Source organism: Kitasatospora sp. NPDC034035 (genome assembly GCF_055575755.1).
The window spans coordinates 201,282-258,202 of sequence record NZ_JBVISA010000011.1; the positions used below are offsets into that span (position 1 = coordinate 201,282).

Below are 56,921 nucleotides of genomic sequence, written 5' to 3' on the forward strand. Positions count from 1 at the left end.
CGTCACGTTGCAGGCCGGCGGGGTGTGCGACGTCGAGCGGACCGGGGAGGGCGGAAAGGTCATCTGGGCCTCACTGCCCGTCCCCCCGGAGCCCGAGCGCTGACCGGTCCGCCGTAGACGAGCGACGCACCCGGACCGGCCGCCGGCCCCGCACCGGGACCGACCGCCTACCAGTCCCGCCCGGCGATCTCCCGGATCCCCGGCAGCGCCGCCTCGAAGACCGTCTCGAACCAGACCGAGAACGGCCGCTCGGCCCGCAGCTCCCGCAGCTCCTGCGCGGTCACGAAGGCGAAGTCGTCGACCTCGTCCGGGTTCGGCTCGACCGCGGCGGTGACCAGTCCCACGAAGAGGTGGTTCCACTCCCGCTCGATCAGCCCGGACGCCTCGTCCGGCAGGTCGTAGCGGACGGTGCCGGCCTCGCAGAGCAGCGCCGGGGCGACGCCCAGCTCCTCCGCGGTGCGCCGGGCGGCGGCGACGAAGGGCGGTTCGTCCGGGTAGGGGTGGCCACAGCAGGTGTTCGACCAGACGCCGGGGGAGTGGTACTTGCCGAGGGCCCGGCGCTGGAGCAGCAGGCGGCCCTGGCGGTCGAAGAGGAACACCGAGAAGGCGCGGTGCAGCCGGCCCGGCTGCTGGTGGGCCCAGAGCTTCTCGGCGGTGCCGATCGTGACGCCCTCGTCGTCGACCAGTTCCAGCAGGATCTCGGTGCCGGCCGCCGAGGCGGTCCGCGGGTCGGCCGACACGTCGGTCTCCACGTCGAGACCGGTGTCGATGTCGGCGGCGAAGTGGGTCGGGTCGGTCGGCAGACTCTGGGGCATGGGGCCTCTTTCCGGGAGCGGGAGCAACGGGAGCATCGGGTGCGTCCGGCGCACCGGGTGGCGCGGTGGACACAGCGGGGGCACCGGCGCCGGCGTCGGGCTCCAGTCTGCCGTATGGGTGGCGCCGGGTAGGGGTCCCACGCACAACCGGGCGGATCATGACACGGTGGAGTCGGAATCCGGGCAGAGAGGGGTCGGAGAAGCCCTCGTAAGAGTCACGATCGTCGCAGAATCGTTCGACGCACGTTCGGTGGTCGTTCGACCGGCCTGGCGCGGCCCGGCGCGGTCCGGAGCACTCCGGAGGACTCCGGAAGCGGCCCGGCGCGGACACCCGCCCCACCCGTACGCGAAACCCGCACGTGACCCGTACGCGACCCGCACGCGAGACCCGTACGCGGACACCCGCGCACGACCGCCCGCACGAACGCCGCCGCCACCGCCTGGTCACCCCTCCGTCACCGTCCCGTCTCCGGGCGCGTTCGGGCCGGTCGTCCAAGTCGCCTACCATCACATACGACACGGTGCCCGGATCTGTGCCGGCACCGGCGCGCCGCTGCCCGGCCCGGTCGCACCCCGTCCGGCGAAGCAGCGCCGCCGCCCCTCGGCACGGCCCGCGCGCACAGCACGACGGATCAGGAGACCCCGCATGATCGGCCTCGTTCTGGCAGCCGGCGCCGGCCGCCGGCTGCGCCCGTACACCGACACCCTGCCCAAGGCGCTGGTGCCGGTCGACGGGGAGCGGACCGTCCTGGACCTCACCCTCGGCAACTTCGCCGAGGTCGGACTGCGCGAGGCCGCGATCGTCGTCGGCTACCGCAAGGAGGCGGTGTACGACCGCAAGGACGCCCTGGAGAGCAAGTACGGCGTCAAGCTCCACCTGGTCGAGAACGACAAGGCCGAGGAGTGGAACAACGCGTACTCGCTCTGGTGCGCCCGCGACCTGTTCGGCGAGGGTCTGCTGCTGGCCAACGGCGACACCGTCCACCCGGCCTCCGTCCAGCGCACCATGCTGGAGGGTAACCAGCGTCTCCTCGACGGCGGCACCGCCCCCGGCATCCTGCTCGCCCTCGACACGGTGAAGAAGCTCGCCGACGAGGAGATGAAGGTCGTCGTCGACCCGGCCGCCGGTATGCGCCGCATCACCAAGCTGATGGACCCGGCCGAGGCGAGCGGCGAGTACATCGGCGTCACGGTGATCAACCCGTCCGCCGCCGCCGACCTGACCGACGCGCTGCGCGTCACCTACGAGCGCGACCCGCAGCTGTACTACGAGGACGGCTACCAGGAGATGGTCGACCGCGGCCTGCGGATCGACGTGCAGCCGATCGGCGAGGTCTCCTGGGTCGAGGTCGACAACCACGACGACCTGGCGAAGGCGCGGGAGATCGCGTGCCAGTACTGACCCGACTGGTCCCGTCGCCGCTGTTCGTGGAGATCCGCTCGGGCGCGCTGGACGCGCTCGGCGGGATCCTCGCGGACCAGCGGCTGTCGGCCTCGGGCCGGATCGCGGTGGCGATCAGCAACGGCTCCGGCGCGGCCATGCGCCGTCGCCTGGAGCCGGCCCTGCCGGGCGCCGACTGGTACAACGTGGACGACGGCAGCCTGGACAGCGCGGTGCGCCTGGCCGAGGCGATGCGCGGCGGGCACTACGACGCGATCGTCGGCCTCGGCGGCGGCAAGATCATCGACGCCGCCAAGTACGCCGCCGCCCGGGTCGGCCTGCCGTTGGTCGCGGTCGCCACCAACCTGGCCCACGACGGCATCTGCTCGCCGGTCTCCACCCTCGACAACGACGCCGGCCGGGGCTCCTACGGGGTGCCCAGCCCGATCGGCATCATCGTCGACCTGGACGTGATCCGGGAGGCCCCGCAGCGCTTCGTCGCGGCCGGCATCGGCGACGTCGTCTCCAACATCTCGGCCTGCGCGGACTGGGAGTTGTCGCACGCGGTCACCGGCGAGCCGGTGGACGGGCTGGCCGTCGCGATGGCCCGCTCGGCGGGCGAGAACCTGCTGCGGCACCCAGGAAACACTCAGGATCAGGACCTCCTGACAGCCCTCGCGGAAGCCCTGGTACTGTCCGGCATCGCGATGAACATCGCTGGCAGCACCCGGCCTTCGTCAGGCGCCTGCCACGAGATCTCGCATGCCCTGGACGTGCTGTATCCCAAGCGGTCCGCCCAGCACGGCGAACAGGTCGGCCTCGGTGCCGCGTTCGCCAGCTTCCTGCGGGGCGAGCGCGAGCTGACCGGTCTGATCGTGGAGCGCCTGGCGAGCCACGGGCTGCCGGTGACCGCCGCTCAGATCGGCTTCACCGAAGCGGAGTTCACCGAAGCGGTGCACTACGCTCCGAACACCCGCCCGGGACGCTTCACCATCCTTGAGCACCTCGACCTCTCCCCTTCCGCTATCAGGGACGCGTACGCCGACTATGTCCAAGCCCTCAACAGCTGACCCCTCCACCGCGGGCGCCGAACGGCCCCCGGTGGACCTGACCCGCCGGCCCTCGATCGAGGAGCTGCGCGCGGTGATCCACCCGGAGGGCATGCTCCAGCGCCGCAGCGCCGAGCACTGGGCCGGGCGTCTGTACATGCGGAGGATCTCGCTGCGGATCACCCGTGTGCTCTCCACCGTGACGGCGATCACGCCCAACGGCCTGACGTACCTGATGATGTGCACCGGCATCCTGGCCGGCGCCGCGCTGGTCGTGCCGGGCATCGCGGGCGCGGTCCTGGGTGCCCTGCTGATCCAGGTCTACCTGCTGCTGGACTGCGTGGACGGCGAGGTGGCCCGCTGGCGTCGGCAGACCTCGCTCACCGGCGTCTACCTGGACCGGGTCGGCCACTACATGTCCGAGGCGGCCCTGCTGACCGGCCTCGGCCTGCGCGCCACCGACCTGCTGCACCGCGAGGGCGGCGGCTCGCACTGGGAGTGGGCCTTCCTCGGCACGCTGGCCGCGCTCGGCGCGATCCTGATCAAGTCCGAGACGGACCTGGTGGACGTGGCCCGGGCCCGCACCGGTCTGACGGCCGTCGAGGACAGCGCCTCGGTGCCGCGCTCGGCCACCGTCGCCAAGGCCCGCCGGGCGGCCTCGCTCCTGAAGTTCCACCGCCTGGTCGGCGCGGTCGAGGCCTCGCTGTTCATCCTGGCCGCCGGGATCGCCGACACCGTGCACGGCGGGCTCTTCTTCACCCGGCTCGCGGTGGTCGTCCTGGCGGCGATCGCCATGCTGCAGACCGTGCTGCACCTGCTGAGCATCGTCCTCTCGAGCAGGCTGCGATGAGCGAGCGGAGCGAGCGAATGATCGACAGGTGCGCGTGGGCGCATGCCCCTGCCGAGCGCGGCGAGGTGGGTGCATGAACGCCGTGACCAACGCGGAGAGCTTCCGCCTCGGCGCCGTGATCATCACCATGGGCAACCGGCCCGCCGAGCTCAACGCCCTGATCGAGTCCGTCCGCGCCCAGGAGGGCCCCGCGGTCGAGCTGGCCGTGGTCGTCAACGGCGCCCCGCTGCCCCCGCTGCCGGAGGGCGTGCGCACCGTCGAGCTGCCGGAGAACCTCGGCATCCCGGGCGGCCGCAACGTCGGCATCGAGCTGTTCGGCCGGGACGGCGCGGACGTGGACGCCGTCCTGTTCCTGGACGACGACGGCTGCCTGCCGCGCACCGACTCCGCCCGTCTGCTGCGCGAGGCCTTCACCGCCGACCCGGAGCTGGGCATCGTGTCCTTCCGGATCGCCGACCCGGACACCGGTGTCACCCAGCGCCGGCACGTCCCCCGGCTGCGTGCCAGCGACCCGCTGCGCTCGTCCCGGGTGACCACCTTCCTGGGCGGCGCGAGCGCCGTGCGCTGCAAGGTGTTCGAGGAGGCCGGCCAGCTGCCCGCCGAGTTCTTCTACGCCCACGAGGAGACCGACCTCGCGTGGCGCGCGGTGGACGCGGGCTGGGGCATCGACTATCGGGCGGACGTGGTGCTGCACCACCCCACGACCTCCCCGGCCCGGCACGCCACCTACTTCCACAACGTGGCCCGCAACCGGGTTTGGCTCGCGAGGCGGAACCTTCCGGCCCTGTTGGTGCCTCTCTATCTGGGAACCTGGCTTCTGCTCACCCTGGCCCGCCGCCCTTCCCCCGAGGCGCTGAAGGCCTGGTGGGGCGGATTCCGGGCGGGCTGGCGCGAATCCTGCGGTCCGCGACGGCCCATGCGATGGCGTACCGTTTGGCAACTGACCAGGCTGGGCCGACCTCCGATCATCTGATCTGATCAAATGATCGATTGCTGCGGCCGGTGACCACACACCGGCCGGCTCCCCCGAGATCCCAGTGGATCCCCATCGGCGCACGGCCGGCGGACCCCCCGTCGACCGGCCGCCCCGACCGATCCCGCGTGAAGGACGAATGTGTCGACAGTGAGTGAACCCGTCAGCCTCTCGACCCCCAGGGGGGTGGACGCGGGCCTGACCGCGAAGCAGCTTGCGGACAAGTACGGTCTGTCGGTGAGCGGCGCCCGGCCGGGTCTGTTCGCCTACACCAAGCAGCTCTGGGCCCGGCGCCACTTCATCTGGGCCTTCGCCACCGCCCGACTGGTGGCCCAGTACACCGACGCCAAGCTCGGCCAGCTGTGGCAGGTCGTGACCCCGCTGCTCAACTGCGCGGTCTTCTACCTGGTCTTCGGCGTGATCCTGTCGAGCAAGGACGGCTTCCCGCCGGACACGTACATCGCCTGGCTCTGCATCGGCGTCTTCGTGTTCCAGTTCACCCAGAACGCAGTGCAGTCCGGCACCCGGGCGATCTCCGACAACCTCGGCCTGATCCGGGCCCTGCACTTCCCCCGCGCCAGCCTGCCGATCGCCTTCACCGTGATCCAGCTCCAGCAGCTGATGATCTCGATGGTCGTGCTGGTCGTGACCGTCCTGGCCAGCGGCATCGCCCCGGGCAGGACCTGGCTGCTGATCATCCCGGCGCTGATCCTGCAGACGATGTTCAACACCGGCATCTCCCTGATCATGGCCCGGATCGGCGCCAAGACCAGTGACATCTCCCAGCTGATCCCGTTCGTGATGCGGGCCTGGATGTTCCTGTCCGGCGTGATGTTCAGCATCCAGGACCGGGTCCACAAGTGGCCGCACTACATCCAGGTGATCTGCAACGTGAACCCGGCCTCGGTCTACATGGACCTGCTGCGGCACGCCTTCGCGCCGGTCATCTACAACAAGCACCAGTCCGTGTACCAGTCCCTGCCGCCGCACCAGTGGGTGTACGGGCTCGCCTGGGGCGTCGGGCTGTTCGTCATCGGATACGTCTTCTTCTGGAAGGCCGAGGAGGAGTACGGCCGTGGCTGACGTCGACCTGAACAAGAACGACTTCGTCCGGGACACGGACGTGGCCCGCGAGCCCACCGTCGTCGTCGACGACGTGCACATCGTCTACCGGGTGCACGGCGCCGGCTCCGGCAAGGGCAGTGCCACCTCGGCGCTGAGCCGCATCCTCAGCCGCAAGCGCGGGGCCGGCGTGCGCGAGGTGCACGCGGTGAAGGGCATCAGCTTCACCGCGTACAAGGGCGAGGCGATCGGCCTGATCGGCTCCAACGGCTCCGGCAAGTCGACCATGCTCTCCGCCATCGCGGGCCTGCTGCCGACGGAGAAGGGCGGCATCTACACCAACGGCCAGCCCTCGCTGCTGGGCGTCAACGCCGCGCTGATGAACGAGCTCAGCGGCGAGCGCAACGTCGTCCTGGGCTGCCTGGCGATGGGGATGTCCCCGGCCGACGTGCGGGAGCGCTACCAGGACATCGTCGAGTTCTCCGGCATCAACGACAAGGGCGACTTCATCTCCCTGCCGATGCGCACCTACTCCTCCGGCATGGGTGCCCGCCTGCGCTTCTCGATCGCCGCCGCGAAGACCCACGACGTGCTGCTGATCGACGAGGCCCTGGCCACCGGTGACCAGGCCTTCCAGCAGCGCAGCAAGCGGCGCATCGACGAGCTGCGCGGGTCCGCCGGTACGGTCTTCCTCGTCAGCCACGACAACAACTCGATCCGCGAGGTCTGCGAGCGGACCATCTGGATCGAGGCCGGCGAGCTCGTCATGGACGGGCCGACCGACGAGGTCGTCGGCCGCTACGAGCGCGGCGAGCGCCCGTAGCACCCCCGCCTCCAGGGCCGGTTCCGGGACATCCGGGACCGGCCCTTCGGCGTGCCCCCGCCGTTACCCCAGGTGGCCGCCCCCGCAGGGGTGAGCACCCCGCCGGGCGGGCGGGGCGGTCTTCACCGGCGCGCCCCGGGGTGTCAGGCTGGTGGGCGCGGGGGCGGTGTGCCGGACGTGACGCCCGCGCTCGGACGCGTGTCCGAGTCGGACCGGTCGTACCCAGCGGTGTAGAACGGGGGAGTGACAGCAGTGTCGGCTTCGGCCCAGCCCAGTGATACGCCGGTGAACCGTTCCGCGGGTCAGACCCTGGACAAGGCGGGTGCGGAGAACTTCCCGGTCGCCCCGTTCTTCCTGCCCGCCGCCTGGCGCGACGACCTGATGGCGGTGTACGGCTTCGCCCGCCTCGTCGACGACTCCGGCGACGGCGACCTGGCCGACCCGGCCGCCACCGCCCGGCTGCTCGGCGTCGAGCAGGCGCCCCCGGCCACCCCTTCGGACCAGTCCGGCCCGCCGACTCCGCAGGAGGTCGCCTTCCGGCTCGCGCTGCTCGACGGGCTGGAGCACGACCTCGACCGGGTCTTCGAGACCGCGCTGCACCCGGGCGGCTCCGCCGGATCCGGCGCCGACCGCCCGCGCCACCCGCTGATGCGGGCCCTGGTTCCGCTGGTCGACCGGCACGGCCTGACGCCCGAGCCGTTCCGCCGTCTGATCGAGGCCAACCGGGTGGACCAGTCCACCGCCCGCTACGCCACGTACGACGACCTGATCGGCTACTGCACGCTCTCCGCCGACCCGATCGGCCGCCTCGTCCTGGCCATCGCGGGCGTCTCCACGCCCGAGCGGATCGAGCTCTCCGACGCCATCTGCAGTGGCCTCCAGGTGGTCGAGCACCTGCAGGACGTCGCCGAGGACCTGCGCCACGGCCGGATCTACCTCCCCACCGAGGACCTGGAGCGCTTCGGAGTGACCGAGGCCGACCTCGCCGCCCCCTCCGCCGACGGCGCTGTGCGGGAGCTGATCGCCTTCGAAGCGGAACGGGCCCGCACCCTGCTCGATCGCGGCGCACCATTGGTAGGTACGGTTCGGGGGAGGCTTCGACTGCTCCTGGCGGGATTCACCGCCGGCGGGTACGCGGCCCTGGCTGCCGTCGAGGACGCCGGGTACGACGTGCTCGCCCGGCAGGCGAAGCCGGACAAGCGCCGCCTCGCAGCGAAGGCGGCGGCCATCTTCGCGAAGGGAAGGTGAACGCCCGAGTGGCGGCATCACCACTGGCGTCGGCCCAGGTCATGGCGGCATACCGGTACTGCGAGGCAGTCACCGGGCTGCAGGCGCGCAACTTCAGCTACGGCATCCGCCTGCTGCCCGAACCCAAGCGGCTGGCCATGTCGGCCCTGTACGCCCTGGCCCGCCGGGTGGACGACATCGGCGACGGCGACCTCCCGGCCGACCGCAAGGCCGAGGCGCTGCTGCGCACCCGGGAACTGGTGGACGAGGTCCGCTCCGGAGTGGTCGCGGAGGACGACACCGACCCGATCAAGGTCGCCCTGGCCGACACGGCCCGGCGCTTCCCGATCCCGCTCGGCGGCTTCGACGAACTGATCGACGGCGTCGAGATGGACCTCAAGGGCGCCGAGTACCAGACGTACGAGGAGCTGAAGGTCTACTGCCGCTGCGTGGCCGGCGCGATCGGCCGGCTCTCCCTGGGCGTCTACGGCTGCGACGACCCCGAGCTCGGGGCGCGGTACGCGGACACCCTGGGCCTGGCGCTGCAGCTCACCAACATCCTGCGCGACCTGCGCGAGGACGCCCTGAACGGCCGCACCTACCTGCCCACCGAGGACCTCGTCCGGTTCGGCTGCGAGCAGGGCTTCGCGCTGCCCAAGCCGCCGGTCGGCGCGGACTTCACCGGCCTGGTGGCCTTCGAGGCCGCCCGCGCCCAGGCCGCCTTCGAGGAGGGCCTGCGGCTGCTGCCGATGCTCGACCGCCGCAGCCGCGCCTGCACCGCCGCGATGGCCGGGATCTACCACCGGCTGCTCGGCCGGATCGCCGCCGACCCCGAGTCGGTCCTGCGCGGCCGGGTCTCGCTGCCGGGCTGGGAGAAGGCGTACGTGGCGCTTTCCGGGCTCGCCGGGGGGCGTTCTTGATTCTCGCGACAGTTCTGTCACGCTGTGTCAGCGGGGAATCACGTGCGGGCAGTTCCGTGTTGACCGAACGAGGACCGGCTTCAGCGACCGCCTGCCGGCGGTCCAGCGACTGCGAGGGGGAGGGCCGATGACCGGGCGAGCCGATGCCGCGCGCCCGGCCGCCGTCGTGGTCGGCGGCGGCCTGGCCGGAATCACCGCCGCCCTGCGCCTGGCCGAGGCGGGCCACCGGGTCACCCTCGCCGAGGGGCGGCCCCGGCTCGGCGGCCTGGCGTTCTCCTTCCGACGCGGCGAGCTGACCGTCGACAACGGCCAGCACGTCTACCTGCGCTGCTGCACCGCCTACCGCGGCCTGCTGGAGCGGCTCGGCGCCACCCGCCTGGTCCACCTGCAGGACCGCCTCGACGTCCCGGTGCTCTCCGTCACCGGCCCCGACGCCGCACCGGTGCGCACCCTCGGCCGGCTGCAGCGGGCCGGCCTGCCCGTCCCCCTGCACCTGGCCGCCAGCCTCGCCCGCTACCCGCACCTGTCCCCGGTCGACCGCGCCCGGGTGGTCCGCGGCGCGCTCGCCCTGAAGGGCCTGGACCTCGACGACCCGGCGCTGGACCGGATCTCCTTCGGCGAGTGGCTGCGCCGCAACGGGCAGAACGCCGCCACCCAGGCCGCCCTGTGGGACCTGGTCGGCGTCGCCACCCTGAACGGGCGGGCCGACCAGGTGTCGATGGCGCTCGCGGCGAAGGTGTTCCAGACCGGCCTGCTCTCCGACCCGGGCGCCGCCGACATCGGCATCGCCGCCGCCCCGCTCGGCGCGATCCACCACGACCGGGCGCTCGCCGAGCTGGAACACGCCGGTGTGAAGGTGCTGCTGCGCACCCGGGTGGCGGAACTCAAGCCGGCCGCGCCGCAGCACGCCGTCCTCCTGGAGGGCGGGGAACTGCTCACCGCCGACACCGTCGTGCTGGCCGGCGCCCAGGACAGCGCGGCCGCCCTACTGCCGCCGAACGCCATCCCGGAGCAGGAACGGCTGGCCGGGTTCGGCACCGCGCCGATCCTCAACGTGCACGTGATCTACGACCGCAAGCTGCTGCGTCGGCCGTTCTTCGCCGCCCTCGGCTCCCCGGTCCAGTGGGTCTTCGACCGCACCGCGCACTCCGGCCTGGCCGCCACCGAGCTGGGCCGGGCCCACCCGGGCGCCCAGTACCTGGCGCTCTCGCAGTCCGCCGCGCAGGACGAGATCGACCTGCCGGTCGCCGAGCTGCGCCGCCGCTACCTGCCCGAGCTGGAACGGCTGCTGCCGGCCGCGGCCGGGGCCGAGGTGCTCGACTTCTTCGTCACCCGCGAGCGCACCGCGACCTTCGACCCGGCCCCGGGCCGCGGGGCACTGCGCCCGTCGGCCCGCACCGAGGTTCCCGGCCTGCTGCTGGCCGGCTCGTGGACGGCCACCGGCTGGCCCGCGACCATGGAGGGCGCCGTGCGCAGCGGCCACGCCGCCGCCGACGCCGCGCTCGCCGCGACCGGCGCCCGGGTGCCGGTGGACCGCGGCGACGGGAGGTGGCCCAGGTGACGGCGGGCCCCGCCGCCGGAGAGCCCGCGAGAGCCGACGGGCGTACCGTCGAGCGCGTCGGCGGAATCAGCGGGACCGGCCGGACCGACGCCCTTGGCACCGGCACCACCCGAATCGACACCAGCCGCACCGACAGCACCCGGCCGCCCCGTGCGGTCCGGCACCACCAGGGAGAGGGAACGCACGTGGAGTCACGCACCGGCTTCGCCGTCGGAGGTACGGCGCACGCCGAACCGGTCTCGGTGCCGGAGCTGCTCGCCCGCAGCCGTACGCTCTGCACCCCGCCGCTACGGGCCGCCGTCGCCCGTTTGGCCGCACCGATGGACACCGTCGGGGCCTACCACTTCGGCTGGATCGACCGGGACGGCACGCCGGTCTCGGGGGACGGCGGCAAGGCCGTACGCCCGGCGCTGGCACTGCTGTCCGCCCAGGCCACCGGTGCGGCGGCCGAGGTGGGGGTGCCCGGTGGGGTGGCCGTTGAACTGGTGCACAACTTCTCCCTGCTCCATGATGATCTGATGGACGGTGACGAGACCCGGCGGCACCGGGCCACCGCCTGGACGGTCTTCGGGCCGGCCCAGGCGATCCTGGTCGGCGACGCCCTGGCGACGCTCGGCACGGAGGTGCTGCTCGACGCCGCGGTGACCGGCGGCGCGAGTCCCACCGACGCCGCGCGCGCCGTCCGGCTGCTCACCACGGCGACCCGCCGGCTGATCGACGGCCAGGCCATGGACGTCGCCTTCGAACAGCGCGACAGCGTGACCGTCGCGGAGTGCCTGGAGATGGAGGGCGGAAAGACCGCGGCCCTGCTGGCCGCCGCCTCGGCGATCGGCGCGGTCCTGGCCGGGGCCGACGACAAGGTCTCCGACTCCCTCCAGCGCTACGGCCACCACCTGGGCCTGGCCTTCCAGGCGGTGGACGACCTGCTCGGCATCTGGGGCGCCACCGAGGTCACCGGCAAGCCGCACTGGGGAGACCTGCGCCAGCGCAAGAAGTCCCTGCCGGTCGCCGCAGCCCTGGCCGAGGGCGGCCCGGCCTCGCGCCGGCTCGCCGGGCAGCTGGCCGACCCGAAGGGGCGGGGAGAGGAGAGCGAGCCCGAGCTCGCCGCCCGGGCCGCGCTGATCGAGGAGGCCGGCGGCCGCGCCTGGACCCAGGAGGAGGCCCGCCGCCAGCACACGACTGCCCTCTCCGCCCTGGACGAGGTGCCCATGTCCGACGAGGTGCGCGAGCACTTCGTCGCACTCGCCGAATTCGTGGTGGTACGAGAGAGGTGACGTTACGTTGACAGCAACCGCGGACGGCCGGCTCGACCCTGAGTACGATTCCGAGCCGGTCGCGGTGGGCGACCGCCCCCCGGCCCTCCTGGGCGCGGGGCGGTGGCAGCCCGAGGACGCCGACCAGCTCCGGCCGACCGACGAGGCGGACCTCCGACCGGCCGACGCGCGGGAGGCCCTGGCCCGCGCCACCACCCACCTGCTCTCGCTGCAGTCCTCCGAGGGCTGGTGGAAAGGCGACCTGGAGACCAACGTCACCATGGACGCCGAGGATTTACTGCTCCGACAGTTCCTCGGGATCCGGACCGACGAACAGACGAACGCCACCGCCGAGTGGATCCGCTCCCATCAGCGTGAGGACGGCACCTGGGCCACCTTCCACGGCGGGCCGCCCGAACTGTCCACCACCGTCGAGGCCTACGTCGCGCTCAGGCTGGCCGGCGACGAGCCGAACGCCCCGCACATGCTGGCCGCCGCCCGGTACGTCCGCTCGGCGGGCGGCATCGCGGCCGCCCGGGTGTTCACCCGGATCTGGCTCGCGCTGTTCGGCTGGTGGCCCTGGGAGCGGCTGCCGGAGATGCCGCCCGAGATCATCTTCCTGCCCAAGTGGCTCCCGCTGAACATCTACGCCTTCGGGTGCTGGGCCCGCCAGACCATCGTCCCGCTGACCGTCGTCTCCGCCCACCGGCCCGTCCGTCCGGCGCCCTTCCAGCTCACCGAGCTGCACACCGACCCGGCCGACCCCTACCCCCAACGGCCGCTCGCCCCCGCCACCACCTGGGACGGCCTGTTCGAGCGCCTCGACAAGGCACTGCACGCCTACCACCGCCGGGCCTTCCGCCCGCTGCGCCGCCTGGCCGTCGCCCAGGCCTGCCGCTGGATCGTCGAACGGCAGGAAGCCGACGGCTGCTGGGGCGGCATCCAGCCCCCCGCCGTCTACTCGCTGATCGCCCTGCACCTCGAGGGCTACGAGCTGGAACACCCGGTGATGCAGGCCGGACTCTCCTCCTTCGACCGCTTCACCGTGCACACCGAGGACGGCAAGCGCTGGCTGGAGGCCTGCCAGTCCCCGGTCTGGGACACCTGCCTGGCCACCGTCGCGCTGGCCGACGCCGGGCTGCCGGCCGACCACCCCGCGCTGGTCTCCGCCGTCGACTGGATGCTCGGCGAGGAGATCCGCAAGCGCGGCGACTGGGCCGTCCAACGGCCCGGGCTCCCCGCCGGCGGCTGGGCCTTCGAGTTCGAGAACGACACCTACCCCGACATCGACGACACCGCCGAGGTGGTCCTGGCGCTGCGCCGGGTGGCCCACCCCGACCCGGCCAAGGTCGACGCGGCGGTGGACCGGGGCGTGCTGTGGAACCTCGGCATGCAGTCCAAGAACGGCGCCTGGGGCGCCTTCGACGTCGACAACACCAGCACGCTGCCCAACAAGCTGCCGTTCTGCGACTTCGGCGAGGTGGTCGACCCGCCGTCCGCCGACGTCACCGCCCACGTGGTGGAGATGCTCGCGGAGACCGGCCGCGCCCGCGACCCCCGGACCCGGCGCGGCATCGAGTGGCTGCTGCGCAACCAGGAGGCGGACGGCTCATGGTTCGGCCGCTGGGGCACCAACTACATCTACGGCACCGGCTCGGTGCTGCCCGCCCTGGTCGCGGCCGGCGTCCCGGACGAGCACCCGGCGATCCGCCGGGCGGTGCGCTGGCTGGAGGACCGGCAGAACGCCGACGGCGGCTGGGGCGAGGACATGCGCTCCTACGACGACCCGGCGCGCTGGGCCGGGCGCGGCGACTCCACCGCCTCGCAGACCGCGTGGGCGCTGATGGCGCTGCTCGCAGCCGGCGAGGGCCCGGACGGCCGGACCAACCCGGCGGTGGAACGCGGCGTGGACTGGCTGGTGCGCACCCAGCTGCCCGAGGGCACCTGGGACGAGCCGCAATTCACCGGCACCGGCTTCCCGTGGGACTTCTCCATCAACTACCACCTGTACCGGCTGGTCTTCCCGGTCACCGCGCTCGGCCGCTACCTCCACGGCAGCCCGACCATCCGTCGGGACGGTGGGGGCCGGGCGAACGGCACCCCGGCGATCGGGGCGGCGCGGTGACCACCGCCCCCCTGCTGGTGCTCTGCGCACTGGGCCCCGAGGTCTGGGCCCTGCGCGGCGGCGACTGGCGCGGCGCGGCCGGCGGAGCCCCGGTGCTGGTCCGCACCGGGGTCGGCCGGCGGCGCGCCGGGATGGCCGTCCGACGGCTGCTCGGCTCCGTCCCCGGCGGCTACGGCGCGGTCGTGGTGGCCGGCTTCGGCGCCGCGCTCGGCCCCGGTGTACAGCCCGGCGACGTCGTCGCGGCCGACGGCGTGCGCGACGCCGAGGGCCACCTCTACCCGGTCGACTCCGGGCCGGAGCTCACCCGGGCGCTGAAGGAACGCGGCCTGACCGTACACACCGGGGTGCACCACACCGCCGACCACGTCGTGCGCGGCATCGAGCGCCGGGCACTGCACCTGCAGGGCGCGCTCGCCGTCGACATGGAGGCCGCCGCCGTGCTGGCCGCGCTGCGGGAGGTGCGGCCGACACTGCCCGCAGCCGTCCTGCGCGTGGTGGTCGACACCCCCGAGCACGAACTGCTGCGCCCCGGCACCCTCCCGGCCGGGGTGCGGGCCTGGCGGACCCTCCGGGCGACGGTGCCCGCCCTGGTCGACTGGTACCGGCAGGAGCTCGCGCCCCGCTCCGCAGACCTGAACCACCCCACATCCTCGACGCTCCCTCAGGAGGCGAGCTAGCCATGGCCATGCCGTTGCGCCAGACCGTGCGGGTCGGCACCTACCTCATGCAGCAGAAGCTGCTCAAACGACGGGACAAGTTCCCGCTGATCGTGGAGCTGGAACCGCTGTTCGCCTGCAACCTCGCCTGCGAGGGCTGCGGCAAGATCCAGCACCCGGCGGGCGTCCTGAAGCAGCGGATGCCCGTCGCCCAGGCGGTCGGCGCGGTCCTGGAGTCGGGTGCCCCGATGGTCTCGATCGCCGGCGGCGAGCCGCTGATGCACCCGCAGATCGACGAGATCGTCCGCCAGCTGGTCGAGCACCGCAAGTACGTGTTCCTGTGCACCAACGCGCTGCTGCTGCGCAAGAAGATCGAGAAGTTCACGCCCTCCCCGTACTTCACCTTCGCCGTGCACATCGACGGCATGCGGGAGCGGCACGACGAGTCGGTGGCCAAGGAGGGCACCTTCGACGAGGCGGTGGCCGCCATCAAGGAGGCCAAGCGGCGCGGCTTCCGGGTCACCACCAACAGCACCTTCTTCAACACCGACACCCCGCAGACCGTCATCGAGGTGCTGGACTACCTCAACGACGAGCTGAAAGTGGACGAGATGATGATCTCGCCCGCCTACGCCTACGAGAAGGCCCCCGACCAGGAGCACTTCCTGGGCGTCGAACAGACCAGGGAACTCTTCCGCAAAGCCTTCGCCGGCGGGAACCGCAAGCGCTGGCGCCTCAACCACAGCCCGCTCTTCCTGGACTTCCTGGAGGGCAAGGCCGACTTCGAATGCACCCCGTGGGGCATCCCCAACTACTCGCTGTTCGGCTGGCAGCGGCCCTGCTACCTGATGGCCGACGGCTACGTGCCGACCTACCGCGAGCTGGTCGAGAAGACCGACTGGAGCAAGTACGGCCGCGGCCGGGACCCGCGCTGCGCCAACTGCATGGCCCACTGCGGCTACGAGCCGACGGCCGTCCTCGCCACCATGGGTTCGCTCCAGCAGTCGCTGCGCGCCATCACCGAGACCATCGGCGGCAACCACGGCCGCTGAGCCGGGAGTTGACCGCCAAGTCGGCACCCCGGCCCGGGCCCCGCGCCCGGGCCGGCTCCGCCCCTGCCGGGCGGAGGCATCACCGCACCGCTCCGAGTCGTGAGGTGTACCCATGTCACTGCTCTCCCGCGTCACCTCGCCGGCCGAGCTGCGCAAGCTCCCGGCGGCCGAACTCCCGCTGCTCGCCGACGAGATCAGGGACTTCCTGATCGACGCCGTCACCCGCACCGGCGGACACCTCGGGCCCAACCTCGGCGTGGTGGAGCTCACCATCGCGCTGCACCGGGTCTTCGACTCGCCGTACGACCGGATCGTCTTCGACACCGGCCACCAGAGCTACGTCCACAAACTGCTCACCGGCCGCCAGGACTTCACCCGGCTGAGGATGCGGGGCGGACTGTCCGGCTACCCCTCGCGCGGCGAGTCCGAGCACGACCTGGTCGAGAACTCGCACGCCTCCACCGCGCTCTCCTACGCCGACGGCCTGGCCAAAGCCGCCCGGCTGCTCGGCCAGCACGACCGGCACACCGTCGCGGTGATCGGCGACGGCGCGCTCACCGGCGGACTCGCCTGGGAAGCGCTCAACAACATCGCCGAAGCCCGCGACCGGCCGCTGGTCATCGTCGTCAACGACAACGAACGCTCCTACGCCAAGACCATCGGCGGCCTCGCCAACCACCTCGCCACCCTGCGCACCACCCAGGGCTACGAGCGCTTCCTCGCCCTCGGCAAGGAAGCGCTGCAACGCACCCCGCTGGTCGGCCAGCCGATCTTCGACGCGCTGCACGGCGCCAAGAAGGGGTTCAAGGACGCCTTCGCCCCACAGGGCATGTTCGAGGACCTCGGCCTCAAGTACCTCGGCCCGATCGACGGCCACGACCTGGGCGCGGTCGAACAGGCGCTGCGCCAGGCCCGCAACTTCGGCGGGCCGGTCATCGTGCACTGCCTCACCGTCAAGGGACGCGGCTACCGGCCCGCCGAGCAGGACGAAGCCGACCGCTTCCACGCCGTCAACCCGATCGACCCGTACACCTGCCTGCCGATCTCGCCCAGCAGCGGCGTCTCCTGGACCTCGGTGTTCGGCGAGGAACTGCTCGCGCTCGGCACCGAGCGGCCGGACCTGGTGGCGATCACCGCGGCCATGCTGCAGCCGGTGGGCCTGGCGCCGTTCGCCAAGGCGTACCCGACGCGGACCTTCGACGTCGGGATCGCCGAACAGCACGCCGTCACCAGCGCCGCGGGGCTCGCCACCGGAGGACTGCACCCGGTGGTCGCGGTGTACGCGACCTTCCTGAACCGGGCCTTCGACCAGGTGTTGATGGACGTCGCCCTGCACCGGCTGGGCGTCACCTTCGTACTCGACCGCTCCGGGGTGACCGGACCGGACGGCGCCTCGCACAACGGCATGTGGGACCTGTCGATCCTGCAGGTCGTCCCGGGCCTGCGGCTCGCCGCACCGCGCGACGCCGACCAGCTGCGGGCCCAGCTGCGCGAGGCCGTCGAGGTCGGGGACGCGCCGACGGTCGTGCGCTTCCCGAAGGGGAACGTCGGGCCCGCCGTGCCGGCCGTCGAGCGGATCGGCGGGGTGGACGTGCTGCTGCGCACCGGGCGCCCGGCCGAGATCCTGCTGGTCGCCGTCGGCACCACCGCCCCGGCCTGCCTGGACGCCGCCCGGCTGTTGCTCGCCGAGGGTTTCACCGCGACCGTCGTCGACCCGCGCTGGGTCAAGCCCGTCGACCCGGCGCTGCCCGAGCTGGCCGCCGCCCACCGGCTGGTGGTCACCGTCGAGGACAACGGCCGGACCGGCGGGGTCGGTTCGGCGATCGCCCAGGCGCTGCGCGACGCCGACGTGGACGTACCGCTGCGGGTCCTCGGCCTGCCGCAGGAGTTCCTCGGGCACGCCTCGCGCGGAGAGATCCTCGAGGAGGCGGGGCTCACCGGGACCGGGGTCGCCGCCCAGGCCGCCGTCTTCGCCAAGAACCTGCTACCGACCCGAGGAGCGAACCCGCGCCATGCCGGCTGACCCAGACCGCCCCGCCTTCGACCTCGCCGCCCTCCTCGCCGAACGCGGCGGTGAGCGCTACGAGTTGAGCAGCCGCTACCTCAACCCGCAGCTGTCCCGGATGCTCCACACCATCGGCTTCGACAAGTACTACGAGCGCGCCAAGGGCCAGTACTTCTACGACGCCGAGGGCAACGAGTACCTCGACATGCTGGCCGGCTTCGGCATCTTCGCGCTCGGCCGCCACCACCCGGTGGTGCGCACGGCGATCCAGCAGGTGATGGACCTGGACCTGCCGGACCTGGTGCGCTTCGACTGCTCGCCGCTGCCCGGGCTGCTGGCCGAGCGGCTGCTGTCGTACGCCCCCGGGCTGGACCGGGTGTTCTTCGGCAACAGCGGGACGGAAGCGGTGGAGACCGCGCTGAAGTTCGCCCGGTACGCCACCGGACGCCGGCGGATCCTCTACGCCGACCACGCCTTCCACGGGCTGACCACCGGCTCGCTCTCGGTCAACGGGGAGAACGGCTTCCGCAAGGGATTCGACCCGCTGCTCCCGGACACCGCCATCCCGCTCGGCGATCTGTCGGCGCTGGCAAAGGAGTTGAAGCGCGGCGACGTCGCGGCCCTGATCGTCGAACCGATCCAGGGCAAGGGCGTCCAGGCCCCGCCGCCCGGCTGGCTGCGCGCCGCCCAGGCGCTGCTGCACGAGCACAAGGCGCTGCTCATCTGCGACGAGGTGCAGACCGGGATCGGCCGCACCGGAGAGTTCTTCGCCTACCAGCACGAGGACGGCGTGCTGCCCGACCTGGTCTGCGCGGCCAAGGCGCTCTCCGGCGGGTACGTCCCGGTCGGGGCGACGCTCGGCAAGGGCTGGATCTTCGAGAAGGTGTACTCCTCGATGGACCGGGTGCTGGTGCACTCGGCCAGCTTCGGATCGAACGCCCAGGCCATGGCGGCCGGGCTGGCGACCCTGGAGGTGATGCGGGACGAGAAGGTGGTGGAGAACGCCCGCACGGTCGGCGACCGGTTCCGCGAGCGGCTGACCGAGCTGGTCGACAAGTACGAGCTGCTCGCCGAGGTGCGCGGGCGCGGGCTGATGATCGGCATCGAGTTCGGCCGGCCCAAGTCGCTCAAGCTGCGCACCGGGTGGACGGCCCTGCAGGCGGCACGCAAGGGGCTGTTCGCGCAGATGGTCGTGGTCCCGCTGCTGCAGCGGCACCGGATCCTCACCCAGGTGTCCGGGGACCACCTGGAAGTGATCAAGCTGCTTCCGCCGCTGATCATCACCGAGCGGGACGTGGACCGCTTCATGGACGCCTTCACCGACATCATGGACGAGGCCCACCGGGGGAGCGGCCTGATGTGGGACTTCGGGCGGACGCTGGTGAAGCAGGCGGTCGGCGGCCGCTGAGGCCGAGGGCCGGGTGGTTTGGGTGCGGGGAGTGGGAAGTCGGCCGGGCCGACTTCCCACTCCATGGGAGACACCGCGTCAGAGCTCGGTCCGGCGACGCCGGACGACCACCACGAGATCGACGATGGCGAACAGGGAGAGCAGGCCGCACGCGACGGCGAAGCCGGTGAGCGTGCCCCGGCTGGGTGCGCCGTTGACGGGCGAGACGGCCGCCCAGACCGCGAAGCCCACCGTGGCCAGCACGAACAGCGGCGTGAAGATGAGCGAGAGCAGGTAGCGGAGCTTGAGGTCGCTGCGGGCGGTGGTCGGCTCGGTGCCGCTGCGCCACCGTCGCGGGGTGGTGGTGCGCATGGCCTTCACCTCCGGACCGCGCGGGTCGGGCTACGATTCCAGCGTACGTCCGAGGAGGCTGGCCGGGGGAGGCACGATGTCGGGGTCGGACGCGGTGGGGTCGGGTACGGCGGGGGCGGACGCCGAGGGGTACGCGGGGCTGCGGGTCGAGCGGGCCCGGGAGCTGGCCCGGCGGCACGGCTGGGCCTCGGTCCGGGTGCTGGAGCCCGGGGACCTGATGACCATGGAGTACCGGCAGGGGCGGCTCAACCTCGCGGTGCGGGACGGCGTGGTCGAGCGGAGCTGGGAGGGGTAGCGCTCGCCCCCACCGCCGTGGCGGCCCGGTAGGGGAGGGCGCGGCGGCCGAAGCGGCGGTGGAGCCGTTGCTCGACGATGGTCACGAGGGGTTCCAGCAGCGGCAGCGAGAGCAGGACGAGCAGCCCGGCGGCCCAGCCGGCCAGCACGTCGGTGACCCAGTGGGTGCCCAGGTAGACCGTGGTCAGGCCGATCGAGCAGGCGGTTCCGGCGGCGATCACCGCGCCGGTGCGACGCCAGCGGACCGCGAGGTAGGCAAGCACGCCCCAGGTGACCACGGCGTTCGCGGTGTGGCCGGACGGGAAGATGGTGCCGCCGGAGAAGAGCTCGGGCGAGCCGACGTACTGGGCGTAGTGCGGGCCGAGCCGGCCGGTGACGATCTTCACCGCGCCCACCGTGACATTCAGCAAAAGCAGCGCGATCCCCATGACCAGCAGCGGGCGCAGTCGGCCTAGTCGGCGGGCGCGCCAGGCGAGCCAGGCGAAGGCGGCGATCGCCGAGGGCCCGCGCTGCCCGGCGACCACCCAGGAGTCGAGCAGCGGCTCCAGCCGGGGCCACCGCTCGTACGGGCGCAGCAGGCGGACCGACCAGTCGAGGTCGACCAGGGCGGTGTTGAGCAGGACACCGGCCAGTACCAGCAGGTAGACGACGACGGTGGCGGCGAGCAGGGCGGCCTGCCGTCGGCTCATCGGCGGCCAGCCGGGGTCGCGGCCGGCGGGGCTTATGGGGCTGACGGGGCCGATCGGGCTGCGGCGGTCGGGGTCGCGGCTGATGGGGCCGATCGGGCCGCAGGGGGTGGTGGGGCGTCCCCGGCCGGTGGTGGCGGTGTGGTGTCGCCGTCCCTGTCGCGGAATGGGGGCGGGGGTACTTCCGGATTGCACGGGGCGACCTTACCCATCCGGACAGGGCTATTCCGGGGGTAATTGTCATTTACCCGTGAAATCGACAATTTGGGCTGTCCGGGGTGGTCCGGCGAGCGATTTCCGCTATTTCGGGATCGAATGCCAGTGTGGTCTTCGAATGGTTCCCCAAAAGCCCCGGTAAAGGAAACGGAGTGGGAGGCCGACCTGCCCGGCTTCCCACTCCGTGGTAACCCTGTGTAGGTTCCGTGCTCAGTCGAGGGGCCCGCCCGCGACGTAGATCACCTGGCCGGAGACGAAGCCGGCGCCCTCGCTCGCCAGGAACGAGATGGTGTGGGCGACGTCCTCAGGCAGACCGACCCGCTGGACCGGGATCTGAGAGGCGGCAGCCCGCTTGAAGTCTTCGAAGTCCATGCCGACCCGGGCGGCGGTGGCTGCTGTCATGTCCGTGGCGATGAATCCGGGGGCGACGGCGTTGGCGGTGATGCCGAACTTGCCCAGCTCAATGGCCAAAGTCTTGGTGAAGCCCTGCAGGCCGGCCTTGGCGGCCGAGTAGTTGGCCTGGCCGCGGTTGCCCTGGGCCGAGGAGGAGGACAGGTTGACGATGCGGCCGAATCCGGCGTCGACCATGTGCTTCTGCACTGCGCGGGTCATCAGGAAGGCGCCGCGGAGGTGAACGTTCATGACCGTGTCCCAGTCGGACTCGGACATCTTGAAGAGCAGGTTGTCGCGGAGAACACCCGCGTTGTTGACCAGCACGACGGGGGTGCCGAGCTCGGCGACCACGCGGTCGACGGCGGCCTGGACCTGCTCGGCGTTCGAGACGTCGGCGCCGACGGCCACGGCCCTGCCGCCGGCGGCGGTGATCCGGTCCACGGTGTCCTTGCCGGCCGCCTCGTCCAGGTCCAGGACGGCGACCGCGTAACCGTCGGCGGCCAGCCGGACGGCGGTGGCGGCACCCAGGCCGCGGGCGGCGCCGGTGACGACGGCGACCCGGGGGGCGGTGCTCTGCTCGGTCATGCTCGCTCTCGTCTCTCTCGGGGGTTGCCTCCGGGGGAGAGCCCCCGGGGGAGGGTGGCCACACCCTACCGGCGAGTAGGGAAGGCGGCCAGAGTGGAGAGACGCAGGTGACGGTCGGTAAGGACCGACCGGTCGGCTTTCTGCTGAGAACGGGTTACTGCAACGGTGTGGCAGCGCGTAAATATGCCAATGTTGCCGAACCTGCGTCTACTATCCGCCCCTGCCTGCCAGCAGGGGCCAGCCGTTTGTATAGTGTCCGCCAGCAGCCACCGGCTGCACGGCTGGAGCGCCCTCCCTCATAGCTGGACGCCCACTCGCCGTTACTGCCCCACCCGGGTGTCCCACACACACCGGGTGTGACATCGGGACGGATACATGGTGCTGGGGGAGATCCCGACAACCCGCGTGTCCGCGCGACTGCAGCAGTCGCCCGGACACCTCATTCGCGTTGCACAGCAGGTTCACACCCGGCTGTGGTCGGAGCACGTCGGAGCCGATCTCACGGCTCCGCAGTTCGCCGTGCTGCTGGTCCTGGCCCTCGAGCCGGGTGCGGACCAGCGAACGGTCGGCGAGCGAGCGTCGCTGGACAAGGCCACGATGGCCGAGATGGTCGCGCGGCTGGTCCGCCGCGGCCTGGTGCTGCGTCGGCGCGACCCGGCCGACGGCCGACGCAAGCTGCTCGCTCTCTCGCAGAGCGGCGCCCAGGCGGTGCGCGAGGCCACCGGTGGTGTGGTCCGCGTGCAGCGCGTCCTGTTCGAGCCGCTGACGGCGGAGGAGCAGGTCGAGGTCGTCCGGGTGATGGCCAAGATAGCCAGGCTGGAGCCCGCGGCGGTCGCCGTCTTCACGGACGCGCGGCCGATACTGGACGCCCAGCGGGCGATCGGCTACCTGATCAGGGTGAGCCAGCAGGTGCACACCAAGCTCTGGTCGGAGCACGTCGGCGCGGAGCTGACGGCCCCGCAGTACGCGGTGCTGGACGCCCTGGAGCAGGAGCCGGGCGCCGACCAGCGCACGGTGGGCGAGCTGGCCTCGCTGGACAAGGCCACCATGGCCGAGATGGTGAGCCGGCTGGTGCGCCGCGGTCTGGTGCAGCGCCGGCGCGACCCCTCGGACGGACGGCGCAACCTGCTCTCGCTCTCACCGGCGGGACAGGACCTGCTGCACCGCTCGGCCGCCGGGGTGGCCGAGGTCCAGCGGCTGCTGCTGGCTCCGCTGGAGGAGGCTGAGCACGAGGCTGCACTCGCGCTCATCGCCAAGGCGGGCAGGCTTTAGACCAAGCCTTGGTAACAACAGCCAAAACGATTCGCCAACGCACCAAGGGTCCCTGGCCGTTGGTGTGGTGATGTTGTGAATCGCGCATGACGAGGACCGCCCGCCCCGTTCGGGGCGGGCGGCCCTCGTCATGGCGGCCGTCAGGCCCCGTGGGGCCGGTCGCGGATGCTCGGGGACCGGATTCGGCACCCCGGGTCCACGTCAGTTCCAGTCGAAGCCCTGCGGGTCCGGACCGATGCGCTTGCCGGTGGCGACGGCGGCGATCGCCGTGAGGTCCTCCGCGTCCAGCTCGAAGCCGATGACGTCCAGGTTCTCCCGGATCCGGGACGGGGTGACCGACTTCGGGATGGCGATCACGCCGCTCTGCAGGTGCCAGCGCAGGACCACCTGGGCGACCGTGCGACCGTGCTTCTCGGCGATCTTCACCAGGGCCGGCTCGGCGAGCAGCTCCCCGCCCTGGCCCAGCGGGCTCCACGCCTCGGTGGCGATGCCGTGCTGCGCGTGGAAGGCGCGCAGCTCCTCCTGCGGGAAGTACGGGTGCAGTTCGACCTGGTTCAGGACCGGGGCGACCGAGGCCTCGTCGAGCAGGCGGGTCAGCTGCTCGGTGCCGAAGTTGGAGACGCCGATCGACTTGACCCGGCCGTCCGCCTTCAGCTGCTCGAAGGCCTTCCAGATGTTGAGGTAGCTGCCGTGCATCGGGCGCGGCCAGTGGATCAGGTACAGGTCGAGGTAGTCGAGGCCGAGCTTGTCCATCGAGGCGTCGAACGCGCGCAGCACGGCGTCGCGGCCCTGCTCGCCGGACCAGTCGCGGGTGCCCGAGTTCCACAGCTTGGTGGTGATGTAGAGGTCCTCGCGGGCGATGCCGCCCGCCAGCGCCTCGGCGATCGCCGCGCCGGTGCCGGCCTCGTTCTCGTAGATGGCCGCGGTGTCGATGGAGCGGTAGCCCGCGCCGATCGCGGAGTTGACGGCGGCGGTGGCCTCACCGTCCGGGACCTGCCACACGCCGAAACCGAGCTGCGGGATCTGCGCGCCGTCGTTGAGAGTGACGCTGGGGATGGTGCTCACGGGACGGGATGCCCTCCTGGTCGTAGGTCTTTCCAGTGGGGGGCAACTGGCACCGGAACCTGATTGTTCCCGCCAAACGGGCGAATTTTGGGTGGAGGTTTGCAGTGGCTCGCCCCGGGCGGACGAGCGTCGGGGGCGGGGTCGCAGGCCCGTCGCGGGCCCCCGCAGGCCCGTCGGAGGTCCGTCGCAGGTCCGTCGCAGGCCCGTCGGAGGCCCGGCGGAGGTCCCTGGCGGGCTGGGCGGGCGGGCCGGGCGGGGAGCCGGGCGGGCGGGGCGGCGGAAAACCTGTTGCGCGGGTCACACCGGGGTTGGCAGGCTCGCGGACATGGCCTCCTGAAATCAGGGCCCTTCGTGCCCTTCCCATGTCCCGTCCGGGGCTCCCACCGGACGTGTCGACGCCGCCGCGCCGTTGCGCCGCGCGTCCGTCGCCCATTGCCCTCGCCTGTCGGCTCGGGCTGCTCGCGTGAACCGGTCCGCCGTGCCGGACGGCGCGCGCCCGTCCGTGCCCCGTTCGCCCGCACCCCCGTTCGCCCGGTTCCCCCGTACCTCCGCACCGTTCGTATCGGAGTGTCATGCCGCTCACCCCGCTGCCGCCGGCCGACCCCGGCAGTCCCGATCTCTCCTCACCCCTGGCCTTCCTGCGCTGGCTGCAGCGCAGTCAGCGGCGCGGGCAACTGCTCGCGACCTGCTGGACGCTGCTCGAGATGGGGTGCCAGGCCGCCCTGCCGATACCGCTCGGCTCGGGCGTGCAGGCCGCCGTCGACGGTGACGCCGGCGGGATCTGGCAGGCCGGCGGGCTCGCCCTGCTGCTTGCCGTGGGCGCCGCGCTGGGCACCGTCCTGTCGCATCGCCAAGCGGTCTGGAACTGGATCCACGCGGCTTGCCAGGTACGGCAGTTGGTGGCCCGGCAGGCCTCGCACCTCGGGGCCGGGCTGTCCCGCCGGATCGCCACCGGTGAGGTCGTCGCGGTCGGCAGCGGGGACGTCGAGCGGATCGGCTGGTACGTCGAGCTGATCGCCCGGGTCCGGTCCGCGGTGATCGTCTGGCTGGCCGTCAGCTCGGTGGTGCTGGTGGTCGAACCGGTGCTGGGCATCGGCGTGCTGCTCGGCGTCCCGGTGCTGGCGGCCTCCGTCTGGCCGCTGATCGGGCCGTTCGAGCGGCGCTACGAGCAGCAGCGCGCGCTCGGCGGCAAGGCCACCGAGCTGGCCGCCGACACGGTGGCGGGGCTGCGGGTGCTGCGCGGCATCGGCGGTGAGGAACTGTTCCTGGAGCGGTACCGGGCGGCCTCCCAGAAGGTGCGGGCGGCCGCCGTCCGCTCGGCCCGGATCTGGTCGCTGATGCAGGCCCAACAGGTGCTGCTGCCCGGCCTGTTCGTGATCGGTGTCACCTGGTACGGCGCCCGGCTGGCGGCCTCCGGCGAGCTCTCCGTCGGCACCCTGATCGCGGTGTACGGCGCGACCGCATTCCTGGCCGCGCCGCTGCGGATCCTGGGCGAGGCGGCGCACGCCTGGAGCGTCGCCCGGGTCTCCGCAGGGCGGGCCGTCCGGGTGCTGTCCCTCAGCCGGAGCGGTGGAGCGAGCGAGGCCACGACGACCACGACAATCACGCCGGCCCCACGGACCAGGCCGGCCAAGGCGGACCTGTACGACCCGGTCAGCGGGCTGACCGCGCGGGCCGGTGAGCTGACCGCGGTGGTCTGCGGGGACCCGGACCTCGCCGGGGCGCTCGCCGAGCGGCTCGGCGGCCACGTCCCGTTGGCCGAGGGCGAGCAGGCGCAGCCCTCCGTACGGCTCGGCGGGACGGAGCTGGACACGGTGCCGCTGGCCGAGGCGCGGGCGGCCGTGCTGGTCCACGACAAGGAGCCGGTGCTGCTCTCCGGCACCCTGGCCGAGCTGTTCGACATCCCGTCCTCGGGCCGGGTCTCGGCGGCCGAGGCGCTGGTGGCCGCCCGGTCGGACGACGTGCTGGAGGCGCTGGTGGACGGCTCGCCGGAGTGCGCGGGCGATCCGATGCGCGCCCGGATCACCGAGCGCGGGCGCTCGCTGTCCGGCGGCCAGCGCCAGCGGCTCGCCCTGGCCCGCGCGCTGCTGGCGGACCCGCCGGTCCTGGTGCTGGACGAACCCACCAGCGCGGTGGACGCCCACACCGAGTCCAGGATCGCCACCGGACTGCGGGACACCCGGGCGGGCCGCACCACCGTGGTGTTCGCGACCAGTCCGCTGCTGCTCGACCAGGCGGACCGGGTGGTGCTGCTGCGCGAGGGCCGGGTGGTCGCGGCGGGGCGGCACCGCGAGCTGATGCGGTCCGAGCCGGCCTACCGGGCCGTGGTCACCCGCGACGAGGAGGCCGCCCAGCCGGTGGGTGAGGCCGTGTGAACAGCGTCATGAACAGGTTCGCCGGCAGTCCCGCCCCGTACCCGAGGAGTACGTCATGAAGCCCCCCGTCCATGAGGAGCAGGGGCCGGCCGCCACCCTGCCGGTCGGCTCCCCGGCCGCCGTGCGCGCGTACCTGCTGCTGCTCGCGCGGCGGCACCGGGGCGGGTTCTCGACCGTCGTGGCGCTGCACTCGGTGGCCACGCTGGCCGGGCTGGTCGGGCCCTGGGTGCTCGGCCACCTGGTCGAGTCGCTGGCCACCGGCACCGCCGGGTCCACCATCACGGTGGCGGTCGCCTGGTACCTGCTGGCGCTCGTGGCGCAGGCCGCGTTCACCGGCTGGTCGCGGATGCGCGGCGCGGTGCTCGGCGAGCGGGTCCTGGCCGACCTGCGCGAGGACTTCCTGGTCCGCTCGGTCGCGCTGCCGACCGGTGTGCTGGAGCGGGCCGGCACCGGGGACCTGGTCTCCCGGGGCACCACCGACGTCGACCGGCTGGACAAGTCGGTGCGCGAGGCGGTGCCCGAACTCGCCGTCGCCGTGGTCTCGTTGCTGCTGGTGCTCGGCGCCCTGCTGGTCACCTCGCCGGTGCTCGCGCTGACCTCGCTGATCGGGCTGCCGCTGCTGCTGGCCACCTCCCGCTGGTACTTCCGGCGGGCGCCGCAGTCCTACCGCAACGAGTCGGCCGGGTACGCCGCGGTGAACACCGTGCTGGCCGAGACGGTGGACGCCGGGCGGACGGTCGAGGCGCTGCGCCTGGGCGGCCGGCGGATCGGGCTGACCGACCGCAAGCTGCGCGAGTGGCTCGCCTGGGAGCGGTACACCCTGTGGTTGCGCTCGGTCTGGTTCCCGACCATCGACGCGGTCTACACCGCGGCGGTGCTCGCGACCCTGGTACTCGGCGGGCTGTTCACGCTCAAGGGCTGGATCACCGTCGGCCAGTTGACCACCGGCGTGCTGTACGCGCAGATGCTGACCGGTCCGGTGGACCTGATCCTGCGCTGGTACGACGAGCTGCAGATCGGGCAGGCCTCGCTGGCCCGGCTGGTCGGCGTGCGCGAGGTGCCGGAACACGAGGAGGACGAGTCCGCCCGCCCGGACGGCCGCCGGGTGGAGGCCCGGGACGTCCGCTTCGGCTACCGCGAGGGCGCGGACGTCCTGCACGGGATCAGCCTGGATGTCGCCCCGGGCAGCCGGGTCGCGCTGGTCGGGCCGTCCGGGGCGGGCAAGTCCACGCTCGGGCGGCTGCTGGCCGGGATCTACGCCCCCGGCCGCGGCAGCGTGACCCTCGGCGGGGCGGCGCTGTCCCGGATGCCGGCCGAGCGGGTGCGCGCGGAGGTGGCCCTGGTCAACCAGGAGCACCACGTCTTCGTCGGCACCCTGCGGGACAACCTGCGGCTGGCCGCGCCCGACGCCGACGACACCGAGCTGCGGGCCGCGCTGGATGCGGTGGACGCCGGCGACTGGGTGGACGCCCTGTCGGAGGGGCTGGACACCGAGGTCGGCTCCGGCGGCACCTCGCTGACCCCGCCGCAGGCCCAGCAACTGGCCCTGGCCCGGCTGGTGCTGGCCGATCCGCACACCCTGGTGCTGGACGAGGCCACCTCGCTGCTGGACCCGCGCGCCGCCCGGCACCTGGAGCGCTCGCTCTCCCGGGTGCTGGAGGGCCGGACGGTCATCGCCATCGCCCACCGGCTGCACACCGCGCACGACGCGGACGTGATCGCGGTGGTCGAGGGCGGGCGGATCAGCGAGTACGGCAGCCACCCGCAGCTGGTCGCGGCCGGCGGTCCGTACGCGGCGCTCTGGCGCTCGTGGCGGGACGAGCGGTAGCAGCCGAGGAGTTCGGAGGGCCGTCGCCGTAGATCGGTAAACCCGCACGGGGTCGGATTGCCCCGTGCGGGTTACTCCCCGCCCCGGAAGGGCGCGTAACCGGGCAAATCGGCGGCCCGGCCCGCAGACTGCTCCGGTGACCAAGATTTCAGACGGCTCGTCCCGCTCCCCGCGCGGTGAGATCGGCGGGATCCCCACGCGGTACATCGGGATCGGCGTCATCGTCATCCTCGCCGTGTGGTTCCTGTTCGCCAACCTCGAAAAGGTGAAGATCCAGTTCTGGGTGTTCACCGTCACCGCACCGCTCTGGATCGCGTTGCTGGCCACGCTCGTCGCGGGCAGCGTGCTGGGCTGGCTGCTGAAGGGACGGCGCAGCAGGTGACCACAGCTCCCGAGCCGGCCCGGAGCGCCACCGCGGACTTCGCCCCGCTGATCGAGCTGCGCGGGGTCAACAAGCACTTCGGGGACCTGCACGTACTCCAGGACATCGAGCTGACGGTGGGCCGTGGCGAGGTCGTCGTGGTCATCGGCCCGTCCGGCTCCGGCAAGTCCACGCTCTGCCGGGCGATCAACCGGCTCGAACCGATCGAGAACGGCACCATCCTGCTCGACGGCGAGCCGCTGCCCGCGGAGGGCAAGGGCCTCGCCCGGCTGCGCGCCGAGGTCGGCATGGTGTTCCAGTCCTTCAACCTGTTCGCGCACAAGACCGTGTTGCAGAACGTCTCACTCGCGCAGATCAAGGTGCGCGGCCGGCCCAGGACGGAGGCCGACGCCAAGTCCCGCGCGCTGCTGGAGCGGGTGGGCCTCGCGTCGCAGGCCGACAAGTACCCGGCCCAGCTGTCCGGCGGGCAGCAGCAGCGGGTCGCGATCGCCCGCGCGCTCGCGATGGACCCCAAGGCGCTGCTCTTCGACGAGCCGACCTCGGCGCTCGACCCCGAGATGATCAACGAGGTGCTGGACGTCATGCGCCAGCTCGCGCACGAGGGCATGACGATGGTCGTGGTCACCCACGAGATGGGCTTCGCCCGGGCCTCCGCGAACCGGGTGGTGTTCATGGCGGACGGCAGGATCGTGGAGGACCGCGCCCCGGAGGGCTTCTTCAGCGCCCCCGAGAGCGAGCGCGCCCGGGACTTCCTGTCCAAGATCCTGAAGCACTGAGGCGGCGCCGTGAACGATGAGACGGCGCCCGGCGCAGGGGGGTCGGGGAAGCCCAGCGCAGCGCGCCCGGCGAAGCCCGCGGCGCGGGGGAGGAAGCGCGTGCTCGCCGCCGCCCTGCTGCTCACCGCGCTGGCGGCGGGCTGCGGCAAGGCCGGGACCCCGCCGCCCAAGGGCCCGCAGCCCAGCGCGCTGCCCAGCTACCAGGTGCAGAACGCCTCCTCGATCACCGGCTCGCCGACCCTGGACGCCGCCCGCAGCCGGGGCCACCTGGTGGTCGGCGCCAAGGAGGACCAGCCGTACCTGGGCCAGAAGAACCCGGCCACCGGCGTGTACTCCGGCTTCGACATCGAGATCGCCAAGATGGTCGGCGCCTCCCTCGGCTTCCCGCCGGACAAGATCCAGTTCAAGACCATCGCCTCGGCCAACCGCGAGACCGCGCTGCAGAACGGCCAGGTGGACTACTACGTCGGCACGTACACCATCAACGACAACCGGAAGAAGCTGGTCGGCTTCGCGGGGCCGTACTTCGTCGCCGGCCAGTCGCTGCTGGTGCGCAAGAACGACACCACCATCCACGGCCCGCAGGACCTGAACGGCAAGAAGGTCTGCTCGGCGGCCGGTTCGACGCCGTACCAGCGCATCCAGTCGCAGTACCCGAAGGCCAAGCTGATCGGCTACGACACCTACTCGGCGTGCGTCGACAACCTGATCACCAACCAGGTCGACGCCGTGACCACGGACAACGCGATCCTGCTCGGCTACGCGGCCAAGGTGCCGGACGAGCTCAAGGTGGTCGGCCCGCTGTTCTCGACCGAGCCGTACGGCATCGGGGTACCGAAGAACGACACCGTGCTGCGCATGGCGCTGAACGACGCGCTGGAGCAGCGCGAGCAGAACGGCGACTGGAAGAAGGCCTTCGAGGCCACCCTCGGTCTCTCCGGGGAAGCCGCGCCGGCCCCGCCGCAGATCAACCGGTACTGAGAGGGCCGCGCCGTGAAAACGCTGACCGACAACTGGTCGACCTACTGGGAAGGCTTCCTCGGCACGCTCTCGCTCTTCGCGGTGAGCGCCGTGCTGTCGCTGGTGCTGGGGGTGCTGATCGCGAGCTTCCGGGTCTCGCCGGTCAGGCCGCTGCGGGTGTTCGGGACGGTGTGGGTGACGATCCTGCGCAACACGCCGCTGACCCTGCTGTTCTTCATCGTGGTGCTGGGCCTGCCCCGGTTCGACATCACGCTGCCCTTCTACACCTTCGCGGTGCTCGCGCTCGGCTGTTACACCTCGGCCTTCGTCTGCGAGGCGATGCGCTCGGGCGTGAACACCGTGCCGACCGGGCAGGGCGAGGCGGCCCGGAGCCTGGGCATGACCTTCGGGCAGACGATGAGCCTGGTGGTGCTGCCGCAGGCGTACCGCTCGGTGGTGGCGCCGATCGGCAGCGTGATGATCGCGCTGGCGAAGAACACGGCGATCGCCGGCTCGTTCAGCGTCACCGAACTGCTCGGCACCTACCGGACCATCAACGAGCTGGGCTACAGCATCGTCTGGACCTTCGTCTGGATCGCCGTCGGCTACCTGATCATCACCCTTGCCATCAGCGCCGTCTTCAACCTGCTGGAACGACGAGTGGCGGTGTCCCGATGACCGTTGAATCCTCGGCGCTGTACGACATCCCCGGGCCGAAGGCGCTCGCCCGCCACCGGCTGTACGGCGGGATCGCGCTGCTGCTGATCGCGGCGGGGGTCGCCTGGGTCGTCTACATGCTGTTCCACACCCACCAGTTCACCTACGCCAAGTGGCAGCCCTTCGAGTACCGAGGCGTCCAGGAGCTGCTGCTGCGTGGGCTCGGCAACACGCTGAAGGCGTTCGGCTGGACGGTGCTGTTCGCGCTGCCGTTCGGGGCGCTGTTCGCGGCCGGGCGGCTGTCGGACCACCGGGTGGTGCGCTGGTTCTCCACGCTGGTGGTCGAGTTCTTCCGGGCCATGCCGGTGCTGGTGATGATCTTCTTCGTCTTCGTCGCGCTGAAGGTGCAGCCGCTGTGGGCGCTGGTGGCCGGGCTGGTGCTCTACAACGGGTCGGTGCTGGCCGAGGTGTTCCGGGCCGGCGTGCTCGCGGTGCCCAAGGGGCAGCGGGAGGCGGCGTACGCGCTGGGCATGCGCAAGACCCAGGTGATGTCCTACGTGCTGGTGCCGCAGGCCAACCGGGCGATGCTGCCGGCCATCATCAGCCAGCTGGTGGTCGCGCTCAAGGACACCTCGCTGGGCTTCCTGATCACCTACGAGGAGTTCCTGCACGCGGGCAAGCTGATCGCCACCAACCTCGACTACGACCTGCCGTTCATCCCGGTGGTGATCGTGATCGCGCCGATCTACATCGGCATGTGCCTGCTGCTCTCCTGGCTCGCCCGCTTCGTCGAGAAGCGCAGCCGGCGCAGCCCGACCGTGCGGGGCGGGGCGCCGGTGGTCAAGGCCGGGGTGGCGATGGGGCTGCCGCCGTCGGCGCAGCAGTGAGAGGCTTGGTTCGACGCTGAACCATAGGTACGGATGGGGCCGGGGCCGGTACCTCCAAATTCCTCTTATGATTGCGGGGCTGGACGGGACCGCGTGAACGGTCCGGACGACGACGACCCGGGCGGGAGGGCCATGGAGCCGGTGTTCGACTCGCGGCACATCAGGACGTTCCACGAGGTCGTCCGGGCCGGCTCCTACTCGGCCGCCGCCCGGGAACTCGGCTACACCCAGCCCGCCATCACCCAGCAGATGAAGGCGCTCGAACGCACCGTCGGCGTCCCGCTGTTCACCCGCGCCGGGCGCGGACTGCGGCTCACCGAAGCGGGCGAGGCGCTCTCCCGGCACGCCGAGCTGATCCTCGGCAGCATGTCCGCCGCCCAGCAGCAGCTCGCCGCGCTCGCCCGGCTGCGCGCCGGGCGGGTCCGGGTCTGCGCCTTCCCCAGCGCCAACGCCACCCTGATACCCGAGGCGATGGCCCGGCTGCTGGCCGAGCACCCCGGCGTACGGGTCGAGCTGCTGGAGGCCGAGCCACCCGACTCCGTCCAGCGGCTGCTGCGCGGGGAATGCGACATCGCGCTGGCCTTCCGCTACCCGGGCGCGGCCACCGAGGTCCCGGACGGGCTGGACGAGATCCCGCTGATGGAGGACCTGCTCACGGTGCTGCTGCCGGTCGGGCACCCGCTCGGCCGCCGGCACGCCGTACGGCTCGCCGACCTCGACGGCGAGCGCTGGATCGCCGGCTGCCCACGATGTCGGGCCAATCTGCTGCACGTCTGCGCGGAGGAGGGCTTCGCGCCGGACATCGTCTTCTCCACCGACGACAACCTCGCGGTGCAGTCGCTCGTCGCCGCCGGGGTCGGGATCGCGCTGATGCCCGCGCTGGTCCTCTCCTTCATGTGTCACCGCAAGGTCACCGGGCGGGCCGTCGAGCCGCACCTGCGGCGGCAGGTGAGCGCGTACGTGCTGCGCGAGCACCGCCGGATCCCGGCCACCGGACTGGTCCTGGACCACCTGCGGCAGGCGGCGGCGAGCCGGGTCGGCTGCTGACATATAAGCCTTGGTGGGGATATTGCTTACAAAACCTCCTTGGACGTGATAGGTCGCTAGGGCCGAACCTGCTGGCATGACGCCCTCAGCCACGGTCGGCAGCGACCGGCTCACCGAGCGGATGACCGCGCTGATCAGCGAGATCCGCGCCGTCGTGGACCGCGGACTGCCCCCAGAGCTCACCGCCTACCTGGTCGGCGAGCGCCTCGCCCCGCACCTGCACGCCGACCAGGACGGACCCGACGCGCTGCTCACCCCCGCCCAGTGCGAGGGCGACCCGCAGCGGTACCGCCAGCACGTCCTGCACGCCGAGGAGGACGGCAGCTTCTCCGTCGTCGCCCTGGTCTGGCTGCCCGGACAGCACACCCCGATCCACGACCACGTCTCCTGGTGCGTGGCCGGCGTCCACCGCGGCCAGGAGAGCGAGACCCGCTACCGACTGGTCCCCGACGGCCGCACCGCCCGGCTGGTCGAGACCGAGCACGTGGCTGGCCCGGCCGGCACCGTCGCCGCCTTCGCCCCGCCCGGCGACATCCACCTGGTGCGCAACTCCTGCAGCAGCACGGCCATCTCCATCCACGTGTACGGCGCGGACGTCTCGCGGCTCGGCACCAGCATCCGGCGGGTCTACCGGCTGCCCGCCGACCAGGAGCAGTGAGCGGCGGCGTGGCACTGACCCTGCGGCAACGCGCCGCCCGCACCCACTCGCTGCCCCCGATGCGCGGAGACGCCCCCGGACTGCTGCTCGCGGCCCTCGGGGTGGCCGCCGCCCTGGGCGTCCACGCCGTGGTGCCGGCCGTGCCCAAGCTCACCGCCGCCGTCGTGCTCGGCATGGCGGCGGCCCACCTGCCCGGGCTGCGCCCGGTGGTCCGCGGGGTCGCCCGGCCGGGCCTGTCCACGGCCGGGAAGCGGCTGATGCGGGTCGGGATCGTCCTGCTCGGGCTCAAACTCAGCCTGGACGACGTGCTAGGCCTCGGCTGGGCCACCGTCGCCATGGTGATCGTGGTGGTCGCGGCCACCTTTGCCGGCACGCTCTGGCTGGGCCGGCGGCTCGGCCTGCCCGGCGACCAGCCACTGCTGGTCGCCACCGGGTACTCGATCTGCGGGGCCTCGGCCATCGGCGCGGTCAGCCAGGCCGCGGGCAGTGAGGAGGAGGACGTCGCGGCTTCGGTGGCGCTGGTCACCCTGTGCGGGACCCTCGCGATCGCCGTCCTGCCGCTGCTCCAGCAGCCGCTCGGGCTCGGCGACGTGGAGTTCGGGCGCTGGGTCGGCGCGAGCGTGCACGACGTCGGACAGGTGGTCGCCACCGCGCAGACCGGCGGGGCGGCGGCGCTGCGGGAGGCGGTACTGGTCAAGCTGATGCGCGTGGTGCTGCTGGCGCCGCTGGTCGCGGGGGTGGCCGTCGCGGTGCGGCGGAACCTGCGGGCGGCGCAGGCGGCGCGGGCGGCGCGGGTGGCGCGGGTGGCGCAGGCGGTGGGTGCGGGCTCCGGTGGGGCCTCGGGCGGGGGACCGTCGGCGGGGGCGATGGCGGAACCGCTGGAAGGACCGCCGGCGGGACCGCTGTCGGGTGCGCTGGAGGGGGCGGCTGCGAATTCGGTGAAGACCGGGAGCCGTCCGCCGATCGTGCCCCTGTTCGTGGCGGGGTTCCTCGCGATGATCGTCCTGCGGACCACCGGCGTGCTGCCCGAGCGGGCGCTCGGCCTGGCCGGAGACGCCCAGGAACTGCTGCTCGCCGCCGCGTTGTTCGGCCTCGGCAGCGCCGTGCACCTGCCGACCATGATCCGTACCGGCGGGCGGATCGCCCTGCTCGGGCTCGGCTCCTGGGTGGTCGTGGCCGGCGTCTCCTACGCGGGGGTACTGATCACGACCTGACGGGCCCCGGTGCGGACTCGGCTATTGTCGGGCGGGTACTCGTCCGCACCGGGACGGTCCTGCGGTCACACCGGGACGGTCCGCAGTCGAGTTCGCCCGAGTTCACTTGAGTTCACTTGAGTTCGCCCGAGTTCGCCTGGGTTCGTCGAGGAGGACGGATGACCACCGCACTGCCCGAACGGGACGGCCCCGAGGCCGTCGTCACGCTCGACCGACGGGAAGGCCCGTTCGGCGAGGTGGTGCTGCGGCAGCGCGGACGGCACTTCGAGATCATCGCCAACGGCTGCTTCCTCATGGACACCGCCGACGGACGCTCGGAGCGACTGCTGATCCAGGCCGCGCTGGACGAACTCGACCGTACGGGCAGCCGGCCCGAGCGGCCGGCGGTCCTGATCGGCGGCCTCGGGGTCGGCTTCTCGCTCGCGTACGCGGCGGCCGAGCCGCGCTGGGGCCGCATCGCCATCGTCGAGCGGGAGACCGCGATCATCGACTGGCACCGGAACGGCCCGCTCGGCGCCTTCTCGGACGGCGCGCTCGAGGACGAGCGGGTCGCGGTGCTCCACACCGACCTGCTGGAGTACCTCGCGGCCGCGGACGGCGAGCGCTACGACGCCCTGTGCCTGGACATCGACAACGGGCCGGACTGGACCGTCACCGACTCCAACAACGGGCTCTACGGCGCGGACGGACTCGCGGTGCTCTGGCACCGGCTGCAGCCGGGCGGGGTGCTGGCGGTGTGGAGCGCCCAGCCGTCGCAGGCCTTCGAGGAGGCGCTGCGGGGGGCGGGCTTCTCGGACGTGGTGACGCACGAGATCCCGGTGTCCCGGGGAGTGCCGGACGTGGTGCACCTGGCGCGGCGCGCGGGCTGAGAGCGAACCCGGCCGACGCGAACGGCGGTTGGCGGGGATCGGCTGCTGGGGTTTCTCCCATGGGACTTCTCCCTGGGGCAGTGGAGGGTCTGGCGGGCGGTGGTGGGTGGTGGCTGAGAGCGGTACTCCCTCGGAGCGGATCGCGGCCGAGCTTCGACGGCGCATCGTGGCAGGGGAGTTGGCGCCGGGGGCCCGGGTGCCGTCGACCCGGCGGATCACCCGGGAATGGGGCGTGGCGATGGCCACGGCGACCAAGGTGCTGAACCGCCTGCGGGAAGAGGGGCTGGTCCGCGCCGTTCCGGGGGTGGGGACGGTGGTGGTCGGGACCAAGGCGTCCGGGGCTACGGCGGTCGAGGCTGCGGTGGCTGGGGCGAGGGTTGCCGGGGCGAAGGGGGCTGGGGCCGAGGCGGCTGCGGCGTTGGCTCCGGCCGCCGTTCGGCGTGCGCGGGCCGGCGGTGAGCGGGACCTCACCCGGGAGCGGATCGTGGCGACGGCCGTCCGGGTGGCGGACGTGGAGGGGCTGGCGGCGCTGTCGATGCGACGGGTCGCGACGGACCTCGGGGTCGCGACGATGTCGCTCTACCGTCATGTGCCGGGCAAGGACGAGCTGTTGCGGCTCATGCTGGACGTGGCCTTCGGCGAGCAGCCTCTGCCCGAGCGGCCGGCGTCGGTGTCGGCGTCGGACTGGCGGGAGGGGCTGGAGTCGGTCGCGCGGCTGCAATGGCGGATCTACCGGCGGCACCCGTGGCTGGCGTCCACGATGTCCTTCACCCGGCCGGTGCTCGCGCCGGACGCGGCGCTGCACACCGAGCGCTCGATGGCGGTGCTGGCGGGACTGGGGCTGAGCCGGGAGGAGATGGCCCAGGCCTCCGTCGCGCTGGCGGCGTTCGTGTGCGGGCTGGCCGTCCACTTTGAGCGGGAGGCGCAGGCCGAACAGGACAGCGGGCTGTCGGCGGACGAGTGGATGGACCGTCTGGACGACGAGGACCACGACCGGCTGATGTCGGACCCGGACCGGTTCCCGATGTTCGACGCGATGAACCGGGGTCCGGAGATCGACCTGAGTCTGGAGGCGCTGTTCGAGTTCGGGATGGCGCGGATGCTGGACGGGATCGCGGCGGTGATCGAGCGGCGGCGCGCGTGACGGGTGGCGGAGGGCAGCCGACGGCTGACCGGTGACAGGTAACAGATTTCAGGTTTCAGATTTCAGCGAACGAAATCTGAAATCTGAAACCTGTCAGCTGTGACCCGTCACCCGTAGCGTGTCGTCTGTTCGCCGTTCCCTGCTCGCGCGCGCAGCTGCCAGGCTCAGCCGAACGGACGGTGCTCCGGCGTCGCGTTCGCGTCCGCCGCTGCCTCGGGCTCCTTCGCCGGCGTGGACGGGAAGTCCGGCATGGCGAAGGGGTCGAAGTCCGGCGGCGGGACCATGACCGGCGTGCCCTTCGGGCGGTCCTCCGCGGTCGGCTCGGCCTCCGCCGCGACTGCTGCCGCGACGGGCGCCGGGATGACCGGCGGGGTCGACGGCGGCGGCGGGATGGCCGGGCCCTGCGGGGCGAGGGTGGTGCCGAACGGGTCGCTCTTCCGGTCGGCCGCGACCGTCGTGCCGAACGGGTCGGCGGCGGCGGGCTGCGCTGCGGGCGCGGCGGCCGGTGTGGACGGGAGGTCCGGCATGGCGAAGGGGTCGAAGTCCGGCGGCGGGACCATGACCGGCGTGCCCTTCGGGCGGTCCTCCGCGGTCGGCTCGGCCTCGGTGGTGGACGACTCGGCGACGGGCGCGAAGGGGTTGAAGTCCGCGGGCGGAACCCGCACCGGCGTGCCGCGCAGGTGGACGGGCAGCTCCGTGGGCTCCTCCGTCTGCGTCGGCGTCGGCGTCTGCGTCTGCGTCTCCTCGACCGGCACCGGTTCCGGATCCGGTGCCTGAGGGGGAGCCGGCACGGTGGCAGGCACGGCGGCGGGCGCGGCGCCGGTCGGGGCCGGCTCGCCGTCCCAGCCGAACTGGATGCTCTTCAGCAGCTCCGCGAACGCCTCGGTGTACAGCTCCCAGTCCTCCGGCCGCGCCGTGGACAGCTGGGCGCACAGCACCGTCCCGCCGTCCGGCAGCGGTACGAAGGCCTGGACGGCCGAGGTGACCACCCAGCGTCGCTGCCCGTCGGCGGCCAGCGGTCCGGGCACCGGGACGGTCCGTCCCTCGACCAGGACGGCGGCCGGGCCGGCCGGCAGCAGGACCGTCCACACCTCGGCGTGCCGTCGGACGGTGGCCAGCTCGGTGGCGAGCGCGGTGATCGGCAGCGGGTGCCGGGCGAGCGAGACGACGAGGGCGGCGTCCGAGGTGCGGTCGTCGAGCTCGAGGGCGCAGACGCCCGCGTACGCGACGCCCGCGTCCTGGATCAGGTCGGCCAGGGTGGCGGCGACCACCGCGAAGTCGCGGCGCGGCTCGGTACCGGTGGTGCTGAACAGTTCCTCGGCGACCTCCGCCAGGTGCCCGGACAGCTCGGCGGCCGCCGCCGCGGTGGCCGGGGCGGTCCCGTCGGCCGGGTCCGCGTCGGCGGGCAGCGGGGGCACCGTACGGGCGGAGACCCCGGGGGGCCCGCCGGGGGAGGTCAGCGGGTGGAAACCGGGCGGGACGACCAGCCGGACCTCGGCGCCCGCGCCGGTGGGCAGTTCGACCGGTTGCCGGGTCTGCTGTCCGGCCGCCAGCGCGGCGAGCGCCGGGGCGAACGGCGGGCGCAGCATGGCGTCGGCGAACTCACCGGTGACCGGCAGCTGGAAGAGCGCGGCCGAGGTGGTGCCCCGGTCGGCGATGGCGCCGCGCACCGGTCCGCCGCCGTAGCGGGACTGCAGCGCGTCGATCACCCGGTCGGCGATCCGGGCGCCGGTGCCGGGACGGGCGGAGCCGACGGTGATCACCGTGCCGAGCCGGTCGAGGGCGGCGTGCACCGGGCCGTTGGGGGCGAGCGGCAGGCCGAACAGCGCCTCGGCGGCGGGGTGCGCGGTCGCGCGCAGGGCGCTCAGCGAGGCCGCCGGGTGGCGCGAGGTGTGCTCGTCGAAGAGGGCGTCGGTGAGCGTGCCGAGGGTCGCGCAGACCTGCTCGGCTGCCGCGAAGGGGTTGGCCTCCGCACTGAACTGGACGTCCTGGGTCAACTGGTGAGCCCCCCGCTCTGCTCCGTCTGCCGTCGGTGGTTCGGGTGGAATCGGGCCGGTCGCGGCGGCGCGCCGTCAGATCCCTGCCCATTCCTATCAGAGCCCGCCGTCCTGACCGAACCGCAGGATGACCGGATGATCACTCGGACGAGCGCGTCGGCGGGGGCTCCTCGGTGGCCTCAGCGGCACCGGCGGCCTCGGCAACCTCGGTGGCCTCCCCAACCTCAGCGGCCCCGGTGGCCTCGGTGGCGAGCGCGGTGAGCGCGTCGAGGATCCCCGGGACGGCGAGCAGCGCGGCGAGGTCCCGCACCAGACGCCCGGTCGGCCCCTGCGGGCGCTCGTCGGCGAAGAAGGAGGCGAGCTCGGCGGCGAGCGCCGGCTCCCGGGCGGCGGTGATGGTGAGTGCCGCGACGAACTCCTGCACCAGGTGCAGCTGCAGTTCCTCCAGCGGCACCGAGCGCTCGCCAAGCCACTCCAGCGAGGTGATCTCGGCGTTGGCGATCCAGGCGCGGACGGTCAGCCGCAGCGCCGGGCTGGGCGAGGGGATCGCCAGGTGGGCCAGGATCTGCTCCTGCGCGGCCCGGCGGACCTCGTCGATCACCGCCGAGGTGCCCGCGCTGGCGGCCACCGAGCCGCCCCGCAGCAGCGCCGCGAAGCCCGGCCCGTGACTCTGCACGAAGTCCAGGTAGCGGCCCATCACCCGGTACAGCCGCTCCGACAGCGGCCCTTCCATCGGCTCCTCGAAGCGGGCCGACAGTTCCTGGCCGGCCCGCCGCAGCGACTCCTCGTACAGCGCCTGCTTGCCGGGGAAGTAGTGGTACACCAGCGGCCGGGAGGCGCCCGCGGCGGCGGCGATGTCGTCGATCGACACCTCCTCCGGCGGCCGCCGGCTGAACAGCTCCAGGGCCACGGCGATCAGCTGCTCCCGCCGCTCGTCCACGCTCAGCCGCCGACGGGGCCGGTCACCCGCCGCCGCCCGGGCGGGTGCGGAGGTCCGTGCTGCGCGGTCGGCCGTCGGGGACGGCGTACGGGAGGCCATGCGGCCAGCCTATCCGGCGGTGGTCCGGGGGCCCATGCGGCCGTCCGTGCGGCGGTTGTGCAGCGTCCACGCGGCGTCTGCGGCCGTCTACGCGGCCCGGAAGTCCAGATAGCGGCGGTAGGCCTCGCGGCCGTCGGCGACGAAGGTGTCACGGGCGAGGCGCTCGGCGAGTTCGTCGGGGGTGAGCCAGGTGTGCCAGGCGACCTCGGACTCCTGCGGGTCGACCGGGCCGTCCCATTCGGCCTCGTACATGTCGCACCACCAGGTGAGCTTGCCACCGTCGGGCTCCCGGAAGAGGAACTTGAACATCGGGCGCGGGACGATGCCGTGGACGCCGAGTTCCTCCTCGGCCTCGCGGACGGCGGCCTCGGCGTAGGTCTCGCCCGAGCCGACGACGCCGCCGACGAACATGTCGTACGCCCCGGGGGCGAACAGTTTGGTGTCGGTGCGGCGGTGGACGAAGATCCGTCCGGCCGGGTCGCGGACCAGGATGAAGACGCAGCGGTGGATCAGGCCGCGCCGGTAGACCTCGCCGCGCAGGGCGGTCCCGATCACCCGGTCGTGCTCGTCGACGATGTCCAGCAGTTCTTCGGCAGGGTTGGTCATGACGGACAGGTTAGGGTTTCGGGGCCCGACTCGAACGGATCTTCACGATCCTTCGAACACGGGTGGACCATGACGATCGTTACCGGGGTGAAGGCGGCGCGCGATGGTGGAGATCTGGGGCGAGACGGCCGAGGGGTTCGAGCCCGTACGGGCGGCCTTCGCACGGAACTTCGCCGAGTACGGCGAGCTCGGCGCGGCCTTCGCGCTGTACGCGCACGGCCGCAAGGTGGTCGACCTGTGGGGCGGCGACGCCCGGCCCGAGGTCGGCGGGCGGCCCGCGCCGGCGGTGCCGTGGACGGCGGACACCGCGCAGGTGTTGCGCTCGGTCACCAAGGGCCTGACCGCGACCACCGCGCTGCTGGCCGTCGAACGCGGACTGCTGGACCTGGACGCGCCGGTGGCCTCGTACTGGCCGGAGTTCGCGGCGGCGGGTAAGGGCGGGGTGCCGGTGCGCTGGCTGCTCTCGCACCGGGCCGGGGTGCCCGCGCTGGACGTGCCGCTGCGGTTGGAGGACGTGCTCACCTGGGAGCGTGCGGCCGCCGCCGTCGCCGCGCAGACGCCCGCCTGGGAGCCCGGCACGGCGCACGGCTACCACCCGTACACCTTCGGCTGGCTGGTCGGCGAGGTGGTGCGGCGGGTGAGCGATCGGACGATCGGACAGTACTTCGCCGAGGAGATCGCCCGGCCGCTCGGACTGGACCTGTGGATCGGGCTGCCGGCCGGGGCCGCGCCGCGGGTCGGCAAGCTGGTCGACCTGCCCGCCCCGGAGGCGGCCCGGACCGGACCGAGCGGGCTGCGGCTGCGGCCCAAGCAGTCCGTCCGGGACGCCTACGAGGACCCGAGTTCGCTGACCGCGCGGTCGTTCGCCTCGGTGCGCCCCGGGGTGGACCTCAACGACCCGGCGGTGCAGGCCGCCGAGATCCCCGGCGCCGGCGGTATCGGCACCGCCCGTTCGCTGGCCCGGTTCTACGCGGCGCTGATCGGCGCGGCCGACCGCCCCGACGGCTCCGGCGCGCTGCTGCCGCCGCTGCTCGGACCCGAGGTGCTGACCCGCGCGGTCGGGCCGGCCGTGCACGGGCCCGACCGGGTGCTGATCGTCAACTCCACCTTCGGCCTGGGTTTCTGGCGGCACGGCCCGACCGCGCCGATGGCCTCCCCGGCGAGCTTCGGGCACCCCGGGCGGGGCGGTTCGCTGGGCTTCGCCGACCCGGAGCTGGGGCTGGGCTTCGGCTACGTCACCAACGGCATGCAGCCGGGCGTCACCGGGGACATCCGCTCGCGGAACCTGATCCGTGCGGTGCGGGGGTGCCTGGGGCTGTCCTGAGCCCACAGACCGTCCTGAGCCCGGAAGCCGTCCTGCGCCTGCGGGCTGTCCTGAGCCCGGCAGCCGTCCTGCGCCCGCTGGGTTCAGGCCTGGCCGGTGTCGAAGCGGCGGATCTTGCCGCCCTCGACGGTGAAGCGCCACGCGGTGCGCATCATGCCCCAGGTGTCGTTGGTGAACTCGGCGACGAGCGCGTGGCCGCCGTTCGACTCGGTCTGGACGGCCATCCGGCCGTTCGGGCCGAAGATCTCCCGGTCGACCCAGTCCGCCAGCTCGCGCTCGGAACCGTCGTCGGACATGGCCGCGTCCGGCGCGAGCAAGGCGAAGAAGGCCTCGCGGTCGCCCGCGTTGATCGCGGTGACGAACGCGCGGACGGCGGGGTCGGTGAGTTTGGCGGGGGCGATGGTCATGTGGGACTCCCGGAGACGGGTGAGGGGTCGGGGAGTCCTGTCTACGACGTTCGCGGGGGCCGTCCGGGCATGTCGGCGGCGCGTCGGGAAAATGGCAGGATTCATGTGCTTGGATCCCGAAATGGGTGATTCGGCCCCACGGCTTGACCCGAGTGATGGCTCGACCCGAGTGCCCGCCGCGGGGAGTGGCGGTGGAGCGGGAGACCGGAACCGTCTCCCGCTCCACATTTCCGCAGGGCCGGCCTAGAAGAAGCCGACCGCGTCGGGGGAGTAGCTGACCAGCAGGTTCTTGGTCTGCTGGTAGTGCTCCAGCAGCGCCTTGTGGTTCTCCCGTCCGATGCCGGAGTTCTTGTACCCGCCGAAGGCCGCGTGCGCGGGGTAGGCGTGGTAGCAGTTGGTCCAGACCCGGCCCGCCTGGATGGCGCGTCCGGCCCGGTGGGCGGTGTTGAGGCTGCGGGTCCACACGCCCGCGCCGAGCCCGTACTGGGTGTCGTTGGCGAGCGCGACCGCCTGGTCGAAGCCGTCGAAACGGGTCACCGAGACGACCGGGCCGAAGATCTCCTCCTGGAAGACCCGCATCGAGTTGTCGCCCTCGAAGACCGTCGGCGTGACGTAGTACCCGCCGGCCAGGGCGCCGCCGAGGTCGGCCCGCTCGCCGCCGGTGAGGACCTTGGCGCCCTCGGCCTGGCCTATCTCGAAGTAGGAGAGGATCTTCTTCAGCTGTTCGGCGCTGGCCTGGGCGCCGACCTGGGTGTCGGTGTCCAGCGGGTCGCCCTGGCGCATCGCGCGCACCCGCTGCAGGCCGTCGGCGAGCAGCCGCTCGTAGATCGAGGAGTCGATCAGCGCGCGGCTGGGGCAGGTGCAGACCTCGCCCTGGTTGAGGGCGAACATCGCGAAGCCCTCGACGGCCTTGTCGTAGAAGGCGTCCGAGGCGGCGGCGACGTCCGCGAAGAACACGTTGGGGCTCTTGCCGCCGAGCTCCAGGGAGACCGGGATCAGGTTGTCGGCCGCCGCGCGGGCGATCAGCCGGCCGGTGGAGGTCTCGCCGGTGAAGGCGAGCTTGCGGATCCGCGGGCTGGCGGAGAGCGGGGCGCCGGCCTCCTCGCCGAAGCCGGTGACGATGTTGAGCACGCCGGGCGGCAGCAGGTCGGCGGTCAGCTCGGCGAGCAGCAGCACCGAGGCCGGGGTCTGCTCGGCGGGCTTGAGTACCACCGCGTTGCCGGCCGCGAGCGCCGGGGCGAGCTTCCAGATCGCCATCAGGATCGGGAAGTTCCACGGGATGATCTGGCCGACCACGCCCAGCGGCTCGTGGAAGTGGTACGCCACCGTGTCCTCGTCCAGCTGGGAGAGGCTGCCCTCCTGGGCGCGCAGCGCGCCGGCGAAGTAGCGCAGGTGGTCGACGGCGAGGGGGAGGTCGGCGGCCAGCGTCTCGCGCACCGGCTTGCCGTTCTCCCAGCTCTCCGCGACCGCCAGCTGCTCCAGGTTGGCCTCCATCCGGTCGGCGATCCGCAGCAGCACCTGGGCCCGCTCGGCGGCCGGGGTGCGGCCCCAGACGGGGGCGGCGGCGTGGGCCGAGTCCAGGGCGGCCTCGATGTCCTCGGCGGTGCCGCGGGCGACCTCGGTGAACACCTCGCCGGTGACCGGGGTCGGGTCGCCGAAGTACGCGCCGCGCACCGGGGGCGTCCATCCGCCGCCGATCCAGTGCTCGTACCGGGAGCGGTAGGCGACGATGCTGCCGGGCGTGCCGGGGGGCTGGTAGACCGTCATGCTCTGGTGTCTCCTCGCGACGTCGGGCGCCGCCCGGGCCGTGCGGCCGGAGGCGGCGCGCCGGACCGCCCGGTCGGGGCGGCCCGGCGGGAGGGTAAGGACACGCACATGGGCCGGACGCCCGGGGGCGCCCGCCGTCGAGCACGATAGCCGCCGGGCGCGGGGCGCGGCTACGGTCCGTGCGCCCGGTCCGTACGGAGGGTGCGCGTTCCGGCCGTTCTCGCGGGCTCGGTCGGGCAGGCCGGCACGGTCGGGCAGGTCGGCACGGTCGGTCACCGCGCCACCGTCGGTCACTGTGGCGCGGTCCGGCGCGTCGGCGCGTCGGCTTCGTCGGCCGGCTGCCCCGGTCGGCTGCGGGTCGGCGCGCGGCGGCCGGGGGCCCGGCGGGCGGACGTCAGACCGCGTGGTACCGGCCGGTGCGGGCCTCCCAGCTGAGGTAGCCCGCCAGCCAGGTGAGCAGCCCGTCCGCGTACCGCTGGGCGATCGCGCGTTCGATCCGGGACAGGCCCAACTCGCGGTAGACGTCGGGAAGTCGCTCGTGCAGGTCGGCGCAGCGCTCGACCATCAGCTGGGCCTCCGCAATGACCGCCGCGCAGGCTTCCTCGGCCGAGCAGCGGCGCTCGCGCTGGACGATCATCACCAGGTTGTTGACGTCGCCGCGCGGCGCCTCCAGCGGGTAGGAGCGCACGTCGTTGCTGAGTGACGGTATGTCGGCGGCCAGCTGGCGGAGTTGACGGAGCACCGGGTGGTGCAGGACGGCGGCGGGGACCTCGAACTGGCCGATGCGTTCGACCATGTCGAAGATGGTCTCCATCGCCGCGGTGCCCCGTCTGAGCTGCAGGTAGCCGTCCCGGTCCGGGGGGCGGGCGGAGATCCGGCCGGCCGCCTCGGCCGGGTGGCTGGCCAGGTAGTACTCCCAGTTGTACGCGGCGCGGGCCTGCCAGCGCGCGGGCATGCCGTGTGCGCTGCGGTTCCAGAGGTCGGCGAAGGCGGTCTCGATCGCGGAGCCCTGGTCGGGACGGGCGCCGTGCAGGACGGCGATCAGGCGTTCGCAGATCGGAGCGACTTCCGAAGGGCGGCGACCGAGCGGGCCGTCGAACTGGTCGTCGAAGAGGAAGTAGAAGCCCATCAGGTCGGCGGCCAGGGCGAGTTCGTCCGGTCCGGCGTCCGGGTAGCCCAGCGCGGCGAGGTCCACTACCTCCCAGTGCGCGTAGCCGGGGTGGTCGGCGTCGGGCAGCAGGGGGTGGCGGATCAGCCAGTCGCGGTGCAGCGCGGTGGCCTGCGGGCCGTGCGGACTGCGGCGGTGCGGGAACGGGATCTGAAGTGAGTTGTCGTCAGACATCGGACTCCCGGTGCAGCGGAGGGTGGGGGCGCTTGTGGTTCGATCATTGACCGTGGGGGGAGTTGACGCGGCGAGGCGGAGGTGGTGCGGGTGGGTCCGGCAAGATCATCTGCGCCTCGAGGGCCGTAGGGTATCGGATGTAATGATCGGACGTTAGGGATATAGGGCAATTGCCCTTGGCAAGCCGTCCGAACCCTCACCGTCCGCCCCAGCCTGCACGAACGCCACACGGTGAGGCCCGCGCAGCGCTACCCTCGGCTCCACGCAGTGATGGAGCTGTGACGCGATCGGGCGAGGCGGAGGCGCGACGGTGACCGAGCAGGAGAACGACGTTCGGACGGGATCCGGTTCCGGCCGGGACGGCGACGGCACCGCGTCCCGGGTCCGGCTGCGCGACCGCGACGCCGAACTGCGCTCGGTGGAAACCGCCGTCGACCGGCTCTGCCGCGAATTCGCCGCCGGCGGCACCGAGATCGGCGACCTGCTCGCCTTCTCCGGCCGGCCCGGCATCGGCAAGACCACCCTGCTGCAGGAGGTCCGACGGATCGCAAGGCTACGCGAGGGCGCCACCGTCCTGTTCGCCCGAGGCGGCGAACGCCAGTTCAAGGAGCCCTACCACGTACTGCGCCAGCTGCTCCAGCCGGTGCTCACCAACCTCCCGCCGGACGTGTTCCGCCAGGTCATGGGCACCTGGGAGGAGGTCGTCGGACCGGCCATGGGCCTCAAGCAGCCCAAGGCCGGCGCCCGCCGCCTCGACCCGCAGGGCGTGCGCGACGGCCTCGACTACGTCCTCACCCAGCTCGCACCGCGCCGAGCACCGATGGTGATGATCGTCGACGACCTGCACTGGGCCGACGCGGAATCCCTCTCCTGGCTCGCCAAGTTCGCCGTCCGCTCCGGCGAACTGCCCGTCCTGCTCGTCTTCGCCTTCCGCGAGGACGAGAGCGACTGGCCCGCCGCGACCGAGGAGTTCCGCCGGGACATCATCGGCCTCAAGGGCCGCAAGCACGAGCTCAACCGACTCAACCTCAGCTCCGTCACCGACATGATCCGCGCCGAACTCGGCGACAAGGCCGAGGACGCCTTCTGCTACGAGTTCTGGAACGTCGTCAACGGCAACCCCTTCGAGGCCGGTCGCCTGCTCGACCAGGTCCGCGACCAGGAGCTCGAACCGGTCGAGGAGAACTCGCGGCAACTGCGCGAACTCGCCGTCGACGCCACCGGGATGACCCTCAAGAGCTGGCTGGACCAGCTCGGCGCCGCCACCCTGCGCTTCGCCTGGGCCTGCGCCATGCTGGGCACCGACATCCGGATCGACCTCGCCACCCGGATCTCCACCCAGAGCACCGAGGGCGCCCGCGACTCCATCAAGCAACTGCGCAAACAGCGCGTGCTCACCCAGGCCCCCAACGGGAACCTCGAGTTCGTCCACCCGCTGATCGCCAGCTCGATCTACAACACCATGCCGGACGCCACCCGCCTCGGCATGCACGGCATCGCCGCCGTCGAGATCGAGAACGCCGGACTCGGCCTGCTCGCCGCCTCCCGCCACCTCGTCGAGACCCACTCCGGCGAGGGCGACGACCGGATCGTCAAGAAGCTGCGCCGCGCCGCCGTCGAACACCAGCTGATCGGCGCCCCCGAGGCCGCCCAGCGCTGCCTGAACCGCGCACTCAACGAGCCGCCCGCCGACGAGATCAAGGCCGAGGTGCTGTACGAACTCGGCTGCTCCGCCCTGCTCACCGACTCCGTCGCCACCGTCAACCAGCTCAAGCTCGCCCTCGACCCCGACGAGGTGCCGCTGCGCCCCGAACTGCGGGTGGACGCCACCTTCCGGCTCTCCGAGGTGCTCGCGCACAGCGGCGAGCTGCGCCAGGCCGCGCTGGTCTGCCAGGACGAGGCGCAGAAGACCCACGACCCGGCGGGGCGCCAGCGGCTGCAGGCCGCCTCCTTCATGTGGCACGCCTTCCGCAAGTCCGAGGAGGACGGCCCCGGCCGCTCCGCCCGGCTCGGCGAGATGTGCAGCGGCCTCACCGGCCGGGAGGCCGCCGACCGGGCCGTGCTCGCCATGCGGGCCTGGGACCTCACCCTGCGCGGCGCGCCCTCCAACGAGGCGCTCGCCCTCGCCGACGAGGTCCTCGACGGTGGCCGGCTGCCCAAGGGACTCGGCTGGACCGACACCACCTGGGGCTTCGAGCTGCCCTCGATGCTCGGCCTCACGTACATCTACAACGACCGTGTCGCCCAGGCCGAGCGGCTGGCCGCCGACGCCATCATCCAGTTCGAGGTGGCCGGTTGGAGCGGCGCCCACCGGGGCTTCGCGTACTTCCTGATGGGGCTGGCCCGGTTCCGCCGCGGCCTGCTCGCCGAGGCCGAGGACTTCCTGCGCCGGGCGTACCGCATCTCCGAGCGGATCGGGGAGAAGTTGCCGCTGGCCTGGGACGCGGTCGGCGTGCTGGTGGACACCCTGATCGCCCGCGGCCGCGTCGACGAGGCCTGGGAGCTGGCCAACGACTTCGGCTTCCACCCGCCCTACCACGCGACCGCCATGGTGCTGCCGGACGCGGCCTCGCTGTACGGCAAGCTGCTGATCGCCAAGAACCGGCACGCGGGCGCCGCCGCCGCGCTCACCGAGGCCGGCGCCTGGCTGGAGGTCCGCGGCTGGCACAACACCGTCTGGGCGCCCTGGGCGGGCCACCTCGCCATCGCGCTCGCGGACGACGAGCCCGAGCGCGCCCGCGAGTACTCCCAGAAGGCCGTCCGGGACGCGCGCGCCTTCGGCACCGCCTCCGCGATCGGCACCGCCCTGCGACTGCAGGCCCAGGTCGAGGACGGCCAGCAGGCGGTCGAGCTGCTGGAGCAGGCCGTGCTGCACCTCGGGCAGTCCCCGGCCGGCTACGAGCACGCCGTCGCGCTGGTCGACCTCGGCGCCGCGCTGCGCCGGGTCGGGCGACTGGAGGACGCCCAGGAGTACCTGTACCAGGGCATCGAGCTGGCCCAGCACTGCTCCGCGGAGGGCCTGGTCGACCAGGCCCGGCGGGAGCTGGCCAACTACGGCCTGCGGCCCAACCGGTTGGGACTGCGAGACTTCCGGGACACGCTGGACACGCTCAGCGGCCCGGAGCTGGAGATCGCCCAGCGGGCGGTGCAGGGCCTGCCGCCGCAGCGGATCGCCGACGAGCTCGGACTGCACATCAGCCTGGTCAACCGGCGGCTGGCGGCGGTCTACCGCAAGGCGGGCAGCGGGCCGGAGGGGCTGGCCTCGGCGCTCGGGCTGCCGCCGCAGCAGCGGGAGGCGACCCGGCCGGAGGGCGAGGAGTAGGAGTCGGAGTCGGCGGTCTCGCCCGGGGCGGCCGGTCGTCTCACACGTGAGGTGGCCGGTCGTCTGGCGCGTGGCGGTTGCGGTGGTGGTGGCGGCGGTGGCGATCGGTCAGGGCGGCCGTCGCGTACGGGCGGCGCGCGTTGGCGAGGGAGCGCCCTCGCCGGTGCCTCCGTCGCTAGGCTGACGGGCACGGGGCTGCCGCGGTGACCCCTCGACGGACCAGGAAGCGGCGGGCGCCCCAGGCGCGGCCGACAGTGAGGAGCAGGCCATGGCGAGCGAGGCCACCAGCGTTCGGCACGAACCCCTCGACCCCTCGGGCGCGGGTGCCGCGATCGGGCGCTGGACGCTCACGGCCGGCCCGTACGAGGCGAGCGTGCTCACCCTCGGTGCCACCCTGCACACCCTGAGCGCGCCGGACCGTTCCGGTCGTCCCGCCCAACTGCTGCTCGCCACGGACGAGTTGGCGCAGATCCTGGGCCCGGCCCGGCACTACGGCACGGTGGTGGGCCGGTACGCCAACCGGATCGACCGCTCGTCGGTCACCATCGACGGCGAGGAGCACCGGCTCGCCCGGACCGGCGGCGGCATGACCATCCACGGCGGGCCGGACGGCTTCGCGCACCGGATCTGGGCGGCCGAGCCGGTCGAGGGCGGGGTGCGGCTGCGGCTGCACAGCCCGGACGGGGACCAGGGCTTCCCGGGCGCGCTGGACGTCACCGTCGACTACACGCTGGACGCCTCCGGCGAGCTGGTGATCGCCTACCGCGCGGTCACCAACAAACCGACCGTCGTCAACCTGACGAACCACGCGTACATCAACCTTGCGGGTGAAGGCGTCGGCGACGTCCTCGGCCACCTGCTCACCCTGGACGCCGACGAGTACACCCCGGCCGACGAGCGGCAGATCCCGTACGGGCGGACCGAGCCGGTGGCCGGCACGCCGTTCGACTTCACGGTGGCCACGCCGATCGGCAAGTCGGTGCACGACCGGCACCCGCAGCTGGTCGGGCCCGGCGGCTACGACCACAACTGGGTGCTGCGCCCCCGGCCCGCCGACGGCAGTCCGGCGCGGGCGGCGCTGCTGGAGGACCCGGTCAGCGGCCGCACCCTGGAGGTGCTGACCACCGAGCCGGGCATCCAGGTCTACACGGCGAACAAGTTCCAGGGCGCGGTCACCGGCGCGAGCGGCGTCCCGTACGGGCCGTTCGCCGGGATCGCGCTGGAGACCCAGCACTTCCCGGACTCCCCGCACCACCCGGCGTTCCCGAGCACGGTGCTGCGGCCGGGAGAGGAGTTCCGCTCGACGACGGTGCTGCGGCTGGGGACGAACCAGGGGGTCACGGCCTAGCGGGTCGTGGCCTGGCGGCTCATGGCTGCGCGGATCGCGGCTGGGCGGGTCACGGCTGGGCGGGTCGCGGTCGCAGGTCCCGGCGCATGCAGAGCCGGTGCCAGCGGTCCAGGCCGTGCTCGGCCTCCTTGCGGCGGATCCCGCGCAGGCCCGGGGTGACCTCGGCGTCGCTCAGCGGGCGGAAGCCGCAGCGCGCGTAGTAGGGGGCGTTCCAGGGGACCTCGGCGAAGGTGGTCAGGGTGAGTGCCGGGGCGTCGGTGGTCGCGGCGAGGTGCTCGATCAGTGCCCGGCCGATGCCGCGGCGGGCGTGGTCGGGGTGGACGGAGACCTGCTCGATGTGCAGCGCGCCGTCCACCGGCTCGGCCAGCAGGTAGGCGGCGATCGAGCCGTCGGGGGCCTCGGCGGCCAGGGCGACGCCCCGTTCCAGGTAGGACGCCAGCTCCTGCGGGGTCGGGGGTTCGTCCTCGGCGATCTCCGGCATGCCGATCGCGGCGAAGGGAGCACCGGCGGCCCGTTCCAGCTCGGCGAGCAGCGGAAGTTCGTCGCTGGTGACGGCTCGGATACGCATGCGTCCAGTCTGCTGCAAACGGCTTTCAGCCACGCACGGTGGTTCCGTCGGTCATCCGGGGGTGGGGTGAATCGGACGAACAGGGTCAATCGGTGCGGTCATCAACTACCGTGCGGCAACGTCCAGGACACGCGGGTGTAACGATCGCGGTTTCTTGCAGAAACTTTCTGCAAGGACTTTCCGTGGATCTTTCACCGCTGTTAACTTCCTTCCCGAGCCCGACGGCAGCAAAGGTGCGGTCGGCACGAGGCAGCCATTATGCGCCTGTCTCCGAACATCTCGGGCACCCCCACCCTCCCAAGGAGTTCTCATGCGGCGTGGCATCGCGGCCTCTGCCCTCGTTGTGGCCCTCGCGGTCTCGATGGCTGCCTGTGGCAGCAGCGGCTCCAGCTCGAACGGCAAGGCCGACGGGCCGGTCACCCTCACGTACTGGGACACGTCGAACGCCACCAACGAGGCGCCGAACTACCAGGAGCTCGTCAAGAAGTTCGAGGCCGCCAACCCGAACATCAAGGTCGACTTCGTCAACGTCCCGTTCGACCAGGCGCAGAACAAGCTCCAGACCGCCATGGGGGCCAAGGGCGCTCCGGACGTGTTCCGCTCCGAGGTCGGCTGGACCGCCGCCTTCGCCAAGGCCGGCTACCTCGAGCCGCTGGACGGCTCCCCGGCCGCCGCCGACACCTCCGCCTTCCAGCCCAGCCTGATCCAGCAGGCCAAGTACGAGGGCAAGCTGTACGGCGTTCCGCTGGTGACCGACACCCTCGGCCTGCTCTACAACAAGGAGCTGTTCACCAAGGCCGGTATCACCGAGGCGCCCAAGACCTGGGACGAGCTGAAGGCCGACGCCGCCGCCGTCAAGGACAAGGCCGGCGTGGACGGCTTCTGGCTGAAGGCCGCCGACGGCTACTACGCGATGCCGTTCCTGTTCGGCGAGGGCACCGACACCGTCGACGCCGCCGGCAAGAAGATCACCGTCACCTCGCCGGAGGCCGCCAAGGCCGTCGAGACCTACAAGACGATGTTCACCTCGCCCGGCACCGCCAAGGCCGACATCACCACCGACGCCTACGCGCACATGATGGACGCCTTCAACAGCGGCAAGGTCGCGGCGATCATCCAGGGCCCCTGGGAGATCACCAACATCTACAAGGGCTCGGCCTTCGCCGACAAGGCCAACCTCGGCATCGCCGCCGTCCCCGGCGGCTCCGCGGGCAAGGCCGGCGCCCCCACCGGCGGCCACAACATCTCCGTCTACGCCGGTGCCGACAAGGCCCACAAGGCCGCCGCCGAGAAGTTCGCCGCCTTCATGACCTCGGCCGAGAGCCAGGCGTTCATCGCGCAGAAGAACTCCACCCTGCCGACCCGCTCCGACGCCTTCACTGCCGACGTCAAGGCCGACCCGGGCATCGCCGGCTTCCAGGGCATCCTGAACAGCGCCAAGCCGCGCCCCGAACTGCCCGAGTACAGCTCGCTGTTCGCCTCGCTCGGCACCAACCTGGGCAAGGCCGTCCAGGGCACCGGTACCCAGGACGCGCTGAACACCGTCGCCACCGACTACGCCAAGCTCCTGCCGGGCTTCGCCAAGTAGTCCCCGCGCCCGGCCTGCCGGCCGACGGATGACAGTGAACGAATGACAGTGAACGAATGACGGCGAACGGATAACAGCGAACAGATTTCATCATCTGTCAGTTGTCTGCTGTTCGCCGTCATTCGTCGCCCCGGCAGGCCGGGCCCGTCGGCTCCCCCGAGAATCCCCCCGAGAAGGTGCAAACGATGTCAGTCGCCGTGCAGGGCGCCACCGGCAAGGGCAACCGGGAACGCGAGCAGCGTCCGGGCCTGCTGGAACGCGTCAAGCGCTCCTACGCCAAGCACTGGTACGCCTACGCGATGATCGCCCCGGTCGTACTGGTGCTCGGCGCGCTGGTGCTCTACCCGCTCGTCGAGGGCGTCTGGCTCACCCTCACCGACGCCAACAGCCTCAACGTCGCCCGCACGATCGGCGTCAACGAGATCCCGGCCAGCTACAACTTCGTCGGCTTCCACAACTACGCCGACATCCTGTGGGGCCCCGGCTCGTACGACCGCTTCTGGTCGCACTTCGTCTGGACCATCGCCTGGACGGCGATCTGCGTCTTCCTGCACTACACCCTCGGCCTGGGCCTCGCCCTGCTGCTCAACAAGAAGCTGCGCGGGCGCGCCGCCTACCGGCTGCTGCTCATCCTGCCCTGGGCCGTGCCGACCTTCGTCACCGTCTTCTCCTGGCGCCTGATGCTCGCCGACGGCGGCGTCGTCAACGGCATCCTGTCCGCCCTGCACCTGCCCGAGCCCGGCTGGCTCACCGACCCGTGGGCGCAGAAGGCGGCCGCGATCCTGGTGAACACCTGGGCCGGTGTGCCGTTCATGATGATCTCGCTGCTCGGCGGCCTGCAGTCGATCCCGGCCGAGCTGTACGAGGCCGCCGAGATGGACGGCGCCACGCCCTGGCAGCGCTTCCGGTACGTCACCATGCCCGGGCTGCGCACCGTGTCCTCCACCGTCGTCCTGCTCGGCGTGATCTGGACGTTCAACCAGTTCAACGTCATCTTCCTGCTGTTCGGCACCGGTGTGCCCGACGCCCAGCTGCTGGTCACCTGGGCCTACCGCCTCGGCTTCGGCCAGATCCCCCGGGACTACGCGGGGTCCGCCGCGTACGGCGTGATCCTGCTGTCCATCCTGATCGTCTTCACCGCCTTCTACCGGCGCTGGCTCGCCCGCAACGAGCAGGCCAACGGCTGAGGCCCCGGACCCAGTTGACCCACGAAGGCAGGTAACCCCGATGAGCACCACCACCGAACGCCCGGCCCCCGCGGCGACTGCGGCCCCGACTGCCCGGCCGGCCAAGGTCCGCCGCCGCGGCGAGAGCAGCCCGCTGGCCCGGGCGCTGTCCCACGGCACCCTGATCGTGGCCAGCCTGATCGCGCTGTTCCCGGTCGCGTGGATCCTCTTCGTCTCGCTCGGCCCGGACAAGACCGACTACCTCCACCCCGGCCAGATCCTCGACAAGCTCACGCTGTCGAACTACCAGCACGTGCTGTCCGACACCGACTTCTTCACCTGGTTCGGCAACGCCCTGCTGGTCTCCGGCGTCACCACCGTGTTCGGCGTCCTGCTCGCCGCCACCACCGGCTACGCCGTCTCCCGGATGAAGTTCCCCGGGCACAAGCCGCTGATGTGGTCGCTGCTGGTCACCCAGATGTTCCCGATCGCGGTGCTGATCGTGCCGATGTACACGATGCTCTCCGAACTCGGCCTGCTGGACAGCTACTCCGGTCTGATCCTGGTGTACTCGACCACCACCGTGCCGTACTGCGCCTGGCTGCTGAAGGGCTACTTCGACACCATCCCGGTGGAGATCGACGAGGCCGGCCGGGTCGACGGGCTCAGCCCGTTCGGCACCTTCTGGCGGCTGGTGCTGCCGCTCGCCCGTCCGGGCCTGGCGGTCGCCGCCTTCTACTCCTTCCTCACCTACTGGGCCGAGGTGCCGTTCGCCTCGACGTTCATGCTCAGCTCCGACAAGTACACGCTGGCCGTCGGCCTGCAGACCTTCGTCAGCGAGCACGACGCCCAGTGGAACCTGATGGCCGCGACCGCGGTGCTGATCGCGATCCCGTCCGCGGCCTTCTTCTACCTGGTGCAGCGCCACCTGGTCACCGGACTGACCGCCGGTGCCTCCAAGTCGTGACGCCTGACGCGGAAAACCTCGCGCGCAAGGCTCCCCGCTCCTCCGATCCCCAAGGGATACCGTCCATGACCCAGAACCTGGCCGACACCTCCCGGCCTGCCGCCGAGACCGCTCACGAGGCGGCCACCCCGGCTCCTGTGACCGGCGTCGCGTCCAGAGACTGGTGGCGGGACGCGGTCATCTACCAGGTGTACCCGCGCAGCTTCGCCGACTCCAACGGCGACGGCATGGGCGACCTGCCCGGCATCCGCAGCCGCCTGCCCTACCTGCGGGATCTCGGCGTGGACGCCGTCTGGCTCTCCCCGTTCTACGCCTCGCCGCAGGCGGACGCCGGCTACGACGTCGCCGACTACCGCGCGGTGGACCCCATGTTCGGCACCCTGCTGGACGCCGACGCCCTCATCCGGGACGCCCACGAGCTGGGGCTGCGGATCATCACCGACCTGGTCCCCAACCACTCCTCGGACCAGCACGAGTGGTTCCAGCGCGCCCTGCGCGAGGGCCCCGGCTCGCCGCTGCGCGACCGCTACCACTTCCGCCCCGGCAAGGGCGAGAAGGGCGAACTGCCGCCCAACGACTGGGAGTCCATCTTCGGCGGCCCGGCCTGGACCCGCACCGAGAACCCGGACGGCACCCCCGGCGACTGGTACCTGCACCTGTTCGCCCCCGAGCAGCCCGACTTCAACTGGGAGAACCGGGCCGTCGCCGACGAGTTCCGCTCGATCCTGCGATTCTGGCTCGACATGGGCGTGGACGGCTTCCGCATCGACGTCGCCCACGGCCTGGTCAAGGCCCCCGGCCTGCCCGACCTCGGCGGCGCCGACCAGCTCAAGCTGCTCGGCAACGACGTCATGCCGTTCTTCGACCAGGACGGTGTGCACGAGATCTACCGCAGCTGGCGCAAGATCCTCGACGAGTACCCTGGCGAGCGGATCGGCGTCGCCGAGGCCTGGACCCCCACCGTCCAGCGCACCGCCAACTACGTCCGCCCCGACGAGCTGCACCAGGCCTTCAACTTCCAGTACCTGGGCACCGATTGGGACGCCGCCGCGCTGCGCGAGGTGATCGACGTCTCGCTCGACTCGATGCGCCCGGTCGACGCCCCCACCACCTGGGTGCTGTCCAACCACGACGTCACCCGGCACGCCACCCGCTTCGCCAACGAGCCCGGCCTCGGCACCCAGATCCGCACCGCCGGCGACCGCGAACTCGGCCTGCGCCGCGCCCGCGCCGCCACCCTGCTGATGCTCGCGCTGCCCGGCTCCGCGTACGTCTACCAGGGCGAGGAACTCGGCCTGCCGGACGTCACCGACCTGCCCGACGAGGTGCGCCAGGACCCGTCGTTCTTCCGCCAGGCCGGACAGGACGGCTACCGCGACGGCTGCCGCGTCCCGATCCCCTGGTCCGGCACCGAGGCCCCGTACGGCTTCGGACCGGTGGCCGGCGGGCCGTCCTGGCTGCCCCAGCCGGCCGCCTGGGCCGAGCTGAGCGTCGAGGCGCAGACCGGCGACCCGTCCTCCACCCTGGAGCTCTACCGCGGCGCGCTGGCCGTCCGCCGGGCGCAGGCCGACCTCGGCGCCGGCACCGAGGTCGAGTGGCTGGACGGCCCCGAGGGCACCCTCGCCTTCCGCCGCGGCTCCTTCATCTGCACCGTGAACACCACCGGCGAGCCGGTGCGGATCGCGGCCCCGGGCACACTGCTGCTCGCCTCGGTCGACCTCGTGGTGGACGGCGGCGAGACGGTGCTCGCTCCGGACAGCACCGGCTGGTGGGCGGTCTGACGTGGTTGCAATAGGCTCTGGGACCGTGACTACGGCGCGACTCTCAGACATCGCGGCACAGGCGGGGGTCAGCGAAGCCACCGTCTCCCGCGTGCTCAACGGCAAGGCGAACGTCTCCGCCGCCACCCGGCAGACGGTGCTGGCGGCGCTCGACGTGCTCGGGTACGAGCGGCCGACCCGGCTGCGCCAGCGCAGCGCCGGGCTGATCGGCCTGATCACACCGGAGTTGAGCAACCCGATCTTCCCCGCGCTGGCGCAGGTGATCGAGCAGACGCTCAGCCGGCACGGCTACACGCCGGTGCTGTGCACCCAGACTCCGGGCGGATCCACCGAGGACGAACTGGTGGAGATGCTGGTGGACCGGGGCGTGGCGGGCATCGTCTTCGTCTCCGGACTGCACGCCGACACCACGGCCGACCACGACCGCTACGCGCGGCTGTCCGGGCGCGGGGTGCCGTTCGTGCTGATCAACGGGTTCAGCGACAAGGTCGACGCGCCGTTCATCTCGCCGGACGACCGGGCCGCGATGTGGATGGCCGTCCAGCACCTGGCCGAACTCGGGCACGAGCGGATCGGGCTGGCCGTCGGGCAGCGCCGGTACGTGCCCGTGCTGCGCAAGATAGAAGGCTTCACGGCGGCGATGCGGGAGGTGCTCGGGCGCACCCAGGAGGAGGCCGAGAACCTCGTCCACCACACGCTGTTCAGCGTGGAGGGCGGACACGCGGCAGCCGGCGCGCTGCTCGACAAGGGCTGCACGGCGATCGTCTGCGGGAGCGACATGATGGCGCTCGGGGCGATCCGGGCGGTGCGCCAGCGCGGGCTGTCGGTGCCGCAGGACGTGTCGGTGGTCGGCTTCGACGACTCGCCGCTGATCGCCTTC

Annotated in this window: 50 protein-coding genes (2 of these 50 cut by a window edge); 38 read left to right on the forward strand and 12 right to left on the reverse strand. The window is 72.4% G+C overall.

Annotated elements, in window-relative coordinates; all coding sequences use genetic code 11:
- Positions 1-103, forward strand: partial view of an ATP-binding protein gene (locus ACZ52J_RS18145; protein ID WP_360489780.1) — the end only. The gene continues 437 nt to the left of window position 1, outside the view; 103 of the gene's 540 nt are visible here — the last part of the coding sequence; its start codon lies beyond the left edge, outside the window; it ends in the stop codon at positions 101-103.
- A gap of 64 nt (positions 104-167) precedes the next feature.
- On the opposite strand, the gene idi is transcribed toward ACZ52J_RS18145, so the two are convergent.
- Positions 168-815, reverse strand: a complete 648-nt coding sequence (idi, locus tag ACZ52J_RS18150; RefSeq protein ID WP_360489778.1) for an isopentenyl-diphosphate Delta-isomerase — start codon at positions 813-815, stop codon at positions 168-170.
- A 646-nt stretch (positions 816-1,461) separates the two neighbouring features.
- Here idi and ACZ52J_RS18155 point away from each other — a divergent pair.
- The 15 genes from ACZ52J_RS18155 to ACZ52J_RS18225 all read left to right on the forward strand — a co-directional run bounded on the left by ACZ52J_RS18155 (position 1,462) and on the right by ACZ52J_RS18225 (position 19,160).
- On the forward strand, positions 1,462-2,217 hold the full coding sequence (locus ACZ52J_RS18155) for a phosphocholine cytidylyltransferase family protein (protein WP_465619937.1): 756 nt from the start codon (positions 1,462-1,464) through the stop codon (positions 2,215-2,217).
- On the forward strand, positions 2,205-3,266 hold the full coding sequence (locus tag ACZ52J_RS18160; RefSeq protein ID WP_360489774.1) for an iron-containing alcohol dehydrogenase family protein: 1,062 nt from the start codon (positions 2,205-2,207) through the stop codon (positions 3,264-3,266). Before ACZ52J_RS18155 ends, ACZ52J_RS18160 begins: the two co-directional genes overlap by 13 nt.
- 91 nt (positions 3,267-3,357) lie before the next feature.
- The gene (locus ACZ52J_RS18165) at positions 3,358-4,095 is read left to right on the forward strand and encodes a CDP-alcohol phosphatidyltransferase family protein (RefSeq protein ID WP_465620014.1); all 738 of its coding nucleotides are present in this window, start codon (positions 3,358-3,360) and stop codon (positions 4,093-4,095) included.
- 73 nt (positions 4,096-4,168) lie between these two features.
- The gene (locus ACZ52J_RS18170; RefSeq protein WP_360489772.1) at positions 4,169-5,068 is read left to right on the forward strand and encodes a glycosyltransferase family 2 protein; all 900 of its coding nucleotides are present in this window, start codon (positions 4,169-4,171) and stop codon (positions 5,066-5,068) included.
- A gap of 141 nt (positions 5,069-5,209) precedes the next feature.
- A complete protein-coding gene (locus tag ACZ52J_RS18175) occupies positions 5,210-6,151 on the forward strand; it encodes an ABC transporter permease (protein WP_360489770.1) in 942 nt (313 codons plus the stop codon).
- Positions 6,144-6,953: an ABC transporter ATP-binding protein gene (locus ACZ52J_RS18180; RefSeq protein ID WP_360489768.1), complete on the forward strand. Its 810-nt coding sequence runs from the start codon at positions 6,144-6,146 to the stop codon at positions 6,951-6,953. Before ACZ52J_RS18175 ends, ACZ52J_RS18180 begins: the two co-directional genes overlap by 8 nt.
- A gap of 243 nt (positions 6,954-7,196) precedes the next feature.
- Entirely contained in the window at positions 7,197-8,201 is a 1,005-nt protein-coding gene (hpnC, locus tag ACZ52J_RS18185) for a squalene synthase HpnC (protein ID WP_396287640.1), read from the forward strand.
- Positions 8,202-8,242: 41 nt separating this feature from the next.
- Positions 8,243-9,100 (forward strand): presqualene diphosphate synthase HpnD, encoded by an 858-nt coding sequence (hpnD, locus tag ACZ52J_RS18190; protein WP_360490667.1) that lies wholly within the window; start codon positions 8,243-8,245, stop codon positions 9,098-9,100.
- A 127-nt stretch (positions 9,101-9,227) separates the two neighbouring features.
- Entirely contained in the window at positions 9,228-10,661 is a 1,434-nt protein-coding gene (hpnE, locus tag ACZ52J_RS18195; RefSeq protein WP_465619940.1) for a hydroxysqualene dehydroxylase HpnE, read from the forward strand.
- 185 nt (positions 10,662-10,846) lie between these two features.
- A complete protein-coding gene (locus ACZ52J_RS18200) occupies positions 10,847-11,935 on the forward strand; it encodes a polyprenyl synthetase family protein (protein WP_396287639.1) in 1,089 nt (362 codons plus the stop codon).
- A 7-nt stretch (positions 11,936-11,942) separates the two neighbouring features.
- Positions 11,943-14,039 (forward strand): squalene--hopene cyclase, encoded by a 2,097-nt coding sequence (shc, locus tag ACZ52J_RS18205; protein WP_465619943.1) that lies wholly within the window; start codon positions 11,943-11,945, stop codon positions 14,037-14,039.
- Positions 14,036-14,716: a 5'-methylthioadenosine/S-adenosylhomocysteine nucleosidase family protein gene (locus ACZ52J_RS18210; RefSeq protein WP_360489760.1), complete on the forward strand. Its 681-nt coding sequence runs from the start codon at positions 14,036-14,038 to the stop codon at positions 14,714-14,716. The genes shc and ACZ52J_RS18210 overlap by 4 nt, the downstream gene beginning before the upstream one ends.
- A 2-nt stretch (positions 14,717-14,718) precedes the next feature.
- On the forward strand, positions 14,719-15,747 hold the full coding sequence (hpnH, locus tag ACZ52J_RS18215) for an adenosyl-hopene transferase HpnH (protein WP_465619945.1): 1,029 nt from the start codon (positions 14,719-14,721) through the stop codon (positions 15,745-15,747).
- Between the two features lie 112 nt (positions 15,748-15,859).
- Positions 15,860-17,770 (forward strand): 1-deoxy-D-xylulose-5-phosphate synthase, encoded by a 1,911-nt coding sequence (dxs, locus tag ACZ52J_RS18220; protein WP_360489756.1) that lies wholly within the window; start codon positions 15,860-15,862, stop codon positions 17,768-17,770.
- On the forward strand, positions 17,760-19,160 hold the full coding sequence (locus ACZ52J_RS18225; RefSeq protein ID WP_465619947.1) for an aspartate aminotransferase family protein: 1,401 nt from the start codon (positions 17,760-17,762) through the stop codon (positions 19,158-19,160). The genes dxs and ACZ52J_RS18225 overlap by 11 nt, the downstream gene beginning before the upstream one ends.
- A gap of 78 nt (positions 19,161-19,238) precedes the next feature.
- Here ACZ52J_RS18225 and ACZ52J_RS18230 read toward each other — a convergent pair whose 3' ends face one another.
- Entirely contained in the window at positions 19,239-19,511 is a 273-nt protein-coding gene (locus tag ACZ52J_RS18230; RefSeq protein ID WP_360489752.1) for a DUF6343 family protein, read from the reverse strand.
- Between the two features lie 76 nt (positions 19,512-19,587).
- Here ACZ52J_RS18230 and ACZ52J_RS18235 point away from each other — a divergent pair, with 76 nt between their 5' ends.
- Complete coding sequence (locus ACZ52J_RS18235; protein WP_360489750.1) at positions 19,588-19,806, forward strand: I78 family peptidase inhibitor; 219 nt, start codon at positions 19,588-19,590, stop codon at positions 19,804-19,806.
- Here ACZ52J_RS18235 and ACZ52J_RS18240 read toward each other — a convergent pair.
- The gene (locus tag ACZ52J_RS18240) at positions 19,757-20,686 is read right to left on the reverse strand and encodes a phosphatase PAP2 family protein (RefSeq protein WP_465619950.1); all 930 of its coding nucleotides are present in this window, start codon (positions 20,684-20,686) and stop codon (positions 19,757-19,759) included. The genes ACZ52J_RS18235 and ACZ52J_RS18240 overlap by 50 nt on opposite strands.
- A 231-nt stretch (positions 20,687-20,917) precedes the next feature.
- On the reverse strand, positions 20,918-21,685 hold the full coding sequence (gene fabG, locus ACZ52J_RS18245) for a 3-oxoacyl-ACP reductase FabG (RefSeq protein WP_360489746.1): 768 nt from the start codon (positions 21,683-21,685) through the stop codon (positions 20,918-20,920).
- 405 nt (positions 21,686-22,090) lie between these two features.
- On the opposite strand from fabG, the gene ACZ52J_RS18250 reads away from it, so the two are divergent.
- Positions 22,091-22,957 (forward strand): MarR family winged helix-turn-helix transcriptional regulator, encoded by an 867-nt coding sequence (locus ACZ52J_RS18250; protein ID WP_360489744.1) that lies wholly within the window; start codon positions 22,091-22,093, stop codon positions 22,955-22,957.
- A gap of 201 nt (positions 22,958-23,158) precedes the next feature.
- Here the strand turns inward: ACZ52J_RS18250 and ACZ52J_RS18255 are convergent, their stop codons facing one another.
- Positions 23,159-24,022, reverse strand: coding sequence for an aldo/keto reductase (locus ACZ52J_RS18255; protein WP_465619952.1), 864 nt, complete (start codon positions 24,020-24,022; stop codon positions 23,159-23,161).
- A gap of 572 nt (positions 24,023-24,594) precedes the next feature.
- Between ACZ52J_RS18255 and ACZ52J_RS18260 the strand changes: the two genes are divergently transcribed.
- The 12 genes from ACZ52J_RS18260 to ACZ52J_RS18315 all read left to right on the forward strand — a co-directional run bounded on the left by ACZ52J_RS18260 (position 24,595) and on the right by ACZ52J_RS18315 (position 36,819).
- Positions 24,595-26,397, forward strand: a complete 1,803-nt coding sequence (locus tag ACZ52J_RS18260) for an ABC transporter transmembrane domain-containing protein (RefSeq protein WP_465619954.1) — start codon at positions 24,595-24,597, stop codon at positions 26,395-26,397.
- A 55-nt stretch (positions 26,398-26,452) separates the two neighbouring features.
- The gene (locus ACZ52J_RS18265; protein WP_465619956.1) at positions 26,453-28,225 is read left to right on the forward strand and encodes an ABC transporter ATP-binding protein; all 1,773 of its coding nucleotides are present in this window, start codon (positions 26,453-26,455) and stop codon (positions 28,223-28,225) included.
- A 136-nt stretch (positions 28,226-28,361) separates the two neighbouring features.
- Positions 28,362-28,607: a LapA family protein gene (locus ACZ52J_RS18270; RefSeq protein WP_360489736.1), complete on the forward strand. Its 246-nt coding sequence runs from the start codon at positions 28,362-28,364 to the stop codon at positions 28,605-28,607.
- Positions 28,604-29,383, forward strand: coding sequence for an amino acid ABC transporter ATP-binding protein (locus ACZ52J_RS18275; RefSeq protein WP_465619959.1), 780 nt, complete (start codon positions 28,604-28,606; stop codon positions 29,381-29,383). Before ACZ52J_RS18270 ends, ACZ52J_RS18275 begins: the two co-directional genes overlap by 4 nt.
- Before the next feature lie 99 nt (positions 29,384-29,482).
- Positions 29,483-30,364 carry a glutamate ABC transporter substrate-binding protein gene (locus tag ACZ52J_RS18280; RefSeq protein WP_465619961.1) on the forward strand — a complete coding sequence of 294 codons (882 nt, stop codon included), beginning with the start codon at positions 29,483-29,485 and terminating at the stop codon, positions 30,362-30,364.
- A 12-nt stretch (positions 30,365-30,376) separates the two neighbouring features.
- Entirely contained in the window at positions 30,377-31,021 is a 645-nt protein-coding gene (locus ACZ52J_RS18285; protein WP_360489732.1) for an amino acid ABC transporter permease, read from the forward strand.
- Positions 31,018-31,887: an amino acid ABC transporter permease gene (locus ACZ52J_RS18290; RefSeq protein ID WP_360489730.1), complete on the forward strand. Its 870-nt coding sequence runs from the start codon at positions 31,018-31,020 to the stop codon at positions 31,885-31,887. Before ACZ52J_RS18285 ends, ACZ52J_RS18290 begins: the two co-directional genes overlap by 4 nt.
- 141 nt (positions 31,888-32,028) lie before the next feature.
- Positions 32,029-32,934, forward strand: a complete 906-nt coding sequence (locus ACZ52J_RS18295; RefSeq protein ID WP_360490658.1) for a LysR family transcriptional regulator — start codon at positions 32,029-32,031, stop codon at positions 32,932-32,934.
- Between the two features lie 76 nt (positions 32,935-33,010).
- Complete coding sequence (locus ACZ52J_RS18300) at positions 33,011-33,592, forward strand: cysteine dioxygenase family protein (protein ID WP_465619963.1); 582 nt, start codon at positions 33,011-33,013, stop codon at positions 33,590-33,592.
- A gap of 59 nt (positions 33,593-33,651) precedes the next feature.
- Positions 33,652-34,806, forward strand: a complete 1,155-nt coding sequence (locus tag ACZ52J_RS18305; protein WP_465620016.1) for a YeiH family protein — start codon at positions 33,652-33,654, stop codon at positions 34,804-34,806.
- 158 nt (positions 34,807-34,964) lie between these two features.
- Positions 34,965-35,675 (forward strand): spermidine synthase family protein, encoded by a 711-nt coding sequence (locus tag ACZ52J_RS18310; protein WP_360489726.1) that lies wholly within the window; start codon positions 34,965-34,967, stop codon positions 35,673-35,675.
- A gap of 106 nt (positions 35,676-35,781) precedes the next feature.
- Positions 35,782-36,819 (forward strand): TetR/AcrR family transcriptional regulator C-terminal domain-containing protein, encoded by a 1,038-nt coding sequence (locus ACZ52J_RS18315; protein WP_465619966.1) that lies wholly within the window; start codon positions 35,782-35,784, stop codon positions 36,817-36,819.
- Between the two features lie 164 nt (positions 36,820-36,983).
- Here the strand turns inward: ACZ52J_RS18315 and ACZ52J_RS18320 are convergent, their stop codons facing one another.
- From ACZ52J_RS18320 to ACZ52J_RS18330, 3 genes are all read right to left on the reverse strand, one after another.
- A complete protein-coding gene (locus ACZ52J_RS18320) occupies positions 36,984-38,816 on the reverse strand; it encodes a hypothetical protein (RefSeq protein ID WP_465619967.1) in 1,833 nt (610 codons plus the stop codon).
- Between the two features lie 139 nt (positions 38,817-38,955).
- Positions 38,956-39,855, reverse strand: coding sequence for a TetR/AcrR family transcriptional regulator (locus tag ACZ52J_RS18325; protein ID WP_465619969.1), 900 nt, complete (start codon positions 39,853-39,855; stop codon positions 38,956-38,958).
- 87 nt (positions 39,856-39,942) lie between these two features.
- Positions 39,943-40,461, reverse strand: a complete 519-nt coding sequence (locus ACZ52J_RS18330) for an NUDIX hydrolase (protein WP_360489720.1) — start codon at positions 40,459-40,461, stop codon at positions 39,943-39,945.
- Between the two features lie 103 nt (positions 40,462-40,564).
- On the opposite strand from ACZ52J_RS18330, the gene ACZ52J_RS18335 reads away from it, so the two are divergent.
- Positions 40,565-41,785, forward strand: coding sequence for a serine hydrolase domain-containing protein (locus ACZ52J_RS18335; RefSeq protein ID WP_360489718.1), 1,221 nt, complete (start codon positions 40,565-40,567; stop codon positions 41,783-41,785).
- A gap of 83 nt (positions 41,786-41,868) precedes the next feature.
- Here ACZ52J_RS18335 and ACZ52J_RS18340 read toward each other — a convergent pair whose 3' ends face one another.
- From ACZ52J_RS18340 to ACZ52J_RS18350, 3 genes are all read right to left on the reverse strand, one after another.
- Positions 41,869-42,192, reverse strand: a complete 324-nt coding sequence (locus ACZ52J_RS18340; protein WP_360489716.1) for a nuclear transport factor 2 family protein — start codon at positions 42,190-42,192, stop codon at positions 41,869-41,871.
- Between the two features lie 243 nt (positions 42,193-42,435).
- A complete protein-coding gene (exaC, locus tag ACZ52J_RS18345; protein ID WP_465619972.1) occupies positions 42,436-43,959 on the reverse strand; it encodes an acetaldehyde dehydrogenase ExaC in 1,524 nt (507 codons plus the stop codon).
- A gap of 394 nt (positions 43,960-44,353) precedes the next feature.
- The gene (locus ACZ52J_RS18350; RefSeq protein WP_465619973.1) at positions 44,354-45,301 is read right to left on the reverse strand and encodes a terpene synthase family protein; all 948 of its coding nucleotides are present in this window, start codon (positions 45,299-45,301) and stop codon (positions 44,354-44,356) included.
- Positions 45,302-45,611: 310 nt separating this feature from the next.
- On the opposite strand from ACZ52J_RS18350, the gene ACZ52J_RS18355 reads away from it, so the two are divergent.
- Together ACZ52J_RS18355 and ACZ52J_RS18360 are read left to right on the forward strand one after the other, a co-directional pair.
- Positions 45,612-48,623, forward strand: coding sequence for an ATP-binding protein (locus tag ACZ52J_RS18355; RefSeq protein ID WP_465619974.1), 3,012 nt, complete (start codon positions 45,612-45,614; stop codon positions 48,621-48,623).
- A gap of 268 nt (positions 48,624-48,891) precedes the next feature.
- A complete protein-coding gene (locus tag ACZ52J_RS18360; RefSeq protein ID WP_465619976.1) occupies positions 48,892-49,971 on the forward strand; it encodes an aldose epimerase family protein in 1,080 nt (359 codons plus the stop codon).
- Positions 49,972-50,020: 49 nt separating this feature from the next.
- On the opposite strand, the gene ACZ52J_RS18365 is transcribed toward ACZ52J_RS18360, so the two are convergent.
- A complete protein-coding gene (locus ACZ52J_RS18365; RefSeq protein WP_465619978.1) occupies positions 50,021-50,539 on the reverse strand; it encodes a GNAT family N-acetyltransferase in 519 nt (172 codons plus the stop codon).
- Positions 50,540-50,849: 310 nt separating this feature from the next.
- On the opposite strand from ACZ52J_RS18365, the gene ACZ52J_RS18370 reads away from it, so the two are divergent.
- The 5 genes from ACZ52J_RS18370 to ACZ52J_RS18390 form a co-directional block, all read left to right on the forward strand.
- Entirely contained in the window at positions 50,850-52,127 is a 1,278-nt protein-coding gene (locus ACZ52J_RS18370) for an extracellular solute-binding protein (protein WP_465619980.1), read from the forward strand.
- A 185-nt stretch (positions 52,128-52,312) separates the two neighbouring features.
- Positions 52,313-53,314, forward strand: coding sequence for a carbohydrate ABC transporter permease (locus ACZ52J_RS18375; protein WP_465619982.1), 1,002 nt, complete (start codon positions 52,313-52,315; stop codon positions 53,312-53,314).
- Between the two features lie 40 nt (positions 53,315-53,354).
- Positions 53,355-54,260: a sugar ABC transporter permease gene (locus ACZ52J_RS18380; protein ID WP_360489700.1), complete on the forward strand. Its 906-nt coding sequence runs from the start codon at positions 53,355-53,357 to the stop codon at positions 54,258-54,260.
- Between the two features lie 65 nt (positions 54,261-54,325).
- Complete coding sequence (locus ACZ52J_RS18385) at positions 54,326-56,041, forward strand: glycoside hydrolase family 13 protein (RefSeq protein WP_465619984.1); 1,716 nt, start codon at positions 54,326-54,328, stop codon at positions 56,039-56,041.
- A 25-nt stretch (positions 56,042-56,066) separates the two neighbouring features.
- A protein-coding gene (locus ACZ52J_RS18390; RefSeq protein ID WP_465619986.1) for a LacI family DNA-binding transcriptional regulator crosses the window boundary here: on the forward strand, positions 56,067-56,921 show its 5' portion. It continues 165 nt past the right edge of the window; only the first 855 of its 1,020 coding nucleotides appear in the window; the start codon lies at positions 56,067-56,069; the stop codon falls past the right edge of the window.

Bases quoted from the DNA above. Each gene is read 5' to 3' on its own strand.
- ACZ52J_RS18290 (WP_360489730.1), top strand. From the start codon at position 31,018: ATGACCGTTGAATCCTCGGCGCTGTACGACATCCCCGGGCCGAAGGCG.
- ACZ52J_RS18310 (WP_360489726.1), top strand. From the start codon at position 34,965: ATGACCACCGCACTGCCCGAACGGGACGGCCCCGAGGCCGTCGTCACG.
- exaC (WP_465619972.1), bottom strand. From the start codon at position 43,959: ATGACGGTCTACCAGCCCCCCGGCACGCCCGGCAGCATCGTCGCCTAC.
- dxs (WP_360489756.1), top strand. From the start codon at position 15,860: ATGTCACTGCTCTCCCGCGTCACCTCGCCGGCCGAGCTGCGCAAGCTC.
- hpnE (WP_465619940.1), top strand. From the start codon at position 9,228: ATGACCGGGCGAGCCGATGCCGCGCGCCCGGCCGCCGTCGTGGTCGGC.
- ACZ52J_RS18230 (WP_360489752.1), bottom strand. From the start codon at position 19,511: ATGCGCACCACCACCCCGCGACGGTGGCGCAGCGGCACCGAGCCGACC.
- ACZ52J_RS18305 (WP_465620016.1), top strand. From the start codon at position 33,652: ATGCGCGGAGACGCCCCCGGACTGCTGCTCGCGGCCCTCGGGGTGGCC.
- ACZ52J_RS18300 (WP_465619963.1), top strand. From the start codon at position 33,011: ATGACGCCCTCAGCCACGGTCGGCAGCGACCGGCTCACCGAGCGGATG.
- ACZ52J_RS18370 (WP_465619980.1), top strand. From the start codon at position 50,850: ATGCGGCGTGGCATCGCGGCCTCTGCCCTCGTTGTGGCCCTCGCGGTC.
- ACZ52J_RS18170 (WP_360489772.1), top strand. From the start codon at position 4,169: ATGAACGCCGTGACCAACGCGGAGAGCTTCCGCCTCGGCGCCGTGATC.
- ACZ52J_RS18380 (WP_360489700.1), top strand. From the start codon at position 53,355: ATGAGCACCACCACCGAACGCCCGGCCCCCGCGGCGACTGCGGCCCCG.
- hpnH (WP_465619945.1), top strand. From the start codon at position 14,719: ATGGCCATGCCGTTGCGCCAGACCGTGCGGGTCGGCACCTACCTCATG.
- ACZ52J_RS18165 (WP_465620014.1), top strand. From the start codon at position 3,358: ATGCTCCAGCGCCGCAGCGCCGAGCACTGGGCCGGGCGTCTGTACATG.
- fabG (WP_360489746.1), bottom strand. From the start codon at position 21,685: ATGACCGAGCAGAGCACCGCCCCCCGGGTCGCCGTCGTCACCGGCGCC.
- ACZ52J_RS18330 (WP_360489720.1), bottom strand. From the start codon at position 40,461: ATGACCAACCCTGCCGAAGAACTGCTGGACATCGTCGACGAGCACGAC.
- ACZ52J_RS18155 (WP_465619937.1), top strand. From the start codon at position 1,462: ATGATCGGCCTCGTTCTGGCAGCCGGCGCCGGCCGCCGGCTGCGCCCG.
- idi (WP_360489778.1), bottom strand. From the start codon at position 815: ATGCCCCAGAGTCTGCCGACCGACCCGACCCACTTCGCCGCCGACATC.
- ACZ52J_RS18340 (WP_360489716.1), bottom strand. From the start codon at position 42,192: ATGACCATCGCCCCCGCCAAACTCACCGACCCCGCCGTCCGCGCGTTC.
- ACZ52J_RS18350 (WP_465619973.1), bottom strand. From the start codon at position 45,301: ATGTCTGACGACAACTCACTTCAGATCCCGTTCCCGCACCGCCGCAGT.
- hpnD (WP_360490667.1), top strand. From the start codon at position 8,243: ATGGCGGCATACCGGTACTGCGAGGCAGTCACCGGGCTGCAGGCGCGC.
- ACZ52J_RS18375 (WP_465619982.1), top strand. From the start codon at position 52,313: ATGTCAGTCGCCGTGCAGGGCGCCACCGGCAAGGGCAACCGGGAACGC.
- ACZ52J_RS18260 (WP_465619954.1), top strand. From the start codon at position 24,595: ATGCCGCTCACCCCGCTGCCGCCGGCCGACCCCGGCAGTCCCGATCTC.
- ACZ52J_RS18235 (WP_360489750.1), top strand. From the start codon at position 19,588: ATGTCGGGGTCGGACGCGGTGGGGTCGGGTACGGCGGGGGCGGACGCC.
- ACZ52J_RS18325 (WP_465619969.1), bottom strand. From the start codon at position 39,855: ATGGCCTCCCGTACGCCGTCCCCGACGGCCGACCGCGCAGCACGGACC.
- ACZ52J_RS18360 (WP_465619976.1), top strand. From the start codon at position 48,892: ATGGCGAGCGAGGCCACCAGCGTTCGGCACGAACCCCTCGACCCCTCG.
- ACZ52J_RS18365 (WP_465619978.1), bottom strand. From the start codon at position 50,539: ATGCGTATCCGAGCCGTCACCAGCGACGAACTTCCGCTGCTCGCCGAG.
- ACZ52J_RS18385 (WP_465619984.1), top strand. From the start codon at position 54,326: ATGACCCAGAACCTGGCCGACACCTCCCGGCCTGCCGCCGAGACCGCT.
- ACZ52J_RS18265 (WP_465619956.1), top strand. From the start codon at position 26,453: ATGAAGCCCCCCGTCCATGAGGAGCAGGGGCCGGCCGCCACCCTGCCG.
- ACZ52J_RS18225 (WP_465619947.1), top strand. From the start codon at position 17,760: ATGCCGGCTGACCCAGACCGCCCCGCCTTCGACCTCGCCGCCCTCCTC.
- ACZ52J_RS18335 (WP_360489718.1), top strand. From the start codon at position 40,565: ATGGTGGAGATCTGGGGCGAGACGGCCGAGGGGTTCGAGCCCGTACGG.